Source organism: Rhodopirellula baltica SH 1 (genome assembly GCF_000196115.1).
GTDB classification, from domain to species: Bacteria; Planctomycetota; Planctomycetia; order Pirellulales; family Pirellulaceae; genus Rhodopirellula; species Rhodopirellula baltica.
This window is the reverse complement of sequence record NC_005027.1, coordinates 4,498,377-4,556,047: the sequence shown is the minus strand read 5'-3', so window position 1 is coordinate 4,556,047 and position 57,671 is coordinate 4,498,377. Positions and strand designations below refer to the sequence as shown.

Annotated in this window: 48 protein-coding genes (2 of these 48 cut by a window edge); 19 read left to right on the top strand and 29 right to left on the bottom strand. The window is 56.6% G+C overall.

The genetic code is table 11. The annotated features are described in order from the left end of the window. Window positions 1-47, top strand: the end of a protein-coding gene (locus tag RB_RS17455) for a nucleoside monophosphate kinase (protein ID WP_011121910.1). The gene continues 991 nt to the left of window position 1, outside the view; only the last 47 of its 1,038 coding nucleotides appear in the window; its start codon lies off the left edge, out of view; it ends in the stop codon at window positions 45-47. Window positions 48-216: 169 nt separating this feature from the next. On the opposite strand, the gene RB_RS17450 is transcribed toward RB_RS17455, so the two are convergent. The 4 genes from RB_RS17450 to RB_RS17435 form a co-directional block, all read right to left on the bottom strand. Then, window positions 217-1,278 carry a M42 family metallopeptidase gene (locus RB_RS17450; protein WP_164922921.1) on the bottom strand — a complete coding sequence of 354 codons (1,062 nt, stop codon included), beginning with the start codon at window positions 1,276-1,278 and terminating at the stop codon, window positions 217-219. A 1-nt stretch (window position 1,279) separates the two neighbouring features. Continuing rightward, window positions 1,280-1,708, bottom strand: a complete 429-nt coding sequence (locus RB_RS17445; protein WP_164922920.1) for a GNAT family N-acetyltransferase — start codon at window positions 1,706-1,708, stop codon at window positions 1,280-1,282. A gap of 273 nt (window positions 1,709-1,981) precedes the next feature. Further along, window positions 1,982-2,950: a hypothetical protein gene (locus tag RB_RS17440; protein WP_007332211.1), complete on the bottom strand. Its 969-nt coding sequence runs from the start codon at window positions 2,948-2,950 to the stop codon at window positions 1,982-1,984. 335 nt (window positions 2,951-3,285) lie between these two features. Further along, window positions 3,286-3,867, bottom strand: coding sequence for a type 1 glutamine amidotransferase domain-containing protein (locus RB_RS17435; protein WP_007338731.1), 582 nt, complete (start codon window positions 3,865-3,867; stop codon window positions 3,286-3,288). Window positions 3,868-3,994: 127 nt separating this feature from the next. Between RB_RS17435 and tatC the strand changes: the two genes are divergently transcribed. Beyond that, entirely contained in the window at window positions 3,995-5,137 is a 1,143-nt protein-coding gene (gene tatC, locus RB_RS17430; protein WP_007338730.1) for a twin-arginine translocase subunit TatC, read from the top strand. A gap of 194 nt (window positions 5,138-5,331) precedes the next feature. On the opposite strand, the gene RB_RS17425 is transcribed toward tatC, so the two are convergent. The 4 genes from RB_RS17425 to RB_RS17410 form a co-directional block, all read right to left on the bottom strand. Further along, entirely contained in the window at window positions 5,332-5,649 is a 318-nt protein-coding gene (locus RB_RS17425; RefSeq protein ID WP_231845734.1) for a hypothetical protein, read from the bottom strand. Between the two features lie 309 nt (window positions 5,650-5,958). Next, the gene (locus tag RB_RS17420; RefSeq protein ID WP_007338728.1) at window positions 5,959-6,951 is read right to left on the bottom strand and encodes a DUF1559 domain-containing protein; all 993 of its coding nucleotides are present in this window, start codon (window positions 6,949-6,951) and stop codon (window positions 5,959-5,961) included. Between the two features lie 501 nt (window positions 6,952-7,452). Beyond that, the gene (locus tag RB_RS17415; protein WP_011121898.1) at window positions 7,453-8,940 is read right to left on the bottom strand and encodes a class I adenylate-forming enzyme family protein; all 1,488 of its coding nucleotides are present in this window, start codon (window positions 8,938-8,940) and stop codon (window positions 7,453-7,455) included. Next, on the bottom strand, window positions 8,927-9,736 hold the full coding sequence (locus RB_RS17410; RefSeq protein ID WP_164922156.1) for a TrmH family RNA methyltransferase: 810 nt from the start codon (window positions 9,734-9,736) through the stop codon (window positions 8,927-8,929). The genes RB_RS17415 and RB_RS17410 overlap by 14 nt, the downstream gene beginning before the upstream one ends. Window positions 9,737-9,914: 178 nt before the next feature. Between RB_RS17410 and RB_RS17405 the strand changes: the two genes are divergently transcribed. Beyond that, window positions 9,915-10,928, top strand: a complete 1,014-nt coding sequence (locus tag RB_RS17405; RefSeq protein WP_164922155.1) for a hypothetical protein — start codon at window positions 9,915-9,917, stop codon at window positions 10,926-10,928. 104 nt (window positions 10,929-11,032) lie between these two features. Further along, entirely contained in the window at window positions 11,033-13,108 is a 2,076-nt protein-coding gene (locus RB_RS17400) for a TolC family protein (RefSeq protein ID WP_011121893.1), read from the top strand. Between the two features lie 22 nt (window positions 13,109-13,130). Here RB_RS17400 and RB_RS17395 read toward each other — a convergent pair whose 3' ends face one another. Continuing rightward, window positions 13,131-14,732, bottom strand: a complete 1,602-nt coding sequence (locus RB_RS17395; protein WP_011121892.1) for a DUF4332 domain-containing protein — start codon at window positions 14,730-14,732, stop codon at window positions 13,131-13,133. Beyond that, window positions 14,732-15,037 (bottom strand): hypothetical protein, encoded by a 306-nt coding sequence (locus tag RB_RS17390; protein ID WP_231845733.1) that lies wholly within the window; start codon window positions 15,035-15,037, stop codon window positions 14,732-14,734. Before RB_RS17390 ends, RB_RS17395 begins: the two co-directional genes overlap by 1 nt. 568 nt (window positions 15,038-15,605) lie before the next feature. On the opposite strand from RB_RS17390, the gene RB_RS17380 reads away from it, so the two are divergent. Then, on the top strand, window positions 15,606-16,952 hold the full coding sequence (locus RB_RS17380) for a homoserine dehydrogenase (protein ID WP_007328879.1): 1,347 nt from the start codon (window positions 15,606-15,608) through the stop codon (window positions 16,950-16,952). Between the two features lie 454 nt (window positions 16,953-17,406). Here RB_RS17380 and RB_RS27790 read toward each other — a convergent pair whose 3' ends face one another. Then, window positions 17,407-17,580: a hypothetical protein gene (locus RB_RS27790; RefSeq protein WP_007330065.1), complete on the bottom strand. Its 174-nt coding sequence runs from the start codon at window positions 17,578-17,580 to the stop codon at window positions 17,407-17,409. 84 nt (window positions 17,581-17,664) lie between these two features. On the opposite strand from RB_RS27790, the gene RB_RS17375 reads away from it, so the two are divergent. Continuing rightward, window positions 17,665-18,921: a PQQ-binding-like beta-propeller repeat protein gene (locus tag RB_RS17375; protein WP_164922154.1), complete on the top strand. Its 1,257-nt coding sequence runs from the start codon at window positions 17,665-17,667 to the stop codon at window positions 18,919-18,921. Between the two features lie 590 nt (window positions 18,922-19,511). Here RB_RS17375 and RB_RS17370 read toward each other — a convergent pair. Both RB_RS17370 and RB_RS17365 read right to left on the bottom strand, forming a co-directional pair. Beyond that, on the bottom strand, window positions 19,512-20,657 hold the full coding sequence (locus RB_RS17370) for a sialidase family protein (RefSeq protein ID WP_011121884.1): 1,146 nt from the start codon (window positions 20,655-20,657) through the stop codon (window positions 19,512-19,514). Between the two features lie 974 nt (window positions 20,658-21,631). Continuing rightward, window positions 21,632-23,155, bottom strand: coding sequence for a cryptochrome/DNA photolyase family protein (locus RB_RS17365; protein WP_011121881.1), 1,524 nt, complete (start codon window positions 23,153-23,155; stop codon window positions 21,632-21,634). 50 nt (window positions 23,156-23,205) lie between these two features. On the opposite strand from RB_RS17365, the gene RB_RS17360 reads away from it, so the two are divergent. From RB_RS17360 to RB_RS17345, 4 genes are all read left to right on the top strand, one after another. Continuing rightward, window positions 23,206-24,567, top strand: a complete 1,362-nt coding sequence (locus tag RB_RS17360) for an A24 family peptidase (protein ID WP_164922153.1) — start codon at window positions 23,206-23,208, stop codon at window positions 24,565-24,567. A gap of 33 nt (window positions 24,568-24,600) precedes the next feature. Then, complete coding sequence (locus RB_RS17355; protein WP_007329277.1) at window positions 24,601-25,236, top strand: RNA polymerase sigma factor; 636 nt, start codon at window positions 24,601-24,603, stop codon at window positions 25,234-25,236. Window positions 25,237-25,385: 149 nt separating this feature from the next. Next, window positions 25,386-25,670 carry a hypothetical protein gene (locus RB_RS17350; protein WP_007338712.1) on the top strand — a complete coding sequence of 95 codons (285 nt, stop codon included), beginning with the start codon at window positions 25,386-25,388 and terminating at the stop codon, window positions 25,668-25,670. Between the two features lie 219 nt (window positions 25,671-25,889). Next, on the top strand, window positions 25,890-27,065 hold the full coding sequence (locus RB_RS17345; RefSeq protein WP_007329274.1) for a BON domain-containing protein: 1,176 nt from the start codon (window positions 25,890-25,892) through the stop codon (window positions 27,063-27,065). Window positions 27,066-27,163: 98 nt separating this feature from the next. On the opposite strand, the gene RB_RS17340 is transcribed toward RB_RS17345, so the two are convergent. The 4 genes from RB_RS17340 to RB_RS17325 all read right to left on the bottom strand — a co-directional run bounded on the left by RB_RS17340 (window position 27,164) and on the right by RB_RS17325 (window position 31,208). Continuing rightward, window positions 27,164-28,417, bottom strand: coding sequence for an RNA polymerase sigma factor (locus RB_RS17340; protein ID WP_011121878.1), 1,254 nt, complete (start codon window positions 28,415-28,417; stop codon window positions 27,164-27,166). Further along, window positions 28,414-28,773, bottom strand: coding sequence for a YciI family protein (locus RB_RS17335; RefSeq protein ID WP_231845731.1), 360 nt, complete (start codon window positions 28,771-28,773; stop codon window positions 28,414-28,416). Before RB_RS17335 ends, RB_RS17340 begins: the two co-directional genes overlap by 4 nt. A 112-nt stretch (window positions 28,774-28,885) precedes the next feature. Next, complete coding sequence (locus RB_RS17330) at window positions 28,886-29,791, bottom strand: phosphatidylserine decarboxylase (protein WP_164922152.1); 906 nt, start codon at window positions 29,789-29,791, stop codon at window positions 28,886-28,888. Window positions 29,792-29,897: 106 nt separating this feature from the next. Further along, the gene (locus RB_RS17325; protein WP_011121875.1) at window positions 29,898-31,208 is read right to left on the bottom strand and encodes a DUF3472 domain-containing protein; all 1,311 of its coding nucleotides are present in this window, start codon (window positions 31,206-31,208) and stop codon (window positions 29,898-29,900) included. 445 nt (window positions 31,209-31,653) lie between these two features. Between RB_RS17325 and RB_RS17320 the strand changes: the two genes are divergently transcribed. Beyond that, entirely contained in the window at window positions 31,654-31,935 is a 282-nt protein-coding gene (locus RB_RS17320; protein ID WP_007329269.1) for a peptidylprolyl isomerase, read from the top strand. A 16-nt stretch (window positions 31,936-31,951) separates the two neighbouring features. Next, window positions 31,952-32,494, top strand: coding sequence for an AlkZ-related protein (locus tag RB_RS17315; RefSeq protein WP_007329267.1), 543 nt, complete (start codon window positions 31,952-31,954; stop codon window positions 32,492-32,494). Between the two features lie 109 nt (window positions 32,495-32,603). Here the strand turns inward: RB_RS17315 and RB_RS17310 are convergent, their stop codons facing one another. Continuing rightward, on the bottom strand, window positions 32,604-34,058 hold the full coding sequence (locus RB_RS17310; RefSeq protein WP_011121872.1) for a sodium:solute symporter family protein: 1,455 nt from the start codon (window positions 34,056-34,058) through the stop codon (window positions 32,604-32,606). A gap of 14 nt (window positions 34,059-34,072) precedes the next feature. Then, complete coding sequence (locus RB_RS17305) at window positions 34,073-35,239, bottom strand: type III PLP-dependent enzyme (RefSeq protein WP_007329265.1); 1,167 nt, start codon at window positions 35,237-35,239, stop codon at window positions 34,073-34,075. A gap of 572 nt (window positions 35,240-35,811) precedes the next feature. Here RB_RS17305 and RB_RS17300 point away from each other — a divergent pair. Beyond that, the gene (locus RB_RS17300) at window positions 35,812-36,366 is read left to right on the top strand and encodes a Fur family transcriptional regulator (RefSeq protein ID WP_011121869.1); all 555 of its coding nucleotides are present in this window, start codon (window positions 35,812-35,814) and stop codon (window positions 36,364-36,366) included. Between the two features lie 60 nt (window positions 36,367-36,426). Here the strand turns inward: RB_RS17300 and RB_RS17295 are convergent, their stop codons facing one another. From RB_RS17295 to RB_RS17270, 6 genes are all read right to left on the bottom strand, one after another. Beyond that, window positions 36,427-36,897: a hypothetical protein gene (locus RB_RS17295; protein ID WP_007329468.1), complete on the bottom strand. Its 471-nt coding sequence runs from the start codon at window positions 36,895-36,897 to the stop codon at window positions 36,427-36,429. Between the two features lie 8 nt (window positions 36,898-36,905). Further along, window positions 36,906-37,367: an acyl-CoA thioesterase gene (locus RB_RS17290; protein WP_011121867.1), complete on the bottom strand. Its 462-nt coding sequence runs from the start codon at window positions 37,365-37,367 to the stop codon at window positions 36,906-36,908. Window positions 37,368-37,384: 17 nt separating this feature from the next. Then, window positions 37,385-37,663, bottom strand: a complete 279-nt coding sequence (gene rpsR / locus RB_RS28160; RefSeq protein ID WP_231845729.1) for a 30S ribosomal protein S18 — start codon at window positions 37,661-37,663, stop codon at window positions 37,385-37,387. Between the two features lie 269 nt (window positions 37,664-37,932). Then, window positions 37,933-38,526: a Uma2 family endonuclease gene (locus tag RB_RS17280; protein WP_164922151.1), complete on the bottom strand. Its 594-nt coding sequence runs from the start codon at window positions 38,524-38,526 to the stop codon at window positions 37,933-37,935. 44 nt (window positions 38,527-38,570) lie between these two features. After that, on the bottom strand, window positions 38,571-39,254 hold the full coding sequence (gene nadD, locus RB_RS17275) for a nicotinate (nicotinamide) nucleotide adenylyltransferase (protein WP_164922150.1): 684 nt from the start codon (window positions 39,252-39,254) through the stop codon (window positions 38,571-38,573). 69 nt (window positions 39,255-39,323) lie between these two features. Next, window positions 39,324-41,210, bottom strand: coding sequence for a thioredoxin family protein (locus RB_RS17270; protein ID WP_011121863.1), 1,887 nt, complete (start codon window positions 41,208-41,210; stop codon window positions 39,324-39,326). A gap of 362 nt (window positions 41,211-41,572) precedes the next feature. On the opposite strand from RB_RS17270, the gene RB_RS17265 reads away from it, so the two are divergent. Together RB_RS17265 and RB_RS17260 are read left to right on the top strand one after the other, a co-directional pair. Next, entirely contained in the window at window positions 41,573-41,998 is a 426-nt protein-coding gene (locus tag RB_RS17265) for a BlaI/MecI/CopY family transcriptional regulator (RefSeq protein ID WP_011121861.1), read from the top strand. After that, the gene (locus RB_RS17260) at window positions 41,995-44,733 is read left to right on the top strand and encodes a M56 family metallopeptidase (protein ID WP_164922149.1); all 2,739 of its coding nucleotides are present in this window, start codon (window positions 41,995-41,997) and stop codon (window positions 44,731-44,733) included. Before RB_RS17265 ends, RB_RS17260 begins: the two co-directional genes overlap by 4 nt. 3 nt (window positions 44,734-44,736) lie before the next feature. Here RB_RS17260 and RB_RS17255 read toward each other — a convergent pair whose 3' ends face one another. The 3 genes from RB_RS17255 to RB_RS17245 all read right to left on the bottom strand — a co-directional run bounded on the left by RB_RS17255 (window position 44,737) and on the right by RB_RS17245 (window position 50,101). After that, window positions 44,737-46,116, bottom strand: coding sequence for a DUF1501 domain-containing protein (locus RB_RS17255; protein ID WP_164922918.1), 1,380 nt, complete (start codon window positions 46,114-46,116; stop codon window positions 44,737-44,739). A 24-nt stretch (window positions 46,117-46,140) separates the two neighbouring features. Continuing rightward, on the bottom strand, window positions 46,141-49,206 hold the full coding sequence (locus RB_RS17250; protein WP_011121858.1) for a PSD1 and planctomycete cytochrome C domain-containing protein: 3,066 nt from the start codon (window positions 49,204-49,206) through the stop codon (window positions 46,141-46,143). 217 nt (window positions 49,207-49,423) lie between these two features. Beyond that, window positions 49,424-50,101: a carboxymuconolactone decarboxylase family protein gene (locus RB_RS17245; RefSeq protein WP_231845728.1), complete on the bottom strand. Its 678-nt coding sequence runs from the start codon at window positions 50,099-50,101 to the stop codon at window positions 49,424-49,426. 217 nt (window positions 50,102-50,318) lie between these two features. On the opposite strand from RB_RS17245, the gene RB_RS17240 reads away from it, so the two are divergent. After that, a complete protein-coding gene (locus RB_RS17240) occupies window positions 50,319-51,569 on the top strand; it encodes an Nramp family divalent metal transporter (protein WP_164922917.1) in 1,251 nt (416 codons plus the stop codon). Between the two features lie 102 nt (window positions 51,570-51,671). Then, window positions 51,672-53,627 (top strand): sulfatase-like hydrolase/transferase, encoded by a 1,956-nt coding sequence (locus RB_RS17235; RefSeq protein WP_011121854.1) that lies wholly within the window; start codon window positions 51,672-51,674, stop codon window positions 53,625-53,627. Between the two features lie 110 nt (window positions 53,628-53,737). Here the strand turns inward: RB_RS17235 and RB_RS17230 are convergent, their stop codons facing one another. Continuing rightward, window positions 53,738-54,163 (bottom strand): hypothetical protein, encoded by a 426-nt coding sequence (locus RB_RS17230; protein WP_164922148.1) that lies wholly within the window; start codon window positions 54,161-54,163, stop codon window positions 53,738-53,740. Window positions 54,164-54,671: 508 nt separating this feature from the next. Here RB_RS17230 and priA point away from each other — a divergent pair. Both priA and RB_RS17220 read left to right on the top strand, forming a co-directional pair. After that, a complete protein-coding gene (gene priA / locus RB_RS17225) occupies window positions 54,672-57,062 on the top strand; it encodes a replication restart helicase PriA (RefSeq protein ID WP_164922147.1) in 2,391 nt (796 codons plus the stop codon). A 227-nt stretch (window positions 57,063-57,289) separates the two neighbouring features. Further along, on the top strand, window positions 57,290-57,671 hold the 5' portion of the coding sequence (locus tag RB_RS17220; protein WP_007329482.1) for a hypothetical protein. It continues 245 nt past the right edge of the window; the window shows 382 of its 627 coding nt (coding positions 1-382); it begins with the start codon at window positions 57,290-57,292; its stop codon lies beyond the right edge, outside the window.

The window sequence follows — 57,671 nt, the reverse complement described above, 5'->3', positions numbered from 1 at the left end:
CCGAGAGAGCCGAGATGCTTCTTGGATTGAGGCCGTTCCCGAATTAGAACGGTGGCACAAAAGTTGAAGCGTTTGACACTCGACTCGGTGGGGGACCACCGAGCTACAGGCTGGGATGATCGTCAACCTGTAGCACGGCGGTCTCCGCCGTGAGATCTCTCTCTCTCACTGCAATCCACCAACCCGAATCGTCACAGCTTCCTCAGCCGAGCTCGATCAACCGGGGATGAAATCGCATTCTGGTGTCAGCGATTGAGCGAACAGCGTCAGCAGTTTCGCAATCGCTTCGATGTCACCGAGGCTGATCGTTTCGACGGCTGAGTGCATGTAGCGGTTGGGAATCGCGACAAGTCCTGTGGCAACGCCTGAACCAGAAACCTGCAACACGTTGGAATCATTCGGCGCGGCGCGGCCGAGCGCCGCAGGTTGATACGCGATGTCGTTGTCGTCCGCCAATTGCATCAGTCGCTTTGCGACTTTGGCGTTGATGTTGGGGCCGCGGAAGATCACCGGGCCGCCACCGATCTTGATATCGCCTTGTTGTTGTTTGTCGATCGTCGGGCAGTCTGATGCATGCGTGACATCCACCGCGATGGCCACATCTGGGTTGATGCGACCGGCAGCGGTCTTGGCTCCACGCAGACCGATCTCCTCTTGGACAGTCGCGACGCTGTGCAGTTCGCACTGCAACGCTTGATCGGACGAGGCACAGCGACGGGCGGTTTCAATGACCGTCCACATGCCCGTTTTGTTATCCATGCCCGGACCGCTGACCATGTCGCCCAGCAGTTCTCGGTAGGCAAGGTTCAACGTCACGCAGTCGCCGATGCGGACTTTTGATTTGGCTTCGTCACCATCTTTGGCTCCGATGTCCAGCCACATTTGTTCCAGCTTGACGACCTCGCCGCGTTCCTGTTGAGACAACAAGTGAATTGGCTTGCGACTGATGACCGCGGAGACGGGACCGTCGTCGGTCCACACCGTCATGGATTGACCGATCAGTTGCTGTGGGTCCCAACCCCCGATCGTTTGGGCGTACAAGAATCCTTGATCGTCGATGTGTGAAATCAGCATGCCGATTTGGTCACAGTGACCAGCCAACATCAGCTTGGGGCCACCCGCTTCGCCGACCCGAGCGGTCAGGTTTCCGTGCACGTCGATCGAGACTTCGTCGCTGTGCGGTTTCAGGTATTCGCCGATCAGTTTTTGGATCGGTTCTTCGTAACCCGAAGGGCTGGGCGTCAGAATGGATTGCTTGAAAAATTCGAGCGGTTGCATTTCAGTGGTCATCGAAGTTGCGAGGACGGAGTTGGCAGAACAAGGCTTTCTTCTGGTCGGGCAACGAGTAATCGAAGCCGCATGATTTGAGGAAGTCTTCGGAGGAGCTGATCGCGAGGATTTCCATCACACCGAGCGTGCGGGCTCTTTCGATGCAGTGCCCGACCAATTTGCGTCCCAGTCCCAAACGTTGGGCTTCGGGGTGCACGGCCAAGCATTGCAGTTCGGCCAGCTTGGGACTGTAGACCTCGATGGCGGAAAAGCCGATGCAGCGTGGACCGACCATCGCGACGAACCCGTGGCGGGTCAACTCGATGATTTCGGCTTCGGTCCGCGACAGCAGCAGATGCTGCGAAACAAACGGACGCATCAAAGCGTGAATGGCCTGGGCGTCTAGCGGGGTGGATTGCCGCACGGTCACTTCGTCCATCGACAGCGCTTGGCCGGGTGGCGAGACCGGTGGTGCGTTGACGGTCGGCGCGGGATCGGGAGAGGGAGTGTCAGCCAAAGTGAGCGTCTTTCATGAACGAAGTTCCACCGGTACAGATGCGATCAGCAGTCATCGAAAAAAGAAGTTTAGCAAATGGTGGCAAACCTTCGCGGGGGCATGCGTGGATCGCGAAAATCTCGCTCGTGTGAAAGACATGAGCTAGCCGCCTCGTTTGCACGGCAGCGAATCCACCCAGCAGAATTTTTCCGGAGATCAGGAAGACGGCAAATCGTTGATTCGCAGCAGCAACATCACATGTTGGTCGTCTTGCATGTGATCGGCGTCGCGAAGCATTTGCCTGGCCAATCCAAACGTTGGTTCGTTTTCGTCTGGTTGATGCACCGGAGCGATCAGCAACGTCAGATGCGGATTGGCGGCCCACGAAAGATTCATTTCCGGCAGTTCCCAAGTGGAGCGTCCGGTCGCCAAACGTGTCGCCGCTTCGCTGCTGATGAAACGTTGCTGGACCGAACCATGCTGGATTTCGGGACGGATCTCCAAGGTGACTTGCCCAGGTCCGGGGCCCAACGTTGGTGTCAACGACAGCGACATCTGGGGCGAATCCAATGAGCGGCCGGTGAGCTTGCCGTTCTCTTGAGCCAGTACGACATGAGACCCATCCAGCACCGTGGAGATCGGAAGTTCGTGTCGCTGCGATGGACGCAACGGAATGGTTTCGATACCCGATGGACTGCGTCCCAACACCCCGGCGGTTGAAAGCAAGCGATTGATTGGGTCATCGCCCGAGGCAACATTCTCTTCTGCCGTTTCGGGCAAGGCGTCTGGGGTAGCGATCAAGCCGATGCGAAACCCGTTGGCCAGCCAGGCTTCGCGGACCTTTGGCGGAAAAGCGGTTTCATCAACGTGCTGCCACAGCGATTCGTCCAGGTCTTGGGTGCCGACGTGACGAAAATCCGCCTGCAACGAAATCGTCTTTCGGCTCTTGTGGGTGAGCTTTGAAACTTGTGTGTGATTCGACCCCGAATTCAATTCGCCGGACGATCCATCGGACCAAACACCGTTTCGAAACAGCGAGCATCCTGAACCAAGCATCACAATTGCCAGCGCGCAGGTTGCCCACCAACACCGCATCGGTGCCGAGAGAGTCATTCGTTCGTGGGAACGAAAATACACGCGGGAACGCCGTCCAACCAAATCGGAAAGAACCTTGGAATCATCCATCGAGCCGACCCTACGAATCCGCGACAATCGATGTCAAGTCAACTCCGCCAAGGAATCACGACGCTTCAGTTTCACAAAATGTCACAGCCACCAAAAACCTGTAGCACGGCGGTCCCCGCCGTGAGATGTTGGGGTTCGGTGATTGCACCAGAGTAGAACCATTGTCCCTAATTGTTCCGTCTCGCCGCGCTCAGCCGCCAAGCAGCGATCCATCGTCTCACAGGCTCGCGTCGTTCGTGCGACCGTTTGAGGCAAGTCCCCCCTCGCACGCAAACGGTTGAAGACGGCTGGTCCATGCTCGTCTCAGTGGGGGAGCACCGAGCTACAGGTTGGGATTACGCGAGCAGGGCGATGAAGTGGCGGCAGAAATCGGGCAGGTCGTCAGGGCGGCGACTGCTGACGTGGTGCCCGTCGACCACGACCGAAGCGTCTTCGAAGATTGCTCCCGCGTTCACGAGGTCGTCCTTGATGCCCGGGGATCCGGTCACGCGAACGCCGCGGTAGACGCCTGCTGAGATGGGAATCCAGCCGCCGTGACAAATCGCGGCGATCGGCTTTTTAGCCGCGTCAAAGTCACGGACGAGTTGCAATACCTTCGGGTCTCGCCTCAGTTTGTCCGGCATGAACCCGCCGGGAACCAGCAACCCGTCAAAGGAATCAGCCTCACAAGCGTCGATGGCAAGGTCGCTTACACAGGGGTAGCCCAGTTTGCCGTCGTATTTTTCGCCCGCTTTTGGGCCCGCGACAAAAAATTCTGCTCCCGCCTCGATCAGGCGTAGTTTGGGGTACCAAAGCTCCAAGTCCTCGTAAATTTCGCCCACAAACGACAGAACTCGTTTTCCCACGAGTGTCTGAGGCGAAACCGAATCGACGGAAACGGCGGTCGCGGGATTGGAAGAGGAAGTTGGATCGGTCATGAATGGCACCGTGCGAGATTGGAATGGTCAGTTAGAATGGCTCGACGCCGAGTAGTTGGCATCGAGTAGTTCGGTGCAGAGTAGTTCAGCACAATGGTACCCTCCCTCCCCTGGTGGATTGAAACTCGTGGAAGCACTGACGCGACCCAAAGACGATTTGTTCGACAATTCGACGATGACGTTCGGGGAGCATCTCGAAGAACTCCGTGGCTCTCTGGTCAAAGCAATCATTTGGTTGTTGATCGGATTGGCGGTTGGATTGATGTTCGCCAACCGAGTGGTGCGATTCATCCAGGAGCCGCTCAAACAGGCGATCATCGAATACAACGCCGATCGCGACCTGAAAGAGATGGGGCTACCCGACCGCAAGGAAGATCCGCAGGTCAGTCGGTTCTACGAATTCTTGACGTCCAATTCTCTGGTCGCGGACGTGGTGTACACGCTGCCATCGGGGAGCGTCCCAGTGGCGACCGGAGACATGGTGGAACCGCCGGAGGCCACTGGCACGGCCGTCGAATCTGAACCGGATGAAAAGAACAGTCCCGATGTCGAAGCCGAAGCAGGCGAGTCGGCTGCGCTGGACATTCCAGAGAGGATCACCACCGCGGAATTGATGAAATCGATGGGGACGATCCCCAACCCCGATGAATTGGTGCCCATGATTCAGCTCCGTCGCAGTGAACGCGGGCTGAGTTCATTGAAGATCGAAGAGCCGTTCATGATTTGGGTGAAAGCGGGTTTGATTGTTGGCGCGGTGCTTGCCTCCCCCATGATCTTCTATCACCTGTGGTCGTTTGTGGCCGCTGGTTTGCATAGTCACGAACGACGTTATGTCTACGTTTACCTACCGTTCAGCGTGGTGCTGTTTGTCTCGGGCGTCGTGCTCGCGTTTGGGTTGGTGCTGCACTACGTGCTGACGTTCTTGTTGCAATTCAATGGATCGATGGACGTCGCGGTGGAGCCTCGGCTGACCTATTACGTCAACTTTGTGTTGATGTTGCCATTGGGATTCGGCGTCGCCTTCCAATTGCCATTGGTGATGCTGTTCCTGCAACGCATTGATTTGATTCAAACGCAGGACTACATCAACAGTTGGCGAGTCGCGGTGTTGGTAATCTTCGTCATATCGATGATTGTCACACCGGCCGACGTGACTAGCATGGTGGCTCTGGCAGTTCCGCTGTTATTCCTGTACTTCCTCGGCATCGTGATGTGCGCGTACATGCCACGGGGCAGGGGACTAGGCAGCGAAGCTTACGATCCGGCTTGATATTCCCGGGCCTGGCTTGGGCCGTTGCTCAGTAACACAATCCCTACTGGATTTACGCTGTCGTCACCCCCGAATGACAAACAACGTAATTTCAACATACGCAAGCAAGTGATCTCAAGGCGGAACTTGCTTGCATTTGTTGGGTATGGTTCTGCTGCCGTGATTGGCAGAGCACAACTGAATTAGCGGGCTGTTTAGGAACCAAGCAAGTTGAAGTCGATTGTGTCGCCGCCCGCTGGCACGTCCGCGGTTAGTTCAGTGCGAGAATTGTATTTTTGAGGAATGTACATTTCGCCCGCTGGGGTGAGTTCGTCGGGGTTGGACTTGTCAAACTTGCCTTCAATCAACCGGGAGGCCCGGACTTCAACTGTCATCGGACCGGTGAGGGTTTCCATCTCGTAATTGCCATTCTCGATTGCAGCACTGAAACTTCGCCTCTCTTCCGAGGCAGTGCGGAATTGAATTCGGCCGGTATCGATCGGCTTGCCCTCGAATGTCACAGTACCAGTCACCGGATACAACTCGAGACCGCTCGGCGCTGGGCAACCAGTTAGTATCAACGGCGTGATAAAGAGCCCGATAGAACAAACTGCATTCTTGTACATTGACGTGAATCTCAACAAAATTTGATGTGTACGGCGTGGGAAGGTTTCACGATTTGAGAACGAAGCTCCTGTTCGTCAGGTAGACGTATCTCAAACCGTTTGGCTGGAATGATTGGGGGCAAGAATGCGAGCCGTTTGGGCGTTAGCCCCGTTTTCGTGTAGAGACCTTGGCGAACGCTAGGCGGCTCACATATCTGAAGACTCCCTTATGCCCGCCTAAAACTCACCCAGGACGTGACCGTCGGCACGGTTGCCTAAGTCTCTCCAGATCTGACGTTCGATCGAATCGGTAACAAACCGAACGGATCCATCACAGAAAGCCGTTAATACACCACCGGTGTGATGGCTGCGGGCGAAGTTCCATCGGCCCGTGAGACCGTCAGCGTTCCCGTTTTCGCAAGGTGATTTCGGGAAATTTGTGCTTTTGCAGGAATACACACGATCGGGAACGGATGTGTTTGGGGGCTCTGCTGAAGAGAAACCGAAGGATCCGTGAGGAGAACCACCCCAATAGCCTCCCATGCCTCCCCAACTTCCGCCGCTCGCGCCGCGAATGATCGTCTCGCTGGCGAGTAGGGTGTTAGACGTTCCATCGAGACAATCTCTGAACTTATAGGTCCTCGTCTCACCGAACATCCCTCCCGGATCCGTTTTAATGATGTTGATCTCATCCGGAGTGATCCCTCCTAGAAGATCTTGAGGCAAAGTGCCTCCACCAGCGGAAACACCGTAACTACCTTGGAAACCATTGTCGGACCCGCCGCCACCGAGAGCTGGGCCGGAGGGTTCGGACGGACACATGAACGTGGGGACGGCGACCCCTGCGAGTTCCAGGGGCATGCGATGAATCCATTCCGCTTCGTAGACACTGTAGATCGTGGCAGCGTTTCGATATTTTTCGGCGTATGCCTGTTGTTCAACAAAAGGGAGGATGTTTTGGTACCAGGAATCCCGTTTGTGGGTCACGGAAAGTCCAGTATTGAGGTGACCATAGGGAAAGCTTCGAAAGGCGTCGTGATAGTTGTGCATTGCAAGACCAAGCTGCTTCATGTTGTTGGAGCAACTCATGCGTCGTGCTGCTTCGCGAGCGGATTGCACGGCTGGCAGCAATAATCCCACCAATACGCCAATTATTGCGATTACCACGAGGAGTTCAACAAGCGTGAATGCTTTCCGATTCTTGTTAACATCGCGACAGTAGTTGGGCATGAGAGTCCTTCAGTTGGTTTCATTGAATGAGTCAAGAATTTGCTATGAACAGTCTTTGGAATCTGGCGTCCACAGGTTCGTGCAAATGCTTCAAGATCGAGCGAATCTCGACGGCCTGATTCTCATTTCATCCCTCTCGCAACTCGAAAGCCAAATCAACTTTGAACCGCGCGTCGTATTTGCCTTCTCAGCTCAAGAATCGCGGGTAACGGGGGACAGAGTCCCGTTGCTGGGTCTATGGGAGTTGCGGTCCCCCGCAGACGAGAGCGGTTTTTTTGAGGCTTGATACAAACGATCGAGCCGAGTTCGTTTGTTCAGGGAGGATGCCGTATCGAGAGTCGCGAACGTGCCTAGGAAACCAGCAGCACTTGCTTGTTGTCCGTGCATCCCGAATTTGAACGAGCTTCTTCAGGCTTCGGTTTGAGGACCAATGTCGGTAGATGCTTCCCGTCGACAGATGGCGAACGGTCTTGCTACGAATTGTTTCCGGATAACAGGCCGTTATGGATCGCGAGAGTGGTTTGGGCGACTATCCGGGGGGCTAGAGAGTCGGCGCTGACGGATGATTGGTCGGCGAGGGGTTCCCTTGGCGGTGAGTTCTCCTGACTTGATGGACAATGGTTCGGACAGTTTGAGTCGCTTCACGCTTGTTCCCGGCGGAAGGCTATCGGCCAAGCATGATTCAATTGGATCGCGGCCGGTTGGAGCGTCGGCGGTAACTTGGGGTTGGCTGTGTGAGAGCAGCAGACAAAGCTGGCCTTGGTGATGGAGCAGGACGGCTTGTTCGATTCCCTCTAGCTGCAGTAGTTGCCGTTCGATGGTGGCGGGGAAGACTTTGAAGCCGTTGTCCATCACGATCACATCGTCGGCGCGACCGAGGATTTGAAATTGACCGTCGTCGTGAATCTCAACCAAGTCGCCTGTATCAAGCCAACCGCCCGGCGAGACCTTCTGCTGCGTCGCGGCTTCCTCGTCGAGGTAGCCGATCATCACGCCAGGGCCTCGGACGAACAGACGCCCGTGTTCGACCTTGGATTCCCAGCCTGCGACCAAGGGACCGACTCGATTGGGAGTCGCGTTGTCAGGTGATGCACTGCAGATCACCGGTGACGTTTCGGTGCAGCCGTAGCCCTGAATGACACCGATACCGTTTTGCTTGCATCGCTCGAATTGCCCGAGAGACATTGCGACGCCGCCGCATCCGAGCAAACGCAGCGATTGCAAACTGGATTGCCCGGATTCAATTCGATTCAAGATGTCATTGATCAATACCGGCACAGCGTTGATCAAAGTCGGGCAGAGGTTTTCGGGGAGCGAACGCAACGTGGACCGGCCTCGGCCGAGACTCCAGCGACACCCCGAGAGCAACCACGTTCCCATGTCGCTGGTTCGCGCGTAAGCGTGAGCGATGGACAGCAACGACAGTCGCAGGTCCGAGGTGTGTTGAGGGACCGCCAGCAGTTTGGCCTTCGCATTGGTGGTCAGATTGTGCTGGGACAGCATCACGCCTCGGGGTTCGGAGGTCGTGCCGCTCGTCCAAAGAACCAACGATGGCGAGTGAATGTCAACGTCGCGAGCTGCCGTTTCTAAGTTCGAGATCGCATCCGCCACCTTGCTCGAGTGAATCGAATTCGCATGGATTTCGTGAGCCCAGTGCAACGCTTTGGATCGTTTGATCAAGACGTCTTGTTGTGGGGCGGGCAAGAACGCGTCGATCGGGATCTCTGTGAATCCAGCAGCAACGCAGGCCAGAGACAGCACCACATCCTCGGGGCGGTTGGTGCATCGATAGGTCAAGCGTTTCGTCGTGGTCGCTTCTGAGAATTTCGACCGCAACATGATCGCGGTCGCATCGACGCGGCAAGTCAGTTCGCTCCAAGTGAAAGCGGCGGCGCCCGTTTGGGAATCGATCAAGGCAATTTCGTCGGGCCGCTGTTTTGCATGATGAATCAGCGCCGACAGCAAGTCATGCACATCAGCCGTTTCCATGATCAGCGTCCTGCAATCGAGTCAGCTCGTAGAGGAAGATGGCTGATGCGACCCCCACATTGAGACTGTCGGTGTCGTTTCGCATTGGCAATGTGCTGCGGTGGGTGGCGGCTTCGGCAATCTCGCGGGGCAAGCCATTGGCCTCGTTGCCAACCATCAGAATTCGTCGTTTGGACTGGATAGCGTTAGAAAGATCGATCAATGGAATCGCGGTATCATCCAAAAGCGTCGCGATCGATGCGATGCCCGCGTTTGCCAAATCTCGCAGTTGTCCCACTGGATTGTCGAAACGATAAAAGCGATGACGAAACACCGATGCCATGCTGACTCGAATGACGCGACGGGTCATGGGTGAAATCGTGTGCGGACCCAGAAGGATGTCGCGAACACCCAATGCCGCGGCGGAGCGAAGCAGACTGCCCACGTTTTCGGGATCACTCAGCCCCACCAGTGCCAATGCGAGCGAGGACTGGGGTGAGTCGCGAAATTTCTCCAGTGGTTCGATGGCGGGACTGAAGCCATGTGCCAGCACACCGCGATGGAAATCGTAACCGGCCAACTCTTTGCCGAGTTCTCGATCGATCAAGTACACGGGAACGCTGTCAGGAATCAGTGGCAAATACTTCGATTCGCGACCGGTGTGGATCAGCACGGATTGAACGCCGAGGTCACTTTGCAGCAGTCGTCCAACCACCAAACTGCCTTCGGCGATGAAGCCGTCGTCAGTTTCACGGTGTCGAAGGTTTCGGTAGGGCGAGAGCCGGGGGTCGTCGAGGTCCCTAATTGTCTCTGGCAATCGTTCGGGTCCGTTTGTGCGGGTTGTGCTGGATGTGTGTCGATCCGGCGTAACAAACGCGCAAGGTGGATCAACTGTTTTGGAGTGATTGTTTATCACGACCCGAAGGATGCACGGGAAGGTCGTTGTTTGAACGAGCTTTCACTTTTTGCATGACCCGTCAAGGAAGACGATCGCAATGCTGGAATCTACATGGGATTGGTGGTTCGGTGATGGCCCCGTCCGTCGTCGTAACACATCGAGAATGTTCGCAGAGTTCTCGGTCAAACGATTTTACGAAATGGTGCGTTGGGTCCGGGGGATCCGGCCAAGTCGGCGAACGTTCGCGTGGGTATTGTCAGGATGCTTGGCCTCGACCGTGGCTGTTGGCACCGCTGACGAACCGATGGCGTTGACCACTCCAGATGCACACGTGGCGTCGCTACCCAGTGGCTTCTTCGCCGCTGCCGGTTTTGCGATGATTGACGACGATGTGGTCGCCGATTCAGCCGCAGCGAGCGACGTGCCAAGCGATACTGCACCAGCGAATGCCGATGAGGCTCGTCGTCAGCGTTTGCGAGATTTGCTACGCACCGGTGCGGAAAGCGATCGTGCGGAAGCCGTCAACGGCAAAGACCGAATGTCGCTGCGGGATGAAATTATCGCGGACGCCAAGGAAGAAGAAAAGGATGAAGACGGGTTGTTCTCGCAGCCGTTCATCAGCGAACGACTGCCCAATGTGACCGGTGGCCGCATTGTGTTGCCTTCGCTCCGAGCGGTTTCTTTGGATACATCGACGATTGGCAACGGTCGTCTGCCGGATGATTTTGATTCCACCGAAGACGTTGCTGCGATCGCTTTGCCGGAAGAACCATTCGCTCGCGGAATGGTGGCAGCGGGGGCGGTACTGCCTTGGGCTGCACCAAACACCTATTCGCATCCGTTGTACTTCGAAGACCGAATGTTGGAACGACACGGTCACGAACGATGGGGATGCATGCAACCGATCGCCGCTGGTGCTCGGTTCTTCACAACGATTCCAATGTTGCCTTACTTGGCAACGATTCAGGAACCGTGCGACATCGTTTATAGCAAGGGTTACTACCGGGCCGGCTCATCGGCTCCTTGCGTGATGCAGCGTCCGCCGCTTGAACGGCGTGCTGTTGTTGTAGAAGCCGCCGCAATTGCGGGCGGAATCATCGCTCTGCCTTAGTGCTGAGTGATTTGACAACGAAACTATCCGCCTCTGCGACTGGGCACCGACAAGGATGTTGGTGTGAGCAGAGGGAACCATCCTGATATGGAATCGAGATTGCCATGGATCGGCAAACGTCTCTCTCTTCGCGCAAACAAACCCGTCGTCGTCGCTTGGCCTCTTGGCTGGGTGTCGCGGTGGCGGCATCCACGCTGACCAGCGGATGCCATTGGGCGCAGAAAATCCCGGACGGTCCTCACGACACCAAAACGTCGTATCATGACCATTCGGCAATGCGGATCGAGTACCCCGAGGTCAACCAATGTGCCACGCCAGTCATCTCGGCTGCCGTGTCTGCGGTTCAGCCCAATACGCTGGAAGACCCGGCCAATCTGCCCAGCGTCGAGTTGACGCTGGAGCAAGCGGTCCAGCAAGCATTGCGATCCAGTCCCGTGCTGCGAACGATTGGTGGCGCGGTGGTGAGCGCTCCTCAATCCGCGACGACGGTCTTCACGCCAGGCTTGGCTCACGCGGATCCGTTGGGGGGTGTCGAAGCAGCTCTGGCCAACTTCGACGCTCAGTACAGCCAATCGTTGTTCTGGAACAAGCTCGATCAACCTCAGAACATCGCAACCGGTGGGCTTGGTGCGGCTTTCACACCGACCACATTTCAAGCCACCCAAGCAACGTTCGCCAACGAACTGTCCAAACGCACCGCGACCGGTGCCCAGTTCGCTTTGCGTAGCAATGTCGGATACGACCGCAACAACCGTCCATTCCGCCAATTTCAAAGCGATTTCATCGGTTTCCTCGAAGCCGAGTATCGTCAGCCTTTGATGCGAGGTGCCGGAACGACATACAACCGGATCGCCGGATCGGCTGGGGCCAGCGGAGCCATCGGCCAGTACAACGGTGTTCTGATTGCTCGAGTCAACGAAGACGTTGCCTTGGCTGATTTCGAAGCCGCTGTGATCCAGTTGGTTTCCGATGTCGAGCAAGCCTACTGGGACCTGACGACCTCTTATCGTTTGCTGGAAGCGAATGCGAAAGGTCGTGAGTCGGCGTTGCAAACGTTCCAGTACCAACAGGTGCGATTGGAAGTCGGTACAGGCCGGCGCGACGAAGAAGCTCAAGCACGTTCGCAGTACTACCAATTCGAAGCTCAAGTCAAATCGGCTCTGGCCGGCGAAACCGGTTTGTACGCTCGCGAACAAGCGTTGCGATACCTGATCGGTTTGCCAGCGACGGATGGATCACTGTTGCGTCCGACCAGCGATCCACTCAACGCGAAAGTGGTGTTCGATTGGCAAAGTGCTTTGGGGCAAGCTCTCGACCGCCGCGTCGAAGTGCGTCGCCAAAAGTTCACGGTCAAACGCCGTGAAATGGAATTGCTGGCGTCACGTTTGAATCGTCGTCCGCAGGTGGACTTTGTTGGCCAGTATCGTTGGCGAGGTTTGGGTGACAATTTGATCGGACCCGGCGATCAAGGTCTCAACGACAACTTGGTCGATTCGATCACCGGCGGAAACTATCAAGAATGGACCGCTGGCGTCGAGTTTTTGGCACCAATTGGATTGCGTGCCGCGAGTTCCGCAGTCGCTCACGCCAAACTGAACTTGCAACGTGAACGAGCCGTTTTGGCGGAAACCGAATTGCGGATCAGCCACGATTTGTCCGACGCGGCACGTGCCATCGACTTGACATTCGAATTGGTTGAAACCAACTACAACCGTTACCTGGCCGATTTGCGTCAGGTTGAGGTTTTGCGTCGCCGCTATCGTGACGGGACCGACAACATCAACTTCCTGTTGCAAGCACAACGGCAAGTGGTCACCAGCGAATCGGAGTTCTATCAATCGATCAGCAACTACAACCTCGCGATTCGCGATTTCCATCGAGAAAAGGGATCGTTGCTGGCGTACAACCAAGTCGACCTGACCGAGGGAGCTTGGTGCCCAGGAGCCGAACGCGATGCGTATGAGCTAGGACGATTCCTTGAGCCGCGTCGTCATCCCGAGAAGGTTTCCGCACCGCGTCCGTTGACATCGGGGCAGTTTGATCCTGCGGCGGTTCAGTCAACGATGGGAGCCGCGTCCTACGACGTTGTGCAACCAGCACCGGCGACGTCAGCGATCGCTCAGCCGGTCCCGATGACCGATGATGGCATGATCGAAGTGGACGTCACACCCGCCGAATGAGTTGGCGTATCGGTCGGGTCGCTCAGGCAGCACGTCGCTGAGGCGACTGCTGCGGCTGGCCGGCTGATTGAAGTTGGGATTGAGCTGCACTGGACGATTCGGTTGATTCCGAGTCGCTGTGGTGCATCGCGTTATCGCGTTTGAGTTTGATCATTGCGTGAGCAGCGTCGCCGATGATGATTTCCAATCGGTCCAATGTCGGTGGGTTCGCCCCGCGTAAGTATCGACGACCCGAGTAGGTCGCCGAATAAGTCTCGATCGCGGATTGCAACGTCGTCACATCGGTTTTCGCGAGCGCATCGGTCGTCGTGTAACCCGCCCCGACCAACAGTTGAACTTCGCGGGCCAGCATCGATGGCAGTTGACACATCAACATCGTTTGGCAACGCCAAGCATGAATCGTGTCGACCGTGATCCAGCGGGTGGCCAATCGCCGCGTCATGGTTTTCTCGTCGGCTTTCAAAAAGTCACCCACAGTATGGATGCCGATGCCTGCGAATCGAGCAGCGGTCTTTTTGCCGATTGATGGTGCGTCGACCAACGGGTCAGCCACATGCAATCGAACGTTGTCTTCGGTGCTGACAAACGGCAGCACGTTTGCATCGTGCGATTCGGATTGGCGTTCGGCTGCTTCGGACGCCACCAACGCTTCGCGGGCGGCGGCCAGTTTGGCCTTTGCCTGACGGTATTCTTTTTCGCGATGGTAAATGGTTCGCACGCGTTGCAAGACGCGAACTTCGCTGGGCAAGTTTTGCTCCACATCGCCGGTTCGTCGAAATTCATCGACCAACCGCTGCACCTTTTCTCGTTCGATTTTGTAGGTAATCCGTTTCAGCCACATGCGATCGGGCACGCGGATCGCGGAAAATACCATCGGTAGCGAGAGGCCGGCCGTGGGAATGGGGCGGCCGCTTCGCTGCTCAGCGTCCGCAGCAGCACGCTCGAGGATGCGAGCCCAGCCGGTCACAGACAGTCCGACCAATTGTGAAACGATGCGACGGGAAACTTCGTTGAGACCTTGTTTGGGATCATGTTCCGACGCCGCCAAATCAAAGTTGTCCAACAGTGTTTGGTAGTGACTGTGCGCCAAACGAGCGGATTGCAAGATCGCTTCGCCGAGCCATCCCGGTTGGTCGGAAAGTTGGAAAACGATTCGAGTGGGATCCTGTCGCCACTGAGCGAGCAGATCCAAGTAATTTTGAGTGATGCACCATTCAATCGGTCGGTGCAAAACCTTTTCCATCGGCGTCTGGGCCGTGTGCAGCGGCTGGATGGGATCGGTCACGTAATGGCTGAGTACGCCGGCAGCATGTGCCGCATCGTCAAAACGTGATTGGTGCAGGTAACGCTGCAAGCGGTCGTACCACTGGTGAGCGACGCGTGGTGCGCCGCCCCAGTAGCCGTCGTCGACATGCACCACGTGATTCTGGAAATCGCGAAAACGCACGTCGGGATCTTTTGCACCCGCCAAATAGCGAGTGTGGTGCCGTAGCAATTGCGAAACCAAACGCTGTCCCGAATCGGTTTGCACCAATTCAGTTGCGTCCAAGGCGAAGTGATGATGCGTGCTGCGACAGTGCGCGGCACGCAAAATTTGCCGAAGCGTTTGGCCTCTGTCGCTCATCAGGCAGCGTTAGTTTTGTTGAGTGTCTTGCTCAAAGGATCCACGCCGTAAGCTTCCGCTTGGCGTGACAACCGGGCGCGGAACGCGGCGCCCACCTCGGCAGGAAGCGAGTCGTAGTGCAGCACGCGTTGCACGAAAGTTTGGCGTCCCAACGGACGGAATTCGCAATGCCCCTTGGGAGGCGGCGTGCTGCCGTATTGAGCTTGCAGACGAAACGCATGGTCCCGTTCAGCAATGGCGTGATAGAGGTCGTACAGGCGATCGATCGACAACGTGGTGGTGTCGGTCAGGGGGCCGATTGCCATCGGAGCATCCTTGCAGCGGCGGAAGCGATTGGTCGGGAATATTCGAGACGGAAAGTTTCGAATCTTGCTCAAGTTTCTCAAAGCAATCGGATCGGTCACAAGATCGAAAGTGAATAAATCTGGAATGTGGCGAGCCGAATTGCCTTAACCGGCAAGGTCGACCACGGTGGACCGATGAAGTCGTCTTTCTAGAGGAATTTGCATTCGCTCGGGGCTCGGTTATGCCGAACATTACGACTAGCCGGCGTGGTCAACCAAGTGGAGGACCCGACGCTATGGCCGAAACGGACAGACGGGGGCACGTGTCGTGGTGTGGGATTGCGACACCGAGACCCGGCTGCATGTTTCTTGCGATTGAAAATGAGAACGGCGGGGCAGCGTTTGGGCACGTTGCACCGCCGTTTTCTTTTGATTGCCAGCAAATCCGCCTCATTCTGATGGCGGATGCTTTTTTGGGGGCCGAACGAACCCGACCGACCGGAATCTCCGTCCGGTACCGTGGACTTCGTCGAGGAATCTGGATGACCCCCGTGTTCAATGATCGTGGGCTCTGATTACCATCCCCCACATGAACGCTACATCCACCAAGCAAAAATCATCGGACCGGACCAACGTTGCCATCATCGGAATGGGGACCGTCGGTGCCGGTGTGGCTCGTTTGTTGATCGATCACGGCGATCGAACCGCTCGTCACGCGGGCAAAACCATTTGGTTGTCCAAGGCTGTCGTCCGCGATCTCAGCAAACCTCGCGGAATTGATCTGCCCGAAGGAGTCCTGACCGATTCGATCGATGACGTCCTGAATGACCCCGAAATCGACGTTGTCATCCAATTGATGGGCGGGTTGTCACCGGCTCGCGAAGTCATGCTGCGGGCGATGGAAGCTGGCAAAGACATTGTCACCGCGAACAAAGCATTGTTGGCCGAACACGGTGCCGAATTGTTCACCCGAGCCCGCGAACTCGGACGCAGCATCGCGTTCGAAGCGGCCGTGGCCGGTGGCATCCCGATCATTGCCAACATCAGCCAGTGTTTGTCGGCCAATCAAATTGAATCGTTGGAGGGCATCCTCAACGGAACCAGCAATTTCATCGTCTCGCAAATGGACGAAAAGGGCGCCGGCTACGAAGAGACCGTCAAACGGGCTCAGGAATTGGGGTACGCCGAAGCCGATCCTGCGATGGATGTCGATGGAACCGACGCGGCTCAAAAATTGGCAATCCTTTCACACTTGGCTTTCGGAGCCACCGTGGATTGGCGAGACATTCCTCGCCAAGGCATCGATGGGCTGGATCCAGCCGATCTGGTTTACGCTCGCCAGCTTGGATATCGAATCAAATTGCTCGCCACCGCTCGCTTGGTCGATGGCGAACTGGAATTGTCCGTTGCACCGACCTTGGTCGCCATCGGCACGCCCATGGCCGAAGTCCGTGACGCCTTCAACGCCATTCGTGTGGTGGGCGATGCGGTCGGACCGGTTTTCTATCACGGGTTGGGTGCGGGCCAGATGCCAACTGCGTCTGCCGTCGTCGCCGATGTCATCGACACCGCCGTGGGACGCACGCCAATCACGTTTGAAACGCTGGAGTACTTTTCGGCGGAGCGTCCTCCACGGACGGCCCAGCGAGATGTCGATCGGCTGCGAGGTCGGTACTACTTGCGATTGCGAGTGGCCAACGACCCAGGAACATTGGCAGCGATCGCGGGTGTGCTCTCAAGCCATTCGATTTCCATCGCGTCGGTCATCCAGCACGAACCGAAGTCGAAAGACGAAGCCAACGCGGCGGAGAACACCGTGCCGTTGGTGATCATGACTCACGAAGCCAGCGAAGGTGCCGCGTCACGAGCGACCACCGACATCGAAGCTTTGCCCGCCATCAGCGGCCAAGTCGTCCGAATGCCCGTTCGCGAGTGATTCGCCGGCGTTGCCGGGCGTCTGGCGAGAGCATCCGCAAGAAACCATTTCAGGAGTTCGGACGGCATTTTGAAATGCGGGTCTCGCAACCTCTGGTAAACCTTGCCCGTTGAAAGAGGTCGTGCAGGTTAGCTTCATCCTCCCTTCGGACGTTCGAAAAATAAATGGCGGCTAGCGTCTGGGTTTCGCCCCGGATGGGGCCGTCGTGCTTAGCTCGGGGCGGAAGCCCCGAGAGACTGTTGAGTCGACAAGCCGTCGCCATTGACGCTCTGATTGCGGGTGCCAATTTTATTCCTGGATTGCACCTTGAGAGACGCTTGGCAATACGGCACCCAAAAACGGCATGACTTCTAAGTCCACCGGGGCCAATGACTTTTGCCGGAATCGGACGTCCGTCCTTCCCCGAAAACGCGACTGCCCAGCGAATCAATTTTGCATTTTGCAATTGTCAATTTCACTTTTTCAATCCATCACGCCCCGGTCGTTCACTCTCCACCCAACCCGCGTTTTCAAACGCCCTGGACAGAACTTGGACGTCCTGAAGTTTCAGGATCATCCAGGTCGAGAGTTTGGCTCCCAAAGACAGGGTGGCTTGTAGACAGGGCGGCTTGGTCGTTTGAATGTTCATCCCTTTCAATGTGATGACAATTTGTTTCTGACCCTCGAGAGAGCATCAGCCTGTCCTGGCTCGCTTTCGAATTTTGGTGATTCCATGATCAACGGTCCCCGATGCGTTTTCGTGTGGCTGGCCTGCACGCTCTTGCCTGTTGCGAACTCCATTCCTTCGGCGACTGCGGGGGATGCCTGGACCGGTTGGTTGGGCCCGCATCGCAACGGTTGGGTGGCCGATTTTTCGCCACCTGAGTCGTGGCCCGAGCAACTGTCATTGGCTTGGAAGATCAATGTTGGCGAAGGCTATGGGACGCCTTTGGTCAGCGGCGACCGTGTGTACCAACATGCTCGTCAAGGCGAGGACGAAGTGATCACATGCTTTGACCTCGCGTCGGGAGGCGAGATTTGGAAGCGATCCTGGCCGGTGCCCTTTGAAATCGGTGGCGGCGGGGAGCGGCACGGGGCAGGGCCCAAAGCCAATCCGGTGATGGCGGACGGACGCCTCTTCACGGCCAGCATCAACGGCGTCGTGACGGCCTGGGACGCGGAATCGGGCGATCAACTCTGGCAGCGTGATGAGCGAAAGCGATTTTCGATCAATCATCCAAAGTGGGGCGCCAGTTGCTCACCCGTCGTGGATGGGAATCGTCTGCTGATCCATTTGGGCAACGATGAAACCGGTGCTCTGTACGCCTTCGATGTTGCCTCGGGCGAAACGATTTGGTCGCAGGGCGACAAGCCGATCTCGTACTCTTCACCCGTGGTGGTGGAGTTGCACGGGGTTCGCCAGGTCATCGATTGGAATCGTGACGACGTTGCCGGTGTCGATGTTGAGACCGGAAAATGGCTGTGGTCGTATGCGTTGAAGCATGTTGACCCGGACCAGAATTCCCCGACGCCGGTCCAGCATCGCGACACGATCATCATCGGTGCCGAGAACCGCGGAATCCGTTCCTTGCGTCCAACGAAGACAGACGATGGCTGGATCGTAGAAGAAGCCTGGGTGCTGGAAGACTTGGCAATGAACATGTCGACCGCGGTGATGAATGACGGTCGTCTGTTCGGTTTGTCTCACTACGACAGTGGGCGATTGTTCTGCATCAACGCTGACGATGGCAGCGTCCCTTGGCAAGGCCGTCCCCGCTTGGGCGACCACGCCACGTTCTTGGCGATTCCCGGCCACATTATCACGCTGACGGACAGCGGTGAACTGCGTGTCATCGACGCGGCCGCCGAAGAATACCAAGCCAAAGCGACTTACACTGTGTCGGATTCACCGACCTGGGCGGCTCCCGTGTTGGGGGCGAATTATTTGTTGATCAAAGATCGCGAGCACCTCCTTCGTTGGAACTGGTGAGGGGCTGCGATCTTGGTCAATGGAATCGCCAAGCAGCGTTGTTCAGCAACGCGTCGTAAAACGTGTGCCCTCCGATGCGAATTGCAGCGACGACGGCAGTCCCGTTTGACCTGACGGTGCAGTTGACTGCGTGCGTACGGCCTCGCCGCTGACGCTTGCGAACAATGCGAACGCGATCAAGGCGATGCGAGAGTACTTCGGGAGAAGCACGGTGGCGAACTGGGAAGGAAAGCGTGAGGGTACTTCGGAGGAAGAGCCAAAACTTAATTCAAAACCTTGGCCGCCGCAGGCCACGAGAGCGAGATCTCGTGAGCGACCAAGTAACCGACGGAGGCTTCAAGTAGCCGACGGAGGCCCTCCGTCGGCAAACGAGCATTTGCGACGCCCCAAACGTCTGCTCACTTGCTATCACGTGCTTGCTGGGGGCCAATCGCTTGCAGCGATTGATAGTGGTTTTGCCGACTGAGGGCCTCAGTCGGCTACGGTTGGTTGGCAGGCGATTGTTGCGAGATTGTCGCTGCGCAGCAGTTCTTCCTCATCTGGCGCACGTCACTTGGTGAATCATTCGCGAGATCGAAAGACGGGTGTGCTCAGAGCTTGCTTGGGTCGACGACCGCGTGTTTGACGCCTTCGCGGTTGTACGTGTAGACCATGTTGAGCATCCCGTCGGAGGTTTGGATGATGGCCGGGTAGCTGTACTCACCGAAGTGACGGCGGCGATCTGAATCTTTCGGATGGGGGCCCGTCTCATGTTCCAGCGTCAGCACAGGTTTCCAAGTTTTGCCGTCGGAAGAAATCGCCAAGTTGAGAATCCGGCGAGGCTTCAGGTCGGGAGCGTCTTTCCGTCTCACAAGGCCTTCGGAGTGGTTGTAGATCAAGACTTGCCGTCCGTCTTGAAGTGTCACCGCATCGGTGCCGGAATTGGGATTGGGCAAGTCGGTCGCGGTGAGCGTGCTCCAGGTTTTTCCGCCGTCTTTGGACCAGCTTTCAACAATGCGTTTCTCTTTGCTGCGGCAGAGGATCTGCAGACGGTCGTCGGGGTAGGTCAAGATGCTTGGCTGAATCGCATGGAACGTTTCGCCGGTCTGGATTGGCCCGATGACCTCCCAAGTCTTGCCGAGATCCTTGGTGACCTCGAAGTGAACTCGCCAGTGGGAGGATCCATCCGCGTACTCGATCTCGGTGCTGGAAGGGCACAAGATCGTTCCATCGGCGAGCTCAACCGGTTTGTTCTTGACTGGTCCAAGGAGGTGTCCGATCGTGTGGGCTTCGCCAAGTTTGGTTGGCCAGGACCACGTTTTGCCACCGTCCTGGGAAGTCGTGAGCATGCCCCACCATTCCCGTGGGTTCGGACCGACTTTGTAGAACAGCATCAACGGGCCTTCGCTGGGCTGAAACAGCACCGGATTCCAGGTGGGATAGCGGAGCGTCGATGACTGGACACCGCTGACGACCTCGACCGACTCAGTCCACTGGCCGTTCTCATGGCGAGAAACACGAATGCCGACGTCAGGGTCACGCTCGCGAGTGCCCGCGAACCAAGCCGCGACCAGCCCGGTTGGTGTCTCGACAATGGTGGACGCATGACTCTCTTTGGTGGGCTTGTCAGCAAGATCAAAGATTTGTTGCGACGACACCAACGCGTCTTCCCCCGCGACGGCGACGTCAGGAAGTTCTTCTGCTTGGATGGAGATGGTCAGGGTGAGTGCCAAGAAGACCGCAAGGGATACTTTCATGATGCTTCAGGAGTCTCGGGTGGATGCGCGACATGATGGAGAATTCAAAGAGATTGCCCTGGAAGAGCGAACCTAATCTAACCGAAACGAGGAGGCCAATTTGGGGTGTTTTCCTTTCCATGTCGCCGACGGAGGCCCTCCGTCGGCAAACGAATCTCAGCGACGCCAGAGCCGTTGGCTCACTCGTTGTCACGTGCTTGCTGAGGGGCCATCGCTTGCAGCGATGGTGGTGGATACGCCGACTGAGGGCCTCAGTCGGCTACGGGGGGCTGGCAACGAACGACCTCGCAAAGGAGGTCAAGGCCATGAAGTGCCGGCAGGTTGTCGGCATTGGCGTCAGCCGATGAAAACCAGCGTCGCGGTTGTGCCTCCTCGTCTTCAGTCGCGGAGCGACGGCATCCGGCCAGCCTTGGGTTTCAACCCAAGGACCATCAGCGCATAACCATCTCACCAGTCGCGGAGCGACGTCAGTTGGTCGTGTGTCTCAACCACCTGTCGCCACTCCGCGGCTTCTCAAATGGGCGGAACGATTTAAACCTCGGGTTGAAACCCGAGGCTGACAGATTTCACCGCTCCGCGGTTGTGCCTCCGCGACCAGTCGCGGAGCGACGTCAGTTGTTTGCCGCCCGTCGCCAGGCGATACCCGTTTCGCGTGCTCGTAAGGTGTCAGCCGTTTATCGGCTTCCTTTCCATGTCGCCGACGGAGGCCCTCCGTCGGCAAACGAATCTCAGCGACGCCAGAGCCGTTGGCTCACTCGTTGCCACGTGCTTGCTGAGGGGCCATCGCTTGCAGCGATGGTGGTGGATACGCCGACTGAGGACCTCAGTCGGTTACGGGCGGATCGTTTCTTCTGCCGGAATTCACTTCATTCGGTCCGATCCCTTTGAGCGGTGAAAATTTGACTCAGGCTTCCAACCTGAGTTCCGCGCAATCACAGGCTGAAAGCCTCTGCCACTTGATTTTCGCTCTGTCCCTACTTCTTGTTCGATCCGGCGAACCGCTGGAGGTACTTGGTGAGCTTGAGCTTTTTGCGGGTGCTGTCGCTGGTCATGTAGCGGACGCTGCCGAAGACGGGACGCTTGGGACCCCAGGCTCGGTCGGTGCGGCCGAGCACCCAAAGGATGCCGCAGTATGAGTTGGGATCGCGACCATCCAGCCCATACTTGTTGTTCAGGTGAATCATGAACTCAAGAGCTTCTTCGGGCGTTTGGGTCCAATGCAAAATCTTCTTGCCCCATAGCATTCGCATGTAGTTGTGCATCTCGCCGGTTTCCACCAACTCACGCTGCGCCGCGTTCCAAATTTCGTCGTGCGTCTCGGCATTCTCAAACTCCGCCAGCGTGTAAAGATGGGGACGCTCGTCATCACGCGTTTCATTCAGAGTCTTCTGCGCCCAATCCGGCAACGATTCCAGCGAGTCATACGTGTCTGGATTTTGGAACGACCAATTGAATCCGATCTCTCGCCAGGTCAGCAGTTGATCGAGCAAGGCTTCCGCGTTTTCGCCGACGTTCCAAAAGCTATGGTTCTTGCCGTTGGGTTTGGACGTTTGGTCTGCGGACCAACCCTCGTGTTCCAAAATCGAAGAAACCATTTCGTGCGCCGAAATGTGACCGAAGTGCAGATGAGGGCTCAGGCCCGTCGTGGCGTGTTCATCGGGATGGTTGCGGTCGTCGTTGTAGCGAGACAGTTTCTTGTTCAAAAATTCTTGCCAGCGACGGGTGGCTTCCACCGTTCCGCCGGGCGTCGCTTGGGACGGACGAACCGAATGATCGATTGGAATTTCCGACAAGCCATCTTGGCCGAGCAGCTTTTCTAAATCAGCGGCAGGCCATTTGGACAGGATCTTGGACGGGAGCAATTTCTTTCGGCGTTCTGCCATCGATTCGCCATCGGGGCAGGGCAGGGCAGGGCGGTTGCTGTTTCGATCCAGTGGGTTGGCGAGTGGCAACTGCTCGAGCGCGGGCAGAATGTTTTTCTGCATGAATCGCCGGTAACTGTGTGCGACCGTGTAAGTCTTCTCAGCCGCTCGCAGTGGGAGAACTCCATTGGAATCGATCAATTCCAAACGGGCGGGCAGTTTGTCCTTCACCGCGTCGATCATGTGCGGCAGAAAGAAACACGGGTATTCATCAGTGACGACCGTGCAAGCGTGTTTGGCGAGTCGGTGAAGCAGTGGCGAGCCGACACCCGGTTTGGGTTCAACGTACGGGTAGTACACCACCGGCAATGATTCCGCCTCCGCAGCGTTGTCTCGCATGCCTTCGATGATGAACCGGTGGATCCGGTCGCTGGCCCATTGGTAGCGAACTCGCAGGGGTTCGAAGATCAGCAGCGGTTTTTCAAATTCGAGTGCCCGGTCAATCGCATGTTGCAACGCGAAATTCCAGTGCAGCCGCCGTTGGGCGATCAGCCAATAAACGACGTAATCCCCCTCATGCCGGGGCGGGTGGTCGTTGGCGAATTGATGACGCTGGGGAGGGAGCGTGGAAGTCATGAGCGATGGGGATTGGATGGGAGTCGTCAGTTCGGGGCTTGGCTAGTAGAGTGTGCGGACACGCCAAGGGCCATGCAATTTTGTCGCGACGACGCTCACCGTATCGAATTCTCGCCGTTTGCTTGCTGATCGGGTATCTGCTCGCATCGGCGGCTTATGTGTGGTTGTCTGCGCTGTGGATCTCGGGGGCACACCCGCATTTTCGCGTGGTCGATTTGTTGATGCCGCGAGCCAATGACGTGGTTATTTTTACGTTTTTCTTGGTGGTTGGGGCGAGCGTCGGCAGCTTTCTTAATGTGGTCGTTTGGCGATTGCCTCAACGTTTGAACGTGAACGGCCATTCGTTCTGTCCGAGGTGTCGCAATCGGCTTCGGGCTCGTGACAATGTGCCGATCTTTGGTTGGTTGTGGTTGAGCGGGCGATGCCGAGATTGCCGGCTTCCGATTTCGTCACGCTACCCGATCGTCGAAACGTTGGTCGGGATCACATTCGCTTTGGTTGGTGCGACTGAGTTGACGCGTTGGAGCTTGCCATATTTCGGTGATTCGGTGCGGCCGAATTGGATGTGGACACCGATTGTTGACGCTGATTTGTTGACGTTGATCCTGTATCACGTGGTGGCGTTGGCAACCGCTTGGGCGATGGGCCTGATACGCTTTGATGGAAAAGCGTTGCCCTCACGATTGACATTATTCGCGGCAGTGACGCTGATTGGCGGGATGTTTGCGTTTCCGCAAGCGATGGTCGTTCCGTGGCAACTCGTTGGTGAATCGATGCCGGCGGGCATTGGCACTTGGCCGCCGAGCGGGTGGATGACGACTGGTGCGGAATGGTCGGTGACTTTGGTTCAAATCGGATTGCGTTTGCTAACATCGCTCGTGGCGGCGGGCTTTTTCGCTCGTGTGTTGGCAAAAAGTTTTTGTCCATCGGCGGACATGAAAATGGATCCCCTTGGATCATCAACGAAGAGGTTGATTGATTTGATGATTCTGATCGCGGTGCCCGCGATCGTGGTGGGCTGGCAAGCGGTGATGGGCGTGATATTGCTCGCGGCGGTTTTCGCGAAGATTCTTGGTATGTGTGAATTCGCCCAATCACGAGATTCACTGGGACGTTTTGCTGTCAGTTTGCCGGTTGCCACGAGCGTGCAATTGTTGCTGTGGCGGGGTTTGGTGGCGTCTCAAGTGTGGCCCAGCGAGCAAGCATCTCAGGTTGGGTTGATTGTTTCGTTTTTCGGAGTTCTAACGATTCCGTTGTGGTTGGATGAAAACGGGGAATCGTTTCCTCCGATGGGCGATGAAAGTGGCAACGGCGGAGTCTCGGATCATTTCGATGAGGACGTTCGAGAGGCTCAGGCATCCAGGAAAGACCCAGATGCTTTGCAACAGGGCGACTCGTTTGAGTTAAACTGACTACCCAGCGAACGATCATCAAGTTGAGGGGAAGTGGACGAAGCCAGCTCGAACCGAAACGAACGCACCGCGGCGAATCTCGCGCCGACTGACGAAGGGGCGTTGATCGAAGCGGCGCTGTCAGGTGACGCGTCCGCCTTTGAAGGCTTGGTGATCCGTCACCAAGACCGGCTGCATCACGCCATGATTCACGTCACCGGTTCGGTCCATGATGCCGAAGAAGTGACTCAAGAGGCCTTCATTCGGGCATTCGTTAAACTGGACACGTTCCAGCAAAATAGCCAGTTCTTCACTTGGTTGTATCGAGTCGCGTTCAACATCGCTTTGTCGCGAAAGCGCCGCCAGAAGGTTCGCCTCTCGCTGGACCAGCAGCGCGAGGAAATCGGCGAAGAAGTCGTTTGTGGCGGCGAGGCCGTCGATGCGAACATGATTCGCCAGGATGACGTTTCGTTGGTGCAATTGGCTCTGCGGCAACTCAGCGATGAGCACCGCAGCATTCTTGTCTTGCGAGAGATGAACGAATCTTCCTATGAGGAAATGGCTGAGATTTTGGAACTGTCCATCGGTACCGTTCGCAGCCGATTGAATCGGGCTCGCAAGCAATTGCGATTGGCGATCGAACAGTTGCGAGAACCTGAGTCAGAATCCTCGGGCGAACCGAGCTCCTGAGCCGGTTGGTTGACGAAGTGGTTTGTGGACCAGGCGATTCCGAGCGGGTTTTTCGACCCAACACGAGGCCAATATTTCAGCTTGTTCTGGCAAAAGACAACTGACACCTCTTTCCCGACCGTTCCTTGCTCGGTCTTGGGGGGACAACCATGGTCGATCCCACTCCGCACCCAAACGTTGGCAAACATCTCGATGTTGTGCACGACGTACGCGATCAGTCCAACGCGTCCGATTCGGCTTCGGGACGTGACGGAACGCCGGGAAACCCACGGCCGTTCTTAGGCATTCAGTTCCGATGTTGCCAAACCTATGGTCGCATTTACCGCAACGACCAGCGAACCGCGTATCGCGGCGGATGCCCCAAGTGCGGCGCGAGGATGGAGATTCCGATTGGCAGTGGCGGGACGAACAAGCGATTTTTCTCGGCCGGTTGAATTTGAATTGAGCCCGTTTGCGCCGCGGTTTCTCTTTCGCCGTCGATCGTGGTGCGCGTCGATTTATCCACAAAATCGGAAAAAAACTGCCGTTCAGGCCTCGTTACAACCGAAACAGTCCATAGCACCGATCGGACCGGCTGTCGGCCGTTCCTTTTTTGCCACGAGCACGGCGGTCGGTGAATGACACCTCACAAAGGACTGTAGGGAGGCATTTCCATGCGACGCAAATATTTTGGACTGGCGATGGCCGCGATTGCCACGCTGGGGCCTGCTCAGGCCTTTGGCGGTGATCGCGAGATCGCACAACAAGTCATGCAACGGCTCAAAGTCAGCCGTGATGCAGGCCAGCTGAAGAACTTCAACCTCGACATGAAAGTCAACGACGGCGTGGTATTGTTCCGCGGCACCGTCGATGGCTCGGAGCAACAAGACTTGGTCTTGGCCGCTTTGAAAGACGTCGACGGCGTTGTCAATGTTGTTAACGAACTCGAAGTTCTCGAAGCAAAGATTTACAAACCCAAAGCCGCTGCAATCGCAGCTGTTGAGCCAGCTGAAGCGTTTGACTTCAAAGGTGCTTTGGAAACCGAAGCTCAAGAAGTTGTTCCTGGTACGGTTTCACCAGTCGCCGGCGAAGCAGCCGCTGACTCGCAAACTCGCACCGTGGCTGCTTGGGAAAACGCTGGCGGCGAAGCCAACAGCGACGAAGCAATCACGCAATCGGTCGCCGCTGCTTTGGGCAAAGCCCAATCGGTCGGTCACTTGAAAGACTTCGGCGTCGACGTCAACGCATACGACGGCATCGTCGAAATCACCGGCGAAGCTGCTTCGGCATCGCAACGTGAACTGATCGCCGAAATCGCTCGTCACGCTCCTGGAGCACGCGGCGTTCGCGATCTGATGAGCGTGAAGGCTGGTTCGAACACCGGTTTGGTTGCAACACCTGCTTCTCACCGCACCGGTGGATTGCAGCCTTTGCCACCAGCTAACCGTGGTCAAGTCCAAGCTCGTCCCGTTTCGTACGGACAAGCTGGCGGACAAATGATCAACGGCGAAATGGTCGTGCCCGGTAGCATGGTGACTCATGGAGCCGGCGTGCCAGCAGCACCTGCACCAATGGCTCACGCACCTGTCATGGGACAACCCGTTCCAATGGCTCCTGCCGCACCCGTCGGAGCACCTCGCTACGATTCGCCAAACCTGCCGAACTACGCATGGCCAGGCTACGCAGCGTATCCAAACTACGCTGCACTGACGTACCCACAACAGTACAGCCCATCGGCTTTCCCATACATCGGACCTTTCTACCCCTACCCACAAGTTCCTTTGGGATGGCGTAAAGTCTCGCTCGAATGGGACGATGGTTGGTGGTTCTTGGACTTCACTGACAAGTAGTTCAGTCAAGTCGTCCAGCCAATTGATCCAGCGGGTCACTTGATCCAAACGAATCAACGAATAGCCCTCGCAAGTTCTCTTGCGAGGGCTTTTTCGTTCTACGCCTGTTGTAGCTTTCGCAGTTTCGTTTCGACCAGTTGTTTCTCGTGATCAGCTTTGGCTTTGGACAGCGCGATCAGATAGGCGTCAATTGCCTGTGAGGTGTGGTTGCCCAGTTCATGCACTCTGGCGATTGCACAATCCAGCAACAAATAGGTCTGCATTGCACCGGATTGCTGGAGCGTTTGCAGCTCTTTCAGTGCCTCGTTGATCTGGCCTGCTTGAGCCCTCGCGATGGCTCGGTTGAGTTCGTAAATCGGCGACCGGTGGATCTCAAGCAGGCGATTGTAAAAACGAACGATCGTTGACCAGTCGGTGGCTTCTACGCTTGGGGCGATGCAGTGCTGCATCGCGATGGCTGCTTCCCAGTGGTACGTAGTCGGCGAATCAATCTTCGAGCCAGCCAGCTCATGTTGCGCGATGGTGATCAGTCGCCGATCCCATTTCGAACGGTCTTGGTCCTCCAGGAGAATCACGTTGCCTTGTTCGTCGGTTCGTGATTCCAAGCGGGCTGCTTGAAACAGCATCAGTGCCAGCAGAGCTTTCGTGGCGCGCGAGCCATGTTCGCTTTCGCTCAGCAGATGACACAGTCTTGCTGCTTCTTCGCAAATGTCATCTCGGATGGGCTGGGATCCGTGTGAGGTGTTGTGTCCCTCATTGAACATCAGATACAGCACATCGTGAACGACGCCGCGGCGCTGTGCAATCTCGTCAGGGCTGGGCAATTCCACCGCGACATTGGCTTCGCAGAGTGAACGTTTGGCACGAGCGATTCGTTTTTTGATCGTCTCGAGTGGCAGCAACAATCCGGCAGCGATTTCGGCGTACCCAAAGCCACAAAGTGTTTTCAGCGTCAGCGCGATCTGCGTCTCACGGTTCAGAGTTGGGTGACAGCAAACAAACATCATCCGCAGCAAGCTGTCGGGCAATTGTTCTTCGCTTAGCCAGTGATCCACGGTGTCCTCTTGGACGTCCAGCGATGGTCCCGCCAAAGAGATCGCTTGTGCCAACGTCTTTTCGCGGCGCAATGCATCCAGGATTCGGTTCTTGGTGGCGCGATGGATCCACGCAGTTGGATTGTCAGGCACTCCGCCTTGCTTCCACGCGTTCATCGCCTCTAGCATGGCGACCTGAACCATGTCTTCGATCAAGTTGATTCGACGGATCCCAAAGGCACGAGTCAGCACCGCAATCAAATGGGCGGACTCGTGCCGAAAAAAGTGCTCGACCAAATGGCCGCTTGAATCGGTCATGCTTCTTCGGGCTGGCCCACATTCGCCAATTCGCGAACTTCGATGGCACCTTTGTGATGGATGATCGGTGACGTCTTGGCCAGTTCCACTGCGGCGGCGAGATTCTCGGCTTGAACCATCGAGTAGCCACCAACCAATTCTTTCGACTCGGTGAACGGCCCATCCGTGACGGACAGATCCGGATTGACGGTTGCGCCTTCGGGTTTCAGTCCGTCGCCACCATCAAGCAACCAACCGGCTTTCATCCCGTCTTGGATCCAGTCCATCCACCGTTGCATGACTTTTTGCATCTCGTCCGGAGAGGCGTTTTCCATCTCGTCGCAGCCGCCGCGATAAACAAACATGAATTTTGGCATCGGTGTTCTTTCAAACGAAGGTTTCGGGTTCGACAGTGGCAACATAGCCACGTCATTTGTGAGGGTGACGAACCGAGAACACGAATCGGGACATCAAAATTGAAAATTTGGCTCAGATGGAATTGGCAGGTCGATTCCCCAAATGGTCGCCCATGCGAGCGTAGAGTTCGCGATGTTGGCGAGAGTTTTCAATGAGGTCCGCGTCGAATTGGATGCGGCCGGGTTCGAACAAAACCATGGTCGAGGAACCACCGAATCGGAAGTAGCCTTTTTCGTCGCCCTTGGAGATGGTTTCACCGGGCGAGTAACTCTGTTGGATGCTGCCCACGCAGGTGGCGCCGATTTCAAGCAATAGCACTGTTCCGAAAGATTCCGTTTCGAGCTGCGTGAGGCAGCGTTTGTTGCTGGTCAGAATGTGAATGTTCTGACGCAAGGCAATTGGATTAACGGAATAGAGTGGACCGTTGATCAGACGGCTCTCACCGGGGACACCGGCGGCGGGAAAGTGAAAGCGGTGATAGTCGACCGGGCACAACCGCGAAAGCAGCAGGCTGCCGCTCGCATAGCGGTCGGCGAGGGCGGAATCTTGCAGGAGCGTTGGCAGATCAAACATCTCGCCTTTGACAAACAGCCCTTCGCATTTTGATAGGTCGGGAATGCAAAGGTGACGGCCGTCGGCGGGGAAGACCACCGAGTCGGCAGCCGCATCAATCGGACGAGCTTCCGGTTTCAGCTTTCGAAAAAAGAACTCGTTGAAATTGGCAAACTCGTCCACGTCGCGGACAAACTCATCCGAGTCCAGTTCATACTCCTTGATGAACGGAGCGATCTTCTCGCGTGTTTTCGGTTGGTCCATTCGCCAACCGTACCAGTGCGAGAACAACGTTCGTTTCACGACCAGCGAAAGCGAAAGACGTCCGGCAATGGTGCCGTACGTCCATCGCAATGCCTTGTCGCCATACACTTTTTCGATGCGGTCTTCGCCGGTGTATCGGTCGTGATAGACGATTTCATCCATGAGTGATTCTTGTTTGAATGGTAGTGGACGAGGCCGCGAGTCCGGTCGCACGACCCATGCGTGGGATTCTTTGCGTCGTCCTCTACGAGAGTGGCGTTGCGATGGATCAGCGTGGCAACTGATCCCAGTTGATTTCAGGCTGCTGGCCTGCGGTGGACTTTCGTTCGAAAGTTTGATCCAGATCAACGGTCTCCGAGAAGAAGCCACAGTTCTTCAAGAAAAAGTGTTCGTCTTGGCTTCCGCCGGCATAGTCCAGTCGATGACGACCGCGAGCAGTGTTGTCACCCGTGAATTTGGCTCGCGTGATTTCGTGCCACTTGCCGTTCACATCGCAGACCCATTGGTTGCCGTAGTGAGCCGATCGTTCCAGATGGCCTTGTTCTGCTGAGAAGTTTTCGAGGAAGGAGTGGAAGCCGGTGAGGTGCTTGTCCGTCTTGGGGCGTCGGAAGGTCGCTACCAAACGCCATTCGTTCTTCGCCTTATCACCGAACCAAGATGTGTACAGCGTGTTGCCATCGCCATCGGGTTTGACTTCGGTCAGGAAACGGTATGTCTTGCCGGCTTCCCATGGGTAGACAAAGAAGCTTTGCCCGCCGGATCCTTCGTTGCCAAAGTCCTTGGCGATCACACCGTCGCCTTTTGCAAGCGTCTCGACTCGGTCTTCGTCAGGAATCTCGTTGGGGTTGTCCGTGCGGAAAGGACTCCAGATGGAGAACAGGACTTTGCGTTCGGTGGGGCTGTTGACCTGCATGCCGAAGTAGCCTTCGCCAAAACCGTTGGCCATGAAGTAGGTGCCCATTTGGTCTTCGCCGACGGGGACCATGATCTCGCTGTAGGCGTAGGTCAGATCCGTGCCTCGTGGTAATCGGTAGGAGAGGTGGACTGATGGACCTCGGCGTCCCCAATAGAACATGTTGCCATCGTTCGTTTGTACATAGTCGAGTTGCAGGTCGGCGTCGTCGGATGTCACCACCAGATCCGTGATTTGTGTGGATCCAGAAGGGTTGCCCCCGGCTGCCGGCGCGAGTTGCAGGTCGACCCGAACGTAGCCCGCATTCTCGACCTGAATTTCGCCGAGCGGGTAGGTCTTGGCGGATCCTGGTTGCAGATCACAGGAGAGCTTGGTTTCCTCGACGGTCGCGAGGATTGTCGCGGGGTGATCGCTCGCGTTGCCTTTCAGTCCTAGCTCGAGCGTGTGAGCGTCATCGACGTGAAAGTAGACGGAGTGGACTTCGCTCGAATCGCGGAGTCGTAGGGAGCCACCGCGTCGCATCGACCGACCGCCGGGTTCAGGCTGAGTGCGGAACGCGTTGCCCGCCACCGGCACGGACCACTCTTTCGCGGAGGAGAGTCCCTGCGAGGTCAGGAGTGTGACAAGGCTGATCAGGAGTGGTTGAAAAACAAGTCGGGAAATCATGGTGTCGATCGGGTGAGACGGCGTGGGCAGGAACCAAGGAATCTTTTCGCGAGTCGGGAAAGAGGCTGCGTTGAATCCGCTTGGGACGGGATTTCATCGAGCCCGCCACTCTTTCGCTCCGATGGATGGTCTCGCGGCATTCGAACCTATCCCATATCGAAACCATGCTGCAAGCAGGCGGGAAGCAGCAGCGGGGCACACCACTTTATCAAGCTGCAGCAATGAGCCGATGGCCGTTAGGCCCGGTGGCGTCGTGGAAACTGGTGCGAACGCACTTCGGCGAAGATTCCGTCGTCCGACAAACGGTTCGCCCTGAAAGGCGTCTTCAGCAGGGGTTTTCGAACTGCAGCGGGCAAGCCACCATGGTGGCCGAAGCTGGCGAGCGACTTTCGACCTCCGCCGGGCCCCTTACCACCCCACGACGGAACACAACCCAAGAGACATCATGGCCACTGCAAGTGCACGACATATTCTCGTTGAAACCGAAGAAGCCTGTCAGGATCTGAAAGATCAGATCGAAAAAGGACAGGATTTCGGTGCCATCGCCGCGGAGTTTTCCTCCTGCCCGTCCGGCAAGTCCGGTGGAGCGTTGGGAACGTTCAGCCCTGGCCAAATGGTTAAAGAGTTTGACGAAGTGGTATTCAGCGGTGAACTGGGCAAGGTTCACGGCCCCGTCAAAACTCAGTTCGGCTACCACTTGATCGAGATCACGCAGCGCGTCGATTGATTCGAGAGGCGATCCCATGATCAAGACGTTTGGACAGGCTTATAAGTTTGTGCTGAAGAGCAAGGTCTGCACCGTCTTCGGCAGCAAGAACTCGCCGTACCCGTCGTTGTGGGACAACACCGATTTGTCGGAAGACAAACCCAAGGCGGGCGGTTGGAGCCCCAAGGTGACGGCCGTCTGGGATTGGAAGACTCGCATCCCGCAAACCTATCCCGCGGAAGTTTTCTACGGGAAGGTGCGCGGCGGGGACGCGGTGTTGATGGAAATGCAGCACTTTCGTGAAGTGCATTATGCCGAGGCGTACCAGCCCGTCCACGAATTGGATGTCCTCTGCCAAGAAATCTTTGAGCTGATTCGTTTGGAAGCGGATTACACCGGGCCGCTTCGCAAGCGTGCGATCGAGCGATTGGCGTGCACGAAAAGCCAATTCGACACGGCACTCAAAAAACTGCAAATCAGTTTGAACGTCGTGCGTTCCAACGACCCGAAGATGAAGAACGACTTCTGGTTGCCAATGCGAGAAGTCCATCTCGATATCGTGCAGCAGCACGAGCGGTGAAGTCCCCTAAACCGTAGGTCAGGTTGTACCTGACGTTCCCGCCGATGCTTTGGAACAAAGCGAGTCGTGAACCCGTTCGCAAAAATGGCGAACACACGCGATCAGCAAGTCAACGCTGCACAGCATCAGGCCGAATGTTTTCAAATTTGTCCAGCAGCGAAACGACCACCATTGCGAGAAAGCTGGCGGCGAGCCCCATCAGTTGCGAGGGGATCAGGAATTCGGGCAACATGTATTCGAACGCCAACCAGGTTGCCACGCCGGACACGATCGACGCCATCGCTCCCCGAGTGGTCGCTCGTTTCCAATAGAGCCCAACGGCCAAGGGAACCAGGGCACCAACGAGCGGCACGCTGTACGCCTGCTGGATCATTTCGTACATCGTGTTGTTGCTGGTCAAGGCTTGGTGCAACGCCAATGCACCAAACATCAGCAAGACGATTCGCAGCCACCGCAACATGTTTTTGTCGTCGAGGTCGGACCGAAACGGACGGATGACGTTTTCGACGATCAGGCTGCTCGGTGCGAGCAACGTGCCACTGGCGGTAGATAGAATCGCCGAGACCAGAGCACCTAGAAAAACCGTTTGCACCCAGAACGGGGTGGACTGTATGACCGCGTGCGGAAGTGTTCGCTGGACTTCGCGGAGGTCGTCGCTGTTGAATTGTTGCAAGTGATCCGGATCGATCACGACCGCCGCGTACGCGATGAACATCGGGACAAATGCGAACATGCAGTAGAACATCCCACCCAGCAAGGTTCCCGTCATGGCGGTGCGTTCGTCTTTCGCGCTGGTGACACGCTGAAAGACATCCTGTTGCGGGATCGAACCCAGGGCCGCGGTCAGGAATCCGCCAATGTAGATCCACCACTGACCGGATTGCCCCCAGTCGGGAAAGACCTGCAGACGCCCCGATTCGCGAGCGGACTCGATGACAACGGATACACCGCCGGCCGCATGAGCCATGTACACCGACACCACCAACAGACCGATGATGATCACGAACGTTTGAATCATGTCGGTCAAAGCCACCGACCACATGCCGCCCATCACCGTGTAAAAGGCGACGATGGTGAAACCGATCACGATGCCGTTGTTGATGGTCAATGTTTCGTAGCCGATGCCTTTGCCAAGGACCGAAATCACCAAACCAAGTGCGGTGAGCTGAGCTGCGGCCCAGCCCAGATACGATGCGGAAATCACAACGGACGTCAAAACCTCGATCGAGCGTCCGTAGCGTTTGCGATAGAAATCGCCGATCGTCAACAAGTCCATCCGATAGAAGGCTCGTGCAAAGAACAACGCAACGAGCACCAAGCAGATCGAAAACCCAAACGGGTCGCCCGGGATGGCACGCAGTCCTTGCCCGGCAAAGGTGGCCGAAACCGAAAGCACGGTCTCGGCACCAAACCAAGTTGCGAAGACGCAAGCGAAGTTCATGTAAAGCGGAAGCGAGCGTCCCGCGACCATGAAGTCCTGCGCATTGCCGACGCGTCGGGCTGCGAGCAACCCGATCGCGATCGTGAGAAGCAAATAGGCCAGGACGGCGGCGATCAATCCCATCGGCGTGTCGTCCGTCAGTCGATTGCGACGCTGTTGGCCATCGGCAATCCATTGAAAGGCGATGCGCTGGCGGCAGCGTAAGCACCCATCGATGGAACCAAGACCAATTCACCGACTTCCAAATCAGGAAGCCACTGATCACGCGAAACGATATCGGTGGAGTCGCAGGTTGGACCGGCGACCACGCAAGGAACGGTCTCTCGTGAGCCATCGTTTTCGACCAGCAACGGGAAGTCCGTGTGGTCGAAGATCTTGCCCGAGAACGATCCGTAGATGCCATCGTCGAGGAAGAACCAAGGCAATTCCCATCGACGGCTCTTCCCGATCACGCGAGTGATCAGGGTCACGCTTTCGGTGCACAACCCGCGGCCTGGTTCGGCGATCAAACGAATCGGCAAGTCGCCGAAGATCTCTCGCAGTCCGTTGGTGATGACTTCGCCAAAGGCTTCGATTGAAGGCGCGTCTTCGCGATACGGAGCGGGGAAACCGCCACCGATGTCGAGGACTTCCAAGTGGTGTCCGGCTTTGGTGGCTTCGTCCCAGACTTCGCGAACGCTGCGGAGCACTTCGACATAGTCTTGTGGGTTGAGGCACTGACTGCCGACATGGAACGAGAACCCGCGGACTTTCAGGCCTTTGGCTTTTGCCGTTGCCAATAGTTCCAGCGCTTCGTGCATGGGGCAACCGAACTTCGCCGACAGGTTGATTCGGCTGGAGGCTCCGGTCGTTGCCAAACGCAACAACAAGTTCACATCGGGAGTCAGTCGGCGAATCTTTTCCGCTTCGATTGGGTTATCGAAGACGAACCAGTTCACGCCGGCTTCATAGCATTCCCAAAGGTTTGCATCGGTCTTGCATGGGTGCGTGTGCAGCATGCGGTCTGGCGTGAAACCAGCGGCGAGTGCTGCCTTCAATTCGCCAGGCGAGCAGACGTCGATGAATGCATTTTCGCCGTTGAGCGTCGACAGGAAATGCAGGTCCGGGTTGGCTTTCGCCGCATAGTAAAGATCAACACCTGGCAGGGCGTTCTTCATCGCCCAGTAGGTTTCGATGGCTTTGGATCGTGATACGACAAGCAAAGGTGTGCCGTGTTTTTCAGCGAGCTCTTTGGCGAGGTCGAAGGAAAGGTTCGGCTGAGCCGTTCGGGCGTTGGGTGCGCGCAGAATGGTCGATGCGATCATGCGGCTGGGGTGCCTCCAATTGGGGACCAAGGTCAGTTGAGAAACGAAATACAGTCAAAACTTCGAAGCCCGGTGGCTTCGTCTGAGGGTTCCGATGGAACCCTGGCCGACTTCTTCTTCGCTGTTATCGAGCCGCGTCCTGGGCGCAATAACGTGTTGACCTTGGGGAGATCGCAATGGAGGTTGCGGCACCTTGCGGTATGGCAACGTTGTGCGTTTGGAGTGGGCGATTCCGCTAGGAAACGTCCTGCCAACACACTTCCGCCGCGCCCGTGATGGGCGAGACCTGGTGTCGTGCTGATTGAACCGCAGTGAGTCGGTTCGCATCACTGAAATGTGATTGCACGCTCACTGTTTTTCAATCGGCTGCGGAAGATATCGACCGCGAATCCAAAAGTCGAGAGCGGAAATGACGATTTCCGTCGATTGTCTCGTTGCAGCGTGATCCACCCAGTCCTGCGGACGGAGACCGAGACATCGGCCCCGTTGATCCGCGTTTTTCGCGAGTCCTGGTGATTCTGCGTCGGTTTCGCAGGGCTCCGCTCGGGACAAATCTGGACGGGGCTGCTATAGTGGCTTGCAAGCATTTCTTCTCTCTTTCTCAGCGGTCCGTTTTGTCTGACGTGTCTTCGGTTCCCGAATCTCTCGAACGTCTCGAGGTGGCTTTGACCCCTCAGGAGCGTTTTGAGGAGTATTTGCAGAGCAAAGGCCAGCGGCAGACGAAGCCTCGTAAGTTTCTCGTTGAGAAGATCTTCTCTCAGCACGCCCACTTTGATGCCGATGAGCTGATCGAGAAGTTGCCTCGCAAGGGCGAGCCCAACTACGTCAGTTCAGCGACGGTGTATCGGTCGCTGCGGGAGTTTGTGGACGCTGGATTGCTGAATTGCTTTCAGCTCGATGGCCGCACGGTTTACGAACTGGATTACGGCTACCCGCCCCACGATCACCTGTACTGCACCCGTTGCCGCAAATTGATCGAGTTCCGAAGCGAGGAACTGATTGCGACGCGAGACGAAGCGGCCGCGAAACACGGTTTTCGCGTTTCTGGGCACCGGATGCTGGTCAGCGGTGTGTGCCGCGAATGCGGGAAGAACCGACGCAAAAAACGCAAGCAAGACTTGGTCTGAGTCGATTTGCGGCGATTGGATTGGCCGCGGTCGCGTTCACCTTCGTTCCGTCTTCGCCGATTAAGCTTCTTCGGGAAGTTCGGCCATTCGAATCTGTTGCAGGATCGCGTTGAAGACCTGTTCGGCGGCTTCGAAATCCGACATTTCGGCTTGGAGTTGAGCCAAGATGCGTCCCGCGATGGGCATTTGTTCGCGAGTCGGGGCAGGGGCGTCCAGCAGCACCACGCGCGACATCACGACGAGGTCCAAGTAGTAGAACCGGAGGTCAACGGCGCGTTCGCCTTCCGTGGCACCCGGCAGTGTGACGTTGTCACGTTCCAGGTCTTCGTATTGGCCTCGGAGCATTTGGTCGATTTCACCGAGGACGACTTCGTCTTCTCGGGTGATCGGCAACGTTTCCAGCGACACAAATCCGCCGCCGGGCAGATCGAACGTGGCTCCCTGGTCGCCTTCGTCTTCGGCTCGTTCGACCAGCTTCCAGTTGTCCGGGTACAGCAGTTTCAGGCCGAAGCCTTCGAAAGTTGCGGGCATGTGTTTGTTCAGTCGTTTTGAGGGCCAGACAATCGCTGACGCAGGTCATCGGGCACGTTGGTTTTGACCAGTTTGCCGCCCGCTTTCAGGTCGCAACACACGGCGGTGATTTTGCCGGTGGCGATGCGGCGGCCTTCGCAGGTCAGTTCGAAGCGATAGCTGATGCTGGACTGGCCGATTCGGTCGACGTGCAAATCGATTTGCAAAATGTCTTCGAATCGGGCGGGCCCATGAAAGTCGGAACTGGCGGCGACTCGGGGCCAAGTCAAGCGTTCCTCGGATTCATGGTGCGGCATCACAGGGATGCCGACCGATCTCAGGAACTCATGCTCGGCCGCTTCCATCATCGGGAAGAAGGCCGAGAAGTGGACGATTCCAGCCGCATCGGTGTCTCGAAACTCGACGCGGCGTTGGGTCTGGTAGACCGGAGCCCGCTGGGTGGGGGCTCCGTCAGAGGCAGAATCGTTCACTGATTTGCCGATTTGGCTTATTCGCCGACGTATGGCAACAAGGCCATGAAGCGGGCTCGTTTGATCGCAGCCGTGACAGCGTGTTGGCTGGCAGCGGTACAACCACTTTTGCGACGGCCCATGATGCGTCCTTGACGGTTGACCATCTTGGACAGCAATTCGAGGTCCTTGTAGTCAACGTACATCGGACGTGGACGATGGCCATCGACGAAGATGGGGTCCTTGCGACGCGTGCGGCTGCGGACTCGGGAGCGTTTGCGGGCACGGCTACGCGTGCTCATTGGACGTGGAGGCATGAAGCTTTTCGAAAATATCGAAGGCGAATGGACTGATTCGGCCGGAAAACCAACGTCTCCGGCTCGCCAATGGTGTCCCGTGAACGCAAAAAGGTCGCGATCGCGGGCCACACAGTGTGCCGAGATCGGCGTTTCCACGCAATCCCTTTTGCCTATTCTGCCCGATAAAGCTTTTCTTGGGCGATCAGTGTCCGCACAGGATGCGGAACCTGAACCCGGATGCTCCGTTCAGAGCAGACTCGCTGGCGAGGGGCGCATTGAGCTCTGAGTCATTTCACCAACGGATCGGGGCGATCGAACTGGACCCGGTGATAAACTTCTGTCATCGACAGGTTCAGCTTCAAGGCGTCGATCCGCAATTCGTTCTCCAGTCCCCCCGCTTCACGAAGCGTCCATGTGTGGTCGTCTCCACGGGTGAATGATTCAACTGCTGGTCGATCTTGCGCGACGAGCACGTATCCTTTCAAAGATGGAATGCGTCGGTAGTGTCTCGACTTGGTGCCTCGGTCGTATGCCTCTGTGCTTTCCGAAGCGACTTCGATCAACAAAGTCGGATTTTGCAGGGTGTCCAGTTGGTCGTCGCGAAATTTGGGTTCGTCGCAAGCCACGACCACATCGGGGTAGGTGTACAAACCAGTGGCTTCAATCTGGACCCGCATGTCGCAGGGGTAAACTTCGCAGGGACCATCGAGCAGCGCGTTGCTTAGAACCCGGATTAGGTTTGTCACGATCAAGTTGTGTGCTCGCTTCGCGCCGCCCATTGCAAAGGTTTCGCCGCCGAAGTACTCGCTCTTGAACGAAGCCTTTCGTTCTTGGTCAAGGTATTCCTGTTCGGACAGCAGTGGGATCGGATTGGTCGACATAGCAGATCTCAGTTTCGACACGCGGGGAATCGCAGGCAACTTTGCTATCGTACCCGGTACATCTTTTCATTGTCGATCAACGTCGCGACCGGGTGTGGCACGCGGAATCGGATACTCCGTCCGGTCGCGATGCGATTCCGAAGGTCGCTGCTGCTGATTTCGATCTGGGGCATCTGGATCTGAGACTCGCGAATCCTTTGGATCTGCGTTTCGTCGGTCATTCCGTCCAGGATCGAGTAGTCCGGCGGAGGGTCCCCGCCGCGAGCGATCACGGCCAGGTGGCACCGTTTCAGAATTTGCTCGGGTTCTCGCCAGCGGTCGAAGGAGGCCAGTGAATCGGCTCCGATGATCAGGTACAGCGGGCGGTCAGGAAACTGTTCCTGCAGATATTCCAGCGTCAGCAGGGTGTAGCTGACGCTGTCTTGCCGAAGTTCCCAGTCGTCGATGACAAGCCCGGATTGTCCGCTGAGTGCCAACCGCAGCATTTGCAGACGGTGCTCGTTGCTGGCCACGGGGCCATGAGGTTTGAGCGGGCTGGTGGCCGCCGGGATCCAACGCACGTGTTCAATCGGCAATTGTTCGAGAGCCGATTCGGCCATCCATAGATGCCCGACATGAACCGGGTCGAACGATCCACCCAGAATTCCGATGCCGTGATTCGATTGAGGGGTGGTTTCAGATGCTGACACGGAACGGCCTTCGAAGGTTTCTAGCTTGAATCGAGACAAGCATAACTTCGCAAAAGCGAAGCGGGCAGGTTGTCTCACGCGCAATGCGTCAACGAAGCCCCGAGACGATTATTGTCGATCCGCGATGTGTTTCTTTTGGTGCCGAATCAACTCGTTCAGTTCCCCCATCGTTTCGCAGGTGCATTGGAAGTGACAGATCAACATTTCGTCGGTTGAGTCGGCGCCCCACGAAACCGGTTTGGGTGGCGAGTTCGGGTTCAACGGGTTGTTCGCTGAATTGTCATACCAAGCATCCACGTGAATGATTGTTCCCTTTTTCAATCGCACAGGTTCGGCAAACGAGTACTTGCCTTGCCAATTGAAATCCCAATCTTTGATCCACAACAATGGCTTGGTCTCGCCGTCAGGTGATTTCGACCAAACTTTCATTTCCCGGCCAAAGAGATGCATGTGCGGCACCGTGTCCAGCAACACGGTGTCGACGGGCAAGGTGTACGTCGCGCGTTGCAAGTGATGCTCCGCCCCCGGCGGGATGCGAATTCGTTTGTTGCCAACCTGTATTTCGGTGACCATTTTTCTGGCCGACGGCGGCGCAAAGTACAGGCCGATTTTTGACTTGTCTTGATGCGGTTTGCCGGTCGTGACGTAGTGAATTTCCGCCACGATGTCGCTGCCTTTGGGAACCAAACGTCCCATTCCTTCGGGCAATGGTCGCGGGCTCATTCCCGGGAACCAACTGCTCAGCGTTCCTTCGGGTTCAAAGCGCGGCCCGCCAAAGCTGGAGTAGCCCGGCGCCGGATCCGATTGGTCCAGTCGCCGCCCCTTTCGTTGGGTGTCCAAAAAGAAACTGGCGTGATGAACAGATTGAGGTGTCCCCGGATGAAAGTCGATCGCGTTGACCAAGCGATGTTCTTTCAAACCAGTTGGGATGACGAAGTACTGCCGAACGTCGGGACCACTGGATGGAATCGAGAACGTCTCGCTCATTTCCAAAATCATATCCGGTTCACCCAGTGGCCAACCATTTGATGGCGGCAAAGGGGCCGGAAGATCCTTCGGGTCGCCCGCCGGTTTGCCATCGCGAACCCAAACGTTCAACAAAGACATCTCGTGGTTGGTCAATCGCAGTTCATCTTGGAACCGCGTGAATCCGGCGGCCGGTTTCCATGGGGGCATGAAACGCGAATGCGTCACCTCTAGTATTTGGTTGGCATGACCACTGACGTCGTTGTAAGTCAACAGCGGAAACGGAGCCGAACCGTTTTGGCAATGACACCCCGCGCAGTTTGCTTGAATGACCGGCGCGACATCGCGTGCGAAGGTCACTTCGCCTTCGATCGCTTTGTTTGGTGGATCCTCCAGCAAACACCCGATGGGTTTGGTCCGCGGCACATCCACCGCGCGTCGAGCGATGACTGCGCGGATCGCATCTCGCAAATAGGAATTAGCGGCGTGATCCTTCTTGCGACCAACTTGGACATGCCGATCGTCAATCGCACCGTTGTAAAGCATCTCGCCGGTCGGCCGAATCAACATCGCTTGGGGCGTATGGGTTGGCGAGAGAGCCAAACGCAATTCGCCCGAACCGTCAAACAGCACCGGGAACTCAACTCGATAATCAACGCTGTGCTTTTTCGCGTCCGAACGTGTCACCGACGGATCGGAAATCACGCCTATCAATTCGATGCCTTGTGTCCCGTATTCCGATGCGTAGCCATTGAGCAACGGCAGATAACCGTTGCTGATCGGACAATGCGTGGACAAGAAGACGACCGCGACGGCCTTGGTCTCGTTGGATTGGCCCAGCCGAATTAACCGCCCGTCCAGGTCGAGACCTTTCAGCCCATCAGCATTCGAAGTGTCTTGAGCAAACGCTCGATGGGAAGCGAAAAGCATGCAAACCAGGAGCATGCAAACCATGTTCGTGAACATCAAACCAATGCGTCGACCGCGAAACGAACCTTTCGCGGCCCCTTGGATTTGATCGGGAACCATGCACCCACTTCATGTTGGCGGCAACGTGGCACGCCGAATGGCATGCAAGACAAGGCTGGTTAGTGTACAGGACTGGCGCCCGCGAATGGGAATTATCCATTGCGGACGCGAATACTCCAAACGTCCTGGACGTTGAGTCTGTGTTGCGATGGTCGCGTATGACCTGGGTTTTGCTTCGTGGAAAACGGTCAAGCGTCGGGAACCGAACCGGTTTGTCACGAGCATCAGCACCTCCGAAATGCACGATCAAAATCCGCCATCGCCGGCATGTGTCCCCCGAAAGTCCTTGACTCTCAAATGTATGGTGCTACAAATGTAGCACCAAGCCTCGGAGACAGCCTATTCACCTGTAGAGAATCACGATGCCCGATCCAACGATGATAAGCCTTGGGAAACGTCAGCGACAAATCTATGAGACCGTCCATCGGTTGGGGAACGCCAGCGTGACAAGCGTCCGTGATGGTCTGGAAGATCCGCCGAGCTATTCGACGGTGCGAGCGATCCTGAATCGTTTGGTCGACCAGGGCTGGTTGTTGTCGGAACAAGACGGACCGCGACTGGTTTACCGCTGCACGCAAAAACAGGTTGCTGCCAAACGATCCATGGCCAAGCAGGTCCTGCAGAACTTCTTCCAAGGTTCTCCCGCCGAAGCTCTGGCCGCGTTTTTGGATGCGAGCGAGCGACCGCTCACCGAGGACGAGGTCGACCAGATGATCGAAGAGGTGCAGCGTGCGCGAACGCAAATTTCCAAGAAGAGTCAGGCAAAACCAAAAAGGCCAACGTCATGAACAGCTTGAACTTGATTTGGGCCGCTTTGGTGATTTCCAGTATCGTTTCGTTGGTGGTGATGAGCCCCGCAATGATCGCTGGTCGGAAGCGATCGCATTTTTCGGCGACCGTCGTCAATGATCTTTGGAGAATGGGCATCGTTCTGATGTTGATTCTGCCGATTGCTTTGACGCTTCGACCGTCTTCGATGGCACTTTGGGGATTCGCACCATCGAGCTTGGGCACAAATTTGCCCTCGGCGATCAGTGCGGATGACGTGTCAGTTGCCACCGGACTCAATTCCGAATTCAGCACAGCGATGGCTGGTGGCGATGTTTCAGACTCCACGAATGTCGACCGTTCGTTCGTCGGAAAAGATCGGTCCATGCCCGTGTCTGCGCTGAATTCAGCCGCGTTGGAATCATCGCCCGAAATGTTTGTGAGGCCATGGGCGATCGCGGAAACAATCTCGAATCTGGTGATGGCTGTGGGATGGGTTTGGTTCGCGATTGCCAGTGCTCTGTTGATCCGAATGTTGATAGGCTACGTCAAGGTATGGTCCATGGTCCGCGCAGCGACGGAGGTTCCTGATCCAAAGGCGATGTTCCAATTGATTCGCTTGCCAATGAAGACAACGCTGAGTCGGGCTCGATGTTTTCATTCACGAGACGTTGAGGTTCCGTGCGTGGTGCCGTGTTGGAAGCCAACCATCTTGCTGCCGCACGATTTTGAGCGTTGGTCGTCCGATGAACAAACCGCCATCTTGCAGCACGAGCTTTGTCATTTGCTCCGACATGATGTGGGGTGGCAATTCCTTGCCAATCTGTTGGTCGTGTTGTATTGGTTTCATCCGCTGGCACACCATGCTCGTCGCCAACTTCGTCGGACGGCCGAGTTTGCTGCGGACGATGCGGTTTTGAACGCGGGCTTTTCGGCGGACAATTATGCCGAGAATTTGATTCGAATCGCACGCGGTTTGACCGCTCATTCAACCGTCGCACACCTGTCGGCCGCTGTCTCGGAACACAGTGTTCGCGAGCGTGTTTTTGAAGTCCTGGATTTGGACAAGAGTCGCAATCCCACGAATCCTCGTCGACGAGTCATCGGTTGGTCGATCTCGGCGGCAACGCTCTTGCTTTTGTTTTCATTCGCACCTTCGTTCGCGACTGATCCAACAGAAGAACCAAATTGGTCGCAACGAATCGCTATGATCAGACAGGCTCATCCCTGGATTCGCCTCTCTGATTCATTTGCAGATGAAATCGAACGCCGACAGAAAATTCATCGAGGCGAACGGATTGATGTTCGCGGTCAAGTGCTCGCGAAGGATCAAACACCGGTGGCCGGCGCGTTGGTTCTGTTGCGTCAGCGGACCAACACGACTTGGATGAGAGGTTTTCAATCCTATCAGCAAGCCACGTTCGCTTATTCGTGGACAGATCAGAACGGTGCGTATGATTTGAGATCCATCCCAACCCCATGGCGAGGATGGAATCAATCGACCGCCTGGGAAACCTTGATTCTATCTCCGGATCACTGTGTTGGAACACGTGTGCATCCCCCCGGAGATTTGAAATTCGATGACAAAACGATTCTGTTGGAACCCTACCAAACTATCTCTGCACGGTTTGTGGATGCCAACAATCAACCTCTCCCAATGCAATTGAATCTGGCGGTGCTCGTTGATGGACGTGAGACGAGCCAAAGCTTCAACTCATTGGATTTCTATGACATGAACTTGATGGGGAGTGAGCTTCCCGGATTGATGCAAGCCAATGAAGCAGGCGAGGTAACGATCGGTGGCTTGCCGCCCAATCGCTTGGCAGTCTTCAATTGTTTTTCTCCAACAAATGAATTGTTCTCCTTCGCGTCCCAGTCGACCACGATGCTTCGCATCGCAACGTCACCCGCCGGAGTACGCGATCCATTGATTCCACTGTCGAATTCGCGTGGGTCTGGGGAGGTGCATCCGTTCGTTGAAAACGGTGTGGTCATGCAAACAAACGAAACCATTGAGCAACTGGGTGGCCTTCGTGAGGAACGCCTCCAATTGGTTCCAGAAGTTTTTGGTGCGACGGATCGTCGATGGGGAATGCAATCTGATTGGGTTCGAGGGCGATCCAAAGATGACATCACCGTTGACTCACGCGACTATCGGGTTGTGAAGGTGAAGGTCGTGGACGCTGAGACGAAGCGGCCGCTTCCCAGCGTGTACGTCGACTGGTGTGACGAGCGTCGAAGGCCAATTCGTGGGCCTGAGGATTTAGACGGCCACTTTCCGCACACACTGACCGACGACGAAGGTCACGCCGAGCTGGTCGTTCCAATCGAAGACGTCAAAGTGTTTGCAGCGGGGCGATACCTCGGGTACCAAACGGCCTACGATCGACTCCACGCGAATCCCGCCGAACCCACGTCCAATCCTCCTTTGGAGCAATGGGTTCGTTCTCTCACTGCGTCAACGGAGGACAACGAAGTTACTTTTGAGCTGCAGCCGGTTACGCCACTGACAGTTCGGTGCATGGATACCAACGGCGATCCTGTGTCGGCGGACATCGCGGCAACGGATCTTGCCGGAAGCGTTAACGGCTTTTGGAAATCAGCGACGAATCAGTCTGGGATTGCTTCGGTGCCACTTTTACCGACCTTTGAGTCCGTCCGCATCGACGTGCAAGCAGGCGACCTCGCACCACAAAGTCGCACTGTCGACATTGGTCCGGAAAACTCGATCATTGAGTTCATCTTGGCGCCGTAGCGGCTAACTCAGGATACCGTCGACCACATGGGCTTCTTCGACGCCGGTCAGTTTGAAATCCAAGCCTTGGAACTTGTACGTGAAGCGGTTGTGGTCGATCCCGAGCATGTGCAACATCGTTGCGTGGAAATCACGGACGTGGACAGGATCCTTCACCGCGTTGTAGCCGAACTCATCCGTCGCGCCGTAGCTGGTCCCACCCTTGATTCCGCCGCCGGCCAAACAAATTGAGAAGCCCTTGATGTGGTGGTCACGTCCATCGCCTTGGGCCATCGGTGTCCGACCAAATTCACCGCCCCAGACGATCAGGGTGTCGTCCAGCATGCCTCGCTGTTTCAAGTCTTGAATCAGCGCGGCGGAGCCTTGGTCGACGAGTGAACCCGTCTTTTCGGTGCCACGCTTCACACCGCCGTGGTGATCCCAACCGCGATGGTAGAGCTGGATGAAACGCACGCCGCGTTCAGCCAAACGACGCGCCATCAAGCAGTTGCTGCCGAAGGTTCCATCACCAGGAGTGCAGCCATACATCTTTACGATGTGGTCGGGTTCATCGGTCATGTCGGTCAACTCAGGAACCGACGTTTGCATTCGGAAAGCCATCTCATACGCGCTGATGCGTGTTGCGATTTCCGGGTCTTGCAATGTTTCGTTGCGGTGCATGTTGATCCGCGCGACGGCATCGACAATGTCTCGCTGTTGCGAGTGATTGACGCCTGCGGGATTGCCGACGTAGTGGACTGGATTTCCGGACGCATGCAATTGAACCCCTTGCACGCGACTGGGCAGAAAACCTGAGTGCCATTGTCGGGAGCTGATCGGTTGACTTTGGCCACCACCTTCGCTGGTCAAAACGATGAAACCAGGCAAGTCCTGTGTTTCGGCGCCCAGTCCATACAAAACCCAAGACCCCATCGACGGTCGACCACTGATCGCGGTGCCCGTGTTGAAAAAGGTGTGGGCCGGATCATGGTTGATCTGCTCGGTGTGCATGGATTTCACCACACACAAGTCATCCGCCATCTTGGACAGATGCGGCAACACGGATGAAATCTCCAGACCGCTCTTGCCGTGTTTCGCGAACGCGTGCTGAGGCCCCATGACTCGTAGGGCCTTGTTCTGCAACTGCGCAATCGGCTGGCCCTTGGTCAGCGACTCTGGCATCGGCTGACCGTCGAGACGAGCCAGTTCAGGCTTGTAGTCAAACGTCTCCAAGTGGCTTGGGCCACCCGCCATGCAGAGATGGATAACGCGTTTGATGCGAGGTGGGTGGTGAATACCTTCCGATGCCAGCGACGTGCGTTCATTCAGCATCGACGCCAGCGCAACCGATCCAACGCCGGCACGTTTCAAGAACGTTCGCCGGGCGAGATGGTCACTGGTCATAGCGGAGACAATTGCCATGGTGAATCAATACCGGTTGATGGTTTCGTGAAGGTTGAGGATGACTCGAGCGACGCTCGTCCAGGCCGCCCATTCGGCCGGATCCAATGCGGTCGTCGAACTCTGTTCTCCGACGGAAACCAATGCCTTGGCCAAGTCGGGTTCTTGAGCGTAGTGTCGGAGGTGTTCCGTTTGGATGGTGCGAAGCTCTTCCGCAACGACCGCATCGATCGGCCTCGAAACCGCGGTTCGATACGCCCACTCGATGCGTTCATCGACCGTGGTGCCACCCTCACGCATGATTCGGCTGGCGAACATCGTTGCCGCTTCGATGAACGTTGGATCATTCAGGAGTGTGAGGGCCTGCAACGGGGTGTTGGATCGCGCCCGGATCGCGGTGCATTCTTCGCGGCTGGGTGCGTCGAAGGCTTTCAGCATCGGATGCAGGAAAGTCCGTTGCCAGTGCGTGTAAACGCCGCGTCGATATTGGTTGTCGCCTTGATCCGGGACGTAATTTCGTCTCGGAAAGTTCAGCTGACTGTAGTAACCCTCGGGCTGATACGGTTTCACGCTCGGCCCACCGATTTCCTCGACCAGCAATCCGCTGATCATCAACGCCGTGTCGCGAACCATTTCGGCACTGACTCGAAACCGCCCCTGCCGCGCGAACAATTCGTTGAACGGATCAAGTGCATTCAATTCGGGCGAACCATTGGAGGCTTGACGATAGGTGGCGCTCATCGCGATTTGTTTTAGAAGATGCTGAATGTCCCAACCGGATTCGATGAATTCCACGGCCAAGTGATCCAGCAATTCGGGGTGACTCGGGAAGGTGCCCTGTCCACCCAGGTCATCGACGCTGGAGCAGATCCCTCGTCCAAACATCAAGTACCAAAGACGGTTCACCATCGTCCGAGCTGTCAGAACGTTTTCGCTGTCACAAAGCCAGTTGGCCAGGTCCAAACGGGTGGCGCGTCGATTGCTGGTTTGGAGTGTGCCCAAGAATTCGGGGATGGCGGGCTGGACGATTTCCCCTGACTCATCCATCCAATTTCCGCGGTCAAGGATTCGTATCTCGCGTGGCGCAACGGCTCGTGAGATGACCATGGTTGGAATGGAATTCTCAAACTCAGACACCTGTGTTCGAGCCCGCTTCAACTCTTTCGCTTGCTGTGTGATCAACGGTTCATGCTCGACGAAGTAGTCGCGCAGTTGTTTGATCTGATTTTTCGTCCGCGCTTTCACATCAGCCAGCAGAGCAGCTCGGATTTCGCTGGGGAAACCGTCTGTTTCATTCCAGCCCGCTTGGTCCCAGTGGACGATGCCATCGAACTGGGTGAACGCCATTCCATGAACCGTCTTGCCAGGTGCAAATCCGACGTCGTCGGCCGCCACACTCAGGCGGATCCATTTTCCAGTCTCGGGCAAATCTCCCATGCGTTTGTGTCCATGCCAGCTTTGAGGCTTGGCACCAAACCCAACCTTGTCGTCTCCCCAGAATGCTCGGTGGTCCCAGCCGCTTGAATTATCTGGTCCGCCGTGCCACTGCAACATGATTGTTTTGGGTGGTGACTGAGGATCAAGGTAGACCCACGCAAACAACTCCGTGCCAGCTTTGACTTCGATGGGTTCTTTCGCGTTAGTGAACAGGTGCTGAACAACTCCCTTGCCGGTCTGTCGCCGCGAAGTCTCTCCGCTGTGCACCGGATGTTGATCGGCGGTCACATGATTCCATTCGCCCGACTTGGATCCACCTGCTGCCAATTGGTCATCGACCCAAGTGTGTTCTTCGGTTCGGAATTTGGATTGGTTGATTGATTCAATCGCCTGAGCTTCCCATTCAGGCAGAAACGCCAATTGCTTTTGGGTGATCGATTCGAGATTGGCTTCGGCTTCCGCCACTTTCAGTCGCAAGGCATCGAGTTGGGCCTGCTGTTCTTCATTGGGAACTGGGATCTGTGGAGGCCGTTCACGTTGTGAATACTTGCCCCTTTCTTCGATGTCAGCGAAGAACGCACCGAGAGAATAGAAATCCTTTGCGGTGTAAGGGTCATACTTGTGATCATGACACTGGGCGCACCCAACCGTTGCCCCCATGAAAACCTGGGACACGTTTCGAACACGATCGGCAAAGTAGATCGAAAGGTATTCCTTGGGTTGCGCGCCACCCTCTTCCGTTGTTTGATTCAAACGGTTGTATCCCGAGGCAACCAATTGATCGATCGTGGGATTAGGAAGCAGGTCACCGGCGAGTTGCTCGCGAACGAACTGGTCGTACGGCATGTTGCTGTTGAACGCGTCGATCACGTAGTCACGATACGGTGAATGTGAAACGTTTTGATCGCCGTGGTATCCCACCGTGTCGGCGTATCGCACCAAGTCCAGCCAATAGATCGCCATGCGTTCGCCAAAACGACTTGACGATAGCAGGCGATCGATGAGTCGTTCATAGCTTTCGTTGCTGTTGTCTTGCTTGAACGCTTCCACTTCTTCGGGGGTCGGTGGAAGGCCAGTCAAATCAAATGACAACCGACGAATCAATGTGGTCGGGTCCGCTTGCGGCGATGGGGTCACCGAGGCGTCTTGCAGTCGGCGTGCCACAAACTGATCGATCCAGTTTTCTCCCCATGTTGTGTTCACGGAAGACGGGACCCCATTGCGGGGCAAAGGGGTGTAGGCCCAGTGAGGTTCGTATGGTGCCCCCTCTTGGATCCATCGACGTACCAAGTCGATCTCGGCGTCGCTGAGGGGTTTATGCAGTTCCGACGGAGGCATGACGAGGTCGTCATCATCGGACGTGATCCGCAAAAAAATCTCGCTCGATTCCGCGTCCCCGGGAACAATCGCACCACCCTCCAACGCCGCTTCGCGAACGTCCAATCGCAGCCCAGCTTCGACCGTGTTTGCATCGAGTCCGTGACAAGCGAAACAGCGGTCCGTCAGAATCGGTCGGATGTCTCGATTGAACGAGAGTGGACGATTGGTCGCGGGAACAGTGATTTGAGCCGTATCGCTCGGTTCGGCCGAAACAACTCTTTCTACAAAACCGACCGCGAAAGCGATGGTCAGTAGCAGGCCAAGGAGGGAACGCATTCAAGAAATCCGAATGGTTGGGTGGGGAGGGAGTCGGCGAGTCGGGGACGCATCGCCGCAATCACGACCTTGCGATTGAAGTAGTGTAAACGAAAGGGGCAAAAATCTCTTGAGTGCTTCCATGGCGGCGAGTCGCATGCCCCCGCTTTGGAGGTTCGTTCCATGGAATCAGCACTTCCCATCGTTTCGCCTGCGTTCGAAGTGCGAGGGCGTGCTCTCAGCCGTGCTTGCCGATTTCCCATCCAGACGCCGACAGATGCTGGTTGGCAAAGGCGGCGGATTCGGGTTCCAACGTCGTGGCGAAAGTGTCGTTCCACCGATTCAGGAAACCGAACAAAGCGATTGTTGCCCCAAGTTCGACAATCTGGTCTTCGGTGTAGTGCTTTCGAAGATCGGCAAAGTGATCGGCGGTGACGCCGTTGGGATGCGAACCGGCCGCCAAAGCGAACCGCAACGCCGACTTTTCGGCTTCGTCGAACAAGTCGCTGCGATCAAACTCCCAAACGGCTTCCAGTTTCTCGATCGGCACGCCTTGATCGCGTGCTTCGCCGATCGTGTGGGCCTGGCAATACCGGCAACCCGCAGCACCGCTGGTGACATGGGCGACCAGGTTCTTGAGAGCCAGCGGCAACCGATCTTTTGATCGCATGTTCCGAAGCGACCAAATCACGTTTTTGATCACCAATCGAATGCCCAACCAAATGGGCGACTTCGCGTCAGACGGCTGACCCAAAATATTGCCCACCATCAAGGTGAAGCTACTCAGGATCGCGGGTTGGCGAGCCATCGTTCGCATCGAATTGGGGACGAACCCGAGATGCGATTTGGTCAGCCGAAAAACCAACTCGACCTCTCGAGCCTCCGCATCGGTGAGGGGTTTCAATCCAGTGGTCATGAGGACTTCGCTTGGGTGGGTGATTGGCGGTCGGAGAATCAGGGCGGCTGCGCAAAAATTCCAAACGCGTTGGTTCGCGTTGGAATCATCGTTGTTTGCGATTGTGGTGGCCGAAGTATGAACCAGTTCAGACCTCGAAGGCATCACGGGGTAACCGCTGCTTGAGTGATGCGAGTTCATTGAGACGGGGTCGATGTCATTCGCTACCTTAGCGGGCATGAAGCTTCCCAAGTTCTTTCGTCGTTTCGGTCCCGGACTGCTGGTCACGGCAGCGTTCATCGGTCCGGGCACCGTCACCAAAGCCACAACCGCAGGTGCCAACTTTGGTCACACGCTGCTTTGGGCCATTGGTTTTTCTGTGATCGCAACGATCGTCTTTCAAGAAATGGCGTCGCGATTGGGAATCGTCACCGGTCGCGGTTTGGGAGAAGCGATTCGTCCAACCATCCCCAACGCGTTGGCTCGGGGATTGGCCATTGTCTTGGTCGTCTCGGCGATCATCGTCGGAAACGCTGCCTACCAAGCAGGCAATATCGCCGGTGCCGCCGTGGGCGTTGCAGCCGCCACGGGAATGCAGCATCAAACTCTCGTGTCGATCGTGATCGGCTTGACAGCATGGTGCATCCTGATGATCGGTCACTACCGATCGCTTCAGCGGATTTTGGTTGCGTTGGTGGTGACGATGAGCTGCGTGTTTTTGTTGACCGCGCTGAGTGTTCCAATCGACTGGCGGTCGATCGCGCTGGGATGGATCCAACCGACCATCCCCGATGGCGGATTGAAAGAAGTCCTCGCGATCATCGGCACGACGGTCGTGCCGTACAACTTGTTCCTTCACGCCACCGCATCGGCTGAGAAATGGTCGAGCGATAAGAAGGAACCCGTCAGTGACGAAAACATCCGCGACGCGATTCAGCACAGCCGCGGTGACACGATCCTTAGCGTGGGGTTGGGCGGGTTGGTGACCGCGGCTGTGATGGCAACGGCGACCGCCGCTTTCTTTCAGAGCAACACGGGATTCACGAACCTTGCCGATGCCGCTCGGCAGCTTGAACCGTTGCTTGGCAACCATGCACGATGGCTGTTCGGTGTGGGGCTGTTCGCTGCAGGATTGACCAGCACCATCACCGCTCCTTTAGCCGCCGCTTACGCCGCCGCCGGTTGCTTTGGCTGGCCCATTGACTTGAAGGATTGGCGGCTACGGACTGTCTTTACCACCGTGATTGTTTTTGGCACCTCGTTCGCGGCCAGCGGTTCAAAGCCCACGGACATCATCACGTTTGCTCAGATCGCGAACGGATTGTTGTTGCCTCTGTTAGCCATCTTCTTGCTCGCGGTCATGAACAACGCGGCGCTGCTCGGCAAGCACCGCAACCACTGGATCGCCAACACGCTCGGCGTGCTCACGGTGGTCGTCGTCAGTGTTCTTGGATTGCGTAGCCTCGTCAGCGTTTCCTTCGCGGGATGATTCTTCGCGATTCGACCGCTTCAACTCGCTCGCTTGAGGGCGCTGCTGTAGCTACGATGCAGAACCCCGCATTCCCTCCCTCCGAGACAAAGAGCCAACTCCATGTGGCAGGCAGCCATTCGACGATTCCAAGACGCACGTGTGCCGATGATGGTCGCACTCTTGTTGACGGCAATGTCCTTGTTCCAGACGGTTGAAGCCGGCGACCGCCCCAACATTCTTTGGCTCTCCGCAGAAGATATCAGTCCTCACATCGGTTGCTATGGTGATCCGCACGCCATCACGCCACGCATCGATCAGCTCGCCAGTGAAGGCATTCGATACTCCAACGCGTTCACCACGGCCGGTGTTTGTGCCCCGTGTCGCAGCGGGATCATCACCGGGATGTACCAAACGACTTTGGGGACGCAGCACATGCGTTGCCAAGCGAAACTCCCAGAGAGCATTCGACCGTTCTCAACGTATTTGCGTGAATCGGGATACTTCTGCACCAACAACTCCAAGCAGGATTATCAGTTCGAGACTCCGAAAGGTTCATGGGACCAATCATCCAGCAAGGCTCACTGGCGGGATCGACCGGACCAGGACACGCCCTTTTTCTCTGTCTTCAACTTCACGGGCTGCCACGAGTCCGGAATCGAGAACGATGCGAAATACAAGTCCGTGACCAAAGGCCTCTCCGAACGTGAACGGCAAGACGCTTCCAAACTCTCGACGTTCCCGCCGTACTATCCAGACACGCCGGCCGCTCGAGAAGACTGGAAACGCAACTACGAACTGATCACAGCGCTCGATCATTGGGTGGGCGGGTTGCTTGACCAACTCAATGCCGACGGATTGGACGAAGACACGATCGTGTTCTTTTGGTCCGACCATGGCGTTGGGCTCCCGCGAGCGAAGCGTTGGCTCTACGACTCGGGAACGCACATCCCGTTGGTCATCCGCATGCCGGCTCAGTTCCGATCCACTGACAACGTCGCTGGGGTCGTCGATGACCGCTTGGTGAGCTCGATCGACTTTGGTCCCACCGTCTTGAACCTGGCCGGGCTGGATGTTCCAGAGCCCATGCAAGGCAAGCCATTTCTGACCAGTCCCTTGAGCAAGCTAGCGGCTGCCGACCGGGACTACGTGTACGGTGCTCGCGACCGGATGGACGAACGTTACGACATCATTCGGATGGTGCGTGATCAACGATACAAGTACATCCGCAACTACGAACCATTGAAGCCCTACTTTCAATACATGAACACGCCCGAAAAGGGGCAGACGATGCGGTCGATTCGCGAGGCGGAACAGGCCGGGACGTTGCCAGAGGCAGCCATGCCTTTCTTCCGCGGAACGAAACCCACCGAAGAACTTTATGACCTCGAGAATGATTCCCATGAGATCCATAATCTCGCGTCGTCTTCTGACCACACGGAGGTGCTCCATCGCATGCGTGCGGCGCACGAACAGTGGGTGACCCGCACCAAGGACTTGGGGCTCATCCCAGAGCCGATCCTCGCCGAACGCGCCAGCGAACTGGGAAGTCAGTATGCCGTCCTGAGACAATCGGACGACAGTGAGCTTGCGAATCGTGTTGCCGCAGCAGCTCTCGCGGCATCCGAGGGTCCTAGAGCGTTGCCAGAAATGCGATCCGCACTCGATGACATCGATTCGGCGGTGCGTTATTGGGGCGCGACTGGGATCGGCAACGTTTTCGCTCGCGGCGAGATCGACAAGCTCCCGTATTTGATGGATCTGCAAGAACGGCTTGCCGACGAATCCGTGACGGTACGAGTCGCAGCGGCCCGGGCGCTTTGCCATTCCGGTGATCCTGAAGCCACGAGCAAGGCCCTTTCAGTGCTGGCGGAGGCATTGGCGGACGGTGCCCAGTGGGAGCGACTGCAAGCCGCCATCGTGCTGGACGAGATTGATGAGAAAGCGTTGCCGGTCATCGATTCGATGCAAGATGCACTCGAGCCAAGGCAAGAGTTCTACGTCGATGGCAAGTACACCGTCCGCGTGATCAACCGCGCCCTGAATGAACTGAACGGCACGAACCACACGGTTAAATAGCAGGATGGCTCCGGAGGAGCCTGCGTTCATAGCTCGGGGTCGAAGCCCCGAGAGGACGATTCAACAACCATCCAGCCGCCCCGGATGGGGCCGTCGAAATGTATCTCACGTCACGTGGGTTGCGGTCGCGTTGCTCTCGCGAGAGTTCCACCCAGGTATCCCATTGGCAAGTACGCTCCGACCAAGTCCAGAACGATGAACCAGAGCGGGCCTCCGAACGTCATGGCCATCGTGATGCCGCCCAGTAGAAAGAACACGCCAATGCCAAGTGCAAACTTCATCTTGTGACTTGCAGCGATCTTGGCGGCAACGAATGCGCCGACGAGCGTGCCGAACGCGTGAGCCAGCCAAGGTGCGAAGAAGTTGGCTGGTTTGAGAAGTTTGAGGTTCTCGGCGAATTGGTCCATGTCCGACATGTCCACGCCGTCGGGGAGCGGAATCAGGATCGGACCGATGGTGACAATCGCCATGTTGAGCACGCTGCCGAGGAAGAGACCTGCGACGACTGCCAGAATGTTTCTCAGAATCGTGGGCACTGAGCGGCTCCGTGGATGCATTGGGCTGGGGCGATGTTCTGTCAACGCATGGCTTTCAGAGAGCCAGTGTAATGGCTCGATGGAATTCGGATGGCATGGTGGAGCTGCCCCGATTGGAGGTCGTGGTTTTGTGCCATGCGAATTGTCGTACTCGAATTGTCGTACACAACGAGGGTCAACGTGTTTCCACGCCCAGGTTCTTTGACCCTGTGGGGGGCAGTTTGGTGAGGTCGTCTTCGTTCCGGGTGTGCGTTTCGCGACCCCCGGTTACCGTCTTTTGCCGCTCCGCGGTGGCTTCCGAGACGACGACCCCGACCGAGGCGGATTGGTACGAGTGGCTCCGGAGGAGTCTGCGTCAGTAGCTCGGGGTGGAAGCTCCGAGAAAGAGAAGGCGATTCGGGGCGGGGCAGGGCAGGGCAGTTAAGGCGTGTGACCAGACGTGTCACGGGGTGGGCGATGATGGATGGGTTATCTTGCGCCCGCCGGGAAGAAAAGGAGCTCACACGTTATGTTGTCTGATTCATCGTTGTCCAATCTGGGCGATCCGACTCTGAACTTTCCTCCTTTTGCCGCCGCACCCGTGCCCGCTGACTCGTCCTCGTCCGAACCGACCCAGAACGAATTGTTTGAAACCGATCCTCCCCCGTGGGAGTTGACGGTTGGCGAAGACGTTCAGCTTGCGTCGATCGTGTTCGCTCGATCGCCGCACGGGCCTTACGACTACCGAATCCCGGATGACTTGCTGGATGTCCTGCGTCCCGGGATGCGTGTGGGTGTGCCGCTGGGGCATCGTAAAAAGCCGACCCCCGGTTGGTGCGTGTCGATCAAAACCGGCAACGCGGCGCAGAAAAAACTTCGGGACGTGTCCGAGGTCATCGATGACGAACCGCTGTGCGATGCGGCCCTGGTTCGGTTGGTGATGTTCATCGCTCATTACTACCAAGTCCCCGCTGGCCAAGTCTTTGACACGCTGATCCCCGCCAGCGTTCGCGACAACGCGGGCACGCGGAAAACGACTTACTTCCGACCGGCACCGGGGCTGACCGAAGAGCAAATTGCCAAGTTGCCATCCAAGCAACAGTCGGCGATGCGGTTCTTGATCGCTCAAGATCGACCGATGACCGCGGCGGAAATCGCGATCATGGCCGAGTGCACCGAAGACCCGATTCGGCGGTTGCGGAAGAAAGAGTTGTTGGTGCCAGAGGTCCGACGAGAACTCAGTCAAAACATCCGCATTCGGGCTCAGGCCAACGATGGCGAAACCAGAAAAACGCATGACTTGACGGCGCAACAAGAGAACGCGTTGTCTCGTATCAATTCGGCCGTCGACAGCGGACGCGGCAGGACGTTGTTGCTGCACGGCGTGACCGGCAGTGGCAAAACGGAGGTCTACATCCAGGCGATTGAACACGTCGTCAAACAAGCCGGATCGGCGATCGTGTTGGTGCCCGAGATCAGCCTCACACCACAGACCCGTGGACGATTCGAAGATCGTTTCCAGAACGTCGCGGTGTTGCACAGCCAAATGTCCGCGTCGGAGCGTCACTTTCACTGGCAGCGGATTCGTCGGGGTGAGGTCCAAGTTGTCATCGGGCCACGCAGTGCCGTGTTTGCACCGCTGCCAAACCTGGGGCTGATCGTGATCGACGAGGAACACGACACCTCATTCAAGCAGGACAAGCAGCCTCGTTATCACGCTCGCAAGGTGGCCCATGCTCGCGCGATGGCGCTTGGCATTCCGTTGGTGTTGGGTTCGGCGACGCCGTCGATGGAAGCTTGGCATGCGACGCAAACCGGGCATGCGGAACTGGTCACGATGTCGGAGCGCGTCGGCAATCGCCCGATGCCCGATGTCCAACTGGTGGACTTGCGAGTCAAGGAAGAACGCGGCAAAGGCGGCGCGATCAGCCGACCGTTGCACGCTGCGGTGCTGGAAACGCTGAAAGAAAAAGGGCAAGCGATTCTGTTGCTCAACCGTCGTGGTTACGCGACGACGATCCAGTGTCCCGCATGCGGCACCGTGTGCGCTTGCCCGGATTGTGACATGCCGCTGACTCACCACCGCGATGGCGGCAAGGCGATGTGCCATTACTGCGATTACACGATCCCGACGCCGCCTTGGTGTCCCGCGTGCCGGTTCGATGGGATGCGTTATGGAGGCCTTGGCACGCAGCGTTTGGAGATGGAAGCGAAGGCACGCTTCCCGGATGCTCGCATCGCTCGAATGGACAGTGACACGATGAAGCGTGCCGGCAGCCACCAACGGGTGCTGTCGGAGTTCCGTGCGGGCGAGATCGATGTGTTGCTTGGCACGCAGATGATCGCGAAAGGGTTGGACTTTCCCAACGTGTTGTTGGTCGGCGTGATCAACGCGGACTCGGCGTTGCACTTCCCTGACTTTCGCGCTGCCGAACGAACGTTCCAGTTGGTGACCCAGGTCGCTGGTCGAACCGGACGCGGCGATCGCGGTGGCCGAGTGATCGTGCAAACGTTCACACCGGAGCACCCCGCGATTCAAGCCGCGGCGAGGCACGACTATTTGAAGTTCGTCGAAGACGAAATGGTCAACCGCAAGAAGTTCAACTACCCGCCGCTGGGCAGTGTGGCTCGGATCATCATTCGCGGTCCCCTGGAAGACAAAACTGAATCGGTGGCCGATGCGATTGTCGACCGCTTGGAGAAAGCACGCGATCTACTCAAGGCAGAGGTCCGCATTCTTGGACCGGCACCACCACCGATCGTCAAAATCAGTGGCAAGTATCGATTCCACTTGTTGTTGCAAGCCACCGAAGCGGCGGTTGTCGGCGAAGTCATCCGGCGAGGGTTGGCAGATTTTAAAGTCGATCCGAAAGAAGAAATCGAGTTCCTCGTCGATATCGATCCCGTCAATTTGATGTGATGAATCGAAAACAAATGAGCATTTCGATTGTCGAATCACGCAATCGGCGAGCTTTATGGCGATCACTGATTCGATATGCTTTTGCGTTCGACCGCATGCGCAAATCAAGACTTTCTAATTTTCACATTGCTGAATGCTTCCGAGGGGTGCTACTGACACAAGTTGTTGAACTTCCTTCGGCTGAGGGGAGGAGTCTGCAACTCTCCTGAATAATTTGGAACCGACACATGGATGTGTTGCATTGTTTTGGAACGGCCGATCCGCTGTTCGATGTGGTTCAAGAAATTCGTCGTGATGGATCCGAGCAAACCCTCTACCACTACGACGAATACAGCAACCATTACATCTTGAAGTGGCAAGGTCAGCCGCTTGGCACATTGACGATGTTGGCCGCCGCAAATGGCCGGTTGGATTGCGAAGACCATTACCCAACGGTCTTGTTGGACCAGCATGGCGACGAATTATTTGCTTCTTGCAAATTGCGGATTCGTCGTGGGCCGAGCACTCCCATTGCGGCGCTTCGAACGCTGGTGCGAGGTTCATGGGCGCATCAGTTGGCCAACGGGAAGCGGATCTCAATTGCGAACGCTGATGTTCGTATGAAAGCTT

Coding starts and splice junctions, on each gene's coding strand:
- RB_RS17450 (WP_164922921.1), bottom strand. CDS start 1,278: ATGCAACCGCTCGAATTTTTCAAGCAATCCATTCTGACGCCCAGCCCT.
- RB_RS17445 (WP_164922920.1), bottom strand. CDS start 1,708: ATGGACGAAGTGACCGTGCGGCAATCCACCCCGCTAGACGCCCAGGCC.
- RB_RS17440 (WP_007332211.1), bottom strand. CDS start 2,950: ATGGATGATTCCAAGGTTCTTTCCGATTTGGTTGGACGGCGTTCCCGC.
- RB_RS17435 (WP_007338731.1), bottom strand. CDS start 3,867: ATGACCGATCCAACTTCCTCTTCCAATCCCGCGACCGCCGTTTCCGTC.
- RB_RS17420 (WP_007338728.1), bottom strand. CDS start 6,951: ATGCCCAACTACTGTCGCGATGTTAACAAGAATCGGAAAGCATTCACG.
- RB_RS17415 (WP_011121898.1), bottom strand. CDS start 8,940: ATGGAAACGGCTGATGTGCATGACTTGCTGTCGGCGCTGATTCATCAT.
- RB_RS17405 (WP_164922155.1), top strand. CDS start 9,915: ATGCTGGAATCTACATGGGATTGGTGGTTCGGTGATGGCCCCGTCCGT.
- RB_RS17400 (WP_011121893.1), top strand. CDS start 11,033: ATGGATCGGCAAACGTCTCTCTCTTCGCGCAAACAAACCCGTCGTCGT.
- RB_RS17395 (WP_011121892.1), bottom strand. CDS start 14,732: ATGAGCGACAGAGGCCAAACGCTTCGGCAAATTTTGCGTGCCGCGCAC.
- RB_RS17390 (WP_231845733.1), bottom strand. CDS start 15,037: ATGGCAATCGGCCCCCTGACCGACACCACCACGTTGTCGATCGATCGC.
- RB_RS17380 (WP_007328879.1), top strand. CDS start 15,606: ATGAACGCTACATCCACCAAGCAAAAATCATCGGACCGGACCAACGTT.
- RB_RS27790 (WP_007330065.1), bottom strand. CDS start 17,580: ATGAACATTCAAACGACCAAGCCGCCCTGTCTACAAGCCACCCTGTCT.
- RB_RS17375 (WP_164922154.1), top strand. CDS start 17,665: ATGATCAACGGTCCCCGATGCGTTTTCGTGTGGCTGGCCTGCACGCTC.
- RB_RS17370 (WP_011121884.1), bottom strand. CDS start 20,657: ATGAAAGTATCCCTTGCGGTCTTCTTGGCACTCACCCTGACCATCTCC.
- RB_RS17365 (WP_011121881.1), bottom strand. CDS start 23,155: ATGACTTCCACGCTCCCTCCCCAGCGTCATCAATTCGCCAACGACCAC.
- RB_RS17350 (WP_007338712.1), top strand. CDS start 25,386: ATGGTCGATCCCACTCCGCACCCAAACGTTGGCAAACATCTCGATGTT.
- RB_RS17345 (WP_007329274.1), top strand. CDS start 25,890: ATGCGACGCAAATATTTTGGACTGGCGATGGCCGCGATTGCCACGCTG.
- RB_RS17340 (WP_011121878.1), bottom strand. CDS start 28,417: ATGACCGATTCAAGCGGCCATTTGGTCGAGCACTTTTTTCGGCACGAG.
- RB_RS17335 (WP_231845731.1), bottom strand. CDS start 28,773: ATGCCAAAATTCATGTTTGTTTATCGCGGCGGCTGCGACGAGATGGAA.
- RB_RS17330 (WP_164922152.1), bottom strand. CDS start 29,791: ATGGATGAAATCGTCTATCACGACCGATACACCGGCGAAGACCGCATC.
- RB_RS17325 (WP_011121875.1), bottom strand. CDS start 31,208: ATGATTTCCCGACTTGTTTTTCAACCACTCCTGATCAGCCTTGTCACA.
- RB_RS17320 (WP_007329269.1), top strand. CDS start 31,654: ATGGCCACTGCAAGTGCACGACATATTCTCGTTGAAACCGAAGAAGCC.
- RB_RS17315 (WP_007329267.1), top strand. CDS start 31,952: ATGATCAAGACGTTTGGACAGGCTTATAAGTTTGTGCTGAAGAGCAAG.
- RB_RS17310 (WP_011121872.1), bottom strand. CDS start 34,058: ATGGGATTGATCGCCGCCGTCCTGGCCTATTTGCTTCTCACGATCGCG.
- RB_RS17305 (WP_007329265.1), bottom strand. CDS start 35,239: ATGATCGCATCGACCATTCTGCGCGCACCCAACGCCCGAACGGCTCAG.
- RB_RS17295 (WP_007329468.1), bottom strand. CDS start 36,897: ATGCCCGCAACTTTCGAAGGCTTCGGCCTGAAACTGCTGTACCCGGAC.
- rpsR (WP_231845729.1), bottom strand. CDS start 37,663: ATGCCTCCACGTCCAATGAGCACGCGTAGCCGTGCCCGCAAACGCTCC.
- RB_RS17280 (WP_164922151.1), bottom strand. CDS start 38,526: ATGTCGACCAATCCGATCCCACTGCTGTCCGAACAGGAATACCTTGAC.
- RB_RS17270 (WP_011121863.1), bottom strand. CDS start 41,210: ATGGTTCCCGATCAAATCCAAGGGGCCGCGAAAGGTTCGTTTCGCGGT.
- RB_RS17265 (WP_011121861.1), top strand. CDS start 41,573: ATGCCCGATCCAACGATGATAAGCCTTGGGAAACGTCAGCGACAAATC.
- RB_RS17260 (WP_164922149.1), top strand. CDS start 41,995: ATGAACAGCTTGAACTTGATTTGGGCCGCTTTGGTGATTTCCAGTATC.
- RB_RS17255 (WP_164922918.1), bottom strand. CDS start 46,116: ATGACCAGTGACCATCTCGCCCGGCGAACGTTCTTGAAACGTGCCGGC.
- RB_RS17250 (WP_011121858.1), bottom strand. CDS start 49,206: ATGCGTTCCCTCCTTGGCCTGCTACTGACCATCGCTTTCGCGGTCGGT.
- RB_RS17245 (WP_231845728.1), bottom strand. CDS start 50,101: ATGACCACTGGATTGAAACCCCTCACCGATGCGGAGGCTCGAGAGGTC.
- RB_RS17240 (WP_164922917.1), top strand. CDS start 50,319: ATGAAGCTTCCCAAGTTCTTTCGTCGTTTCGGTCCCGGACTGCTGGTC.
- RB_RS17235 (WP_011121854.1), top strand. CDS start 51,672: ATGTGGCAGGCAGCCATTCGACGATTCCAAGACGCACGTGTGCCGATG.
- priA (WP_164922147.1), top strand. CDS start 54,672: ATGTTGTCTGATTCATCGTTGTCCAATCTGGGCGATCCGACTCTGAAC.